This is a genomic window from Mycobacterium sp. SMC-8, assembly GCF_025263565.1.
In the GTDB taxonomy this organism is placed as follows: Bacteria; Actinomycetota; Actinomycetes; order Mycobacteriales; family Mycobacteriaceae; genus Mycobacterium.
In genome coordinates this window covers 4,522,690-4,580,360 of the sequence record NZ_CP079865.1, presented here as the reverse complement: position 1 = coordinate 4,580,360, position 57,671 = coordinate 4,522,690, and the positions used below count along the sequence as shown (strand labels likewise).

Below are 57,671 nucleotides of genomic sequence, written 5' to 3'. Positions count from 1 at the left end.
ATAGACCTGTCCGGTGGTCACATTGGCCGACCCGGACAGATCACGGTCCAGGAAGCGCTCGTAGTGGCCGACGTCGAGGTCGGTCTCCGCGCCGTCCTCGGTGACGAACACCTCACCGTGCTGGAACGGGTTCATCGTCCCCGGGTCGACGTTCAGATAAGGGTCGAGCTTCTGCATGGTCACCTGCAGCCCCCGCGCGGTCAGCAACTGGCCCAGGCTGGACGCCGTGAGACCTTTGCCGAGGGAGGACACCACGCCACCGGTCACGAAGAGGTGCTTGGTGGCCGTTTGCGGGTGCTTGCGTAACGCTGGCAAGAACTACCTCCGTGATGACCGGGCAGGGCTTGTTTCGCTGGGTTCGCACCCGGTTTGGGGCCTGCCGACCCACGGAACCCCACCCTAACACCGACCGGGACGCGTTGTTGTTGACGCGCCGGGCTACTGCGCGACGGTGACCGAGGTCGCTCCCGGCCCGATCCCGAACTGGTCCGGGCGACCGCCGTTGATCAACACGCCCAGCGCGAGCACCGAGGTGATCCGGCCGGATTCGCTGTCGATGTCGTCGACGGTGCTGACGGCGTTCTTCATCGCCGCATCGGCCCTGGTCACTGCGACCGCGGAGGTACCGGTGGCCGACCCGTCACGGCCGACGAGCACAGTTCCCGAACCGTGTGGCGCGAGTCCCGCGGCGAACCGTGCGACGGTCGCGCCCTGATTACCGGCGTCCTCGCCGAGAGCGCCGCCGGTGACCACGAGCGCGGTGTCGGCGGCGCCGATGCGTTCGGTGCCGTAGGTCACGAAGCCGGTGTCGCGCAGCGCGGCCAGCACGGTGGCGCGCTGATCGTCGTTCACGGGCGGCTTCTTCGGATCGCGGTCGATCAGCAGCGAGATACCGAGCAGATCGCCGGCTTGGGATCCCTGGTCTACGGTGGTCGTGCTCAGCTGGGCTCCGGCCGGGACGATCGGCGAGTTGACCACCGACAGCAGCTTCTCCGCCGAGTTCGCGTCGACGAACTGCTGCGTCAGGCCGACGGTGCCGGCGAGCGTGCCGCCGGCCTGAGAGATCAGCCGGGCCAGCCCGTCGATGTCGTTGTCGGCGGCGTCGGGGGTGCGGAAGATCACCACCGATTTCCGGGCCAGGGTGTCACGCAGGATCCGCGGCGCCACCTGGGCGTCGAAATCGCCTGCAGCCTTGAGCTTCTCGTTGAGGGCGTTGCGGTCACCGGTCAACGTGTCGATCTGCTGCTGCATCTCCTGCTTGTCGTCGCGCAGGCCGGACAGCACCGTGTTGGACAGCAGCCCCGACCCCAGGGCCACGCCGATGGCCAGCGCCAGGAAGACGGCGGCCAACGAAATGGCGTGCGAACGCAGCGAGATCACCGTTGCTCCCCTACGACACCAGACCCTGGACCCAGAGCAGGAACTGATTCCAGTACTGGGACACCCACTCGATCACTGCGGCGTCGGCGCGAGACACCCACAGCGCCGCGATCACCGCGATCAGCATGGCCAACACCAGCAGCGCGACGGCGCCGCCGGAGACGCGGCTGCGGTACAGGGTGGCGACGGCCTTGGCGTCGACGAGCTTCTCGCCCACCTTCATCCGGGTCAGGAACGTCGACGGGTTGCTCTGCTGGCGGGTGCGGTCGAAGAACTCCTCGATGCTCGCCGTGTGGCCCACCGTGACGATCAAGGACGCGCCGTGGTGGTCACACAGGAGCAGGGCCAGGTCGGCGGCCGATCCCGCGGCGGGAAACGTCATCGCGCCCACGCCGAGGTCCTGGATCCGCTCAAGACCGGCGGCATGGCCGTCGGCGTCGGCGGGCAGTACCACCTGGGCGCCGCAGCGCAGCACCTCGGTGCTGATCTTGTCGGGGTCGCCGACGATCAGTGCCGGCCGGTAGCCGGCCTTGCGCAGGATGTCGGCGCCGGAACCGACCCCGACCAGCACCGGCTGATACTCCTTGATGAACGGTTTGAGCGCCTTGAGGTCGGCGGCCGCGTTCTCCTCCTCGGCGACGATCACCACATGCCTGCGGTTGAGGTCCACGTCGATGTCGGGTATGCCGATCCCGTCGATCAGCAGCGGGCTCTCGCTGCGGATGAACTCGATGGTGTTGCCCGCGAACGCCTCGAGGTGGGCCACCAGCCCGCCCTTGGCCTCCTGCATCAGTTCGTGGATGTCGGCGTCGGTGCGCTCGGTGCCCAGGACCAGCCGGCGGTCGCCGGAATACACACCGCCCTCGTTGAGCCGGATGCGGGCGCCGTCCTTGACCTTCTTGAACACCTCAGGGCCGGTGCTGTCGATCAGCGTGATGCCGTTGGCGACCAGGACCTCGGGCCCGAGGTTGGGATAGCGGCCCGAGATCGACGCGGACGCGTTGACCACTGCGGTGACGCCGGCATCGACCAGTGCGTCGGCGGTGACGCGGTCCAGGTCGAGGGCGTCGATGACGACGATGTCGCCGGGGGTCACCCGTCTGAGGAGTCGATCGATGTCGCGGTCCACGCGGGCAGTGCCGGTGATACCTGGCCGTGAGCTGGCATTACGGGACAGCAGCGCTGACATCTTCATGGGTGGATTCTGTGCGGCGACGACCGGAATCCGTTGGAGGCGCGCCGTAACACCAGCCTCACAAGTTGTCTTCTGTCACACGAGTAACAGGGCGCCGAACCTGTCAGCCGGTGGCGGCGCGCTCGCCCCGGGCGGCATCCAGCAGCTCGCGCGCGTGCGCGCGGCCGCTGTCGGACTCCCCCAGCCCGGCCAGCATCCTGGCCAGTTCGGCCACACGGTCGTCCTCGTCGAGGCGCCGCACTCCGCTGGATTTCGCCTTGGGCTTGCCGGCGGCGCCCCCGGCGACCCCTTCGACGACGAGGTGCACGTCGGCGTAGGCGGCGACCTGCGGCAGGTGTGTGACGACGATGACCTGGTGGGTGCGCGCCAGCCGGGCCAGCCGTCGCCCGATCTGCACGGCGGCTCGTCCGCCCACGCCGGCGTCGACCTCGTCGAAAACCATGGTGGTGCCCTCGCTCGACGCGGACAGCACGACTTCCAGGGCCAACATCACCCGGGACAGCTCACCGCCCGAGGCACTCTTGTTCAGCGGGAGCAGGTCGGAGCCGCCGTGCGCGGCGAACCCGAACTCGACGGCGTCGACTCCGTCGCGGCCGGCGTGCACGGTGACCCCCGACGGCAGGGGCAGCGGGGCGGTGTCGTCGGCGCGTGCCGGCAGCGGGCTCACCGAGATCACGAACTGGGCGCCGGCCATCGCCAGGCCGGCCAGTTCGGTGGTGACCGCCTTGGACAAGCCCTTGGCGGCCTTGGCCCTGACCTTGGTCAGGTCCTGCGCCGTGGCGATCACCTTGGCCTGCAGCTCGTCGACCCGACGTTCCAGCCCGGCCAGTGCTTCCTCGGACACGTCGAGCTGGGCGAGCCGGTCGCGGGCCTCGCGGGCCCAATCGAGCACACCGTCGACGTCGGCGGCGTACTTGCGCGTCAACGTGCGCAGCTCCGCCTGGCGCGCCAACTTGGTTTCCAGAGTGCTTGTGTCCGTTGGCAATTCGTCCAGATAATGCCCGAGCTCGCCGGATACGTCGACCAGCACCGTCAGCGCGGTGCCGAGCTGCTCGGCCAGCGTCTTGAGCGGGACGTCATCGGTGTCTTCCAGCGCCGAGCGCGCCTGCCCCACCGCGTGGGCGGCGGAGAAGCCGTCGTCACCCTCCCCGGACAGCGCCGCCCTGGCGGTCTGCACGGCATCGCGCAACGCGTCGAGCTCGGAAAGCCGGCGGATGTCGGCAACCAGTCCCTCGTCCTCCCCGGGCTGCGGGTCGATGACCTCGATCTCGTTCAGCGCGAACTGCAGGCGGTCGGCTTCCTGCGCCATCTCGCGGGCCCGCCGCCGGCGGTCGTCGAGGTCGCGCCGGGCTTCCAGCCAGACGTCGCGGGCCGTGCGGTAGCGCTGCAGCGAAGCGCTCACCTCGGCGTACCGGTCGAGGGCGGCGCGTTGCTCGTCCGGCCGCATCAACCGCAGCTGGTCGTTCTGTCCGTGCAGGGTGAGCAGTTCGTTGGTGAAGCCGCTCAAGGATCGAGCCGGGACACTGCGGCCCCCCAGATAGGCCCGCGACGGTCCGTCCCGGCTCACGGAGCGGGCGGCGATGATGCTCCCGTCGTCGTCGCGTTCGGCGCCGCAGGAGTCCAGGATCTCGTCGACCTGCCCGGCGACCTCCGCGCCCAGCTCGACCGTCGTGAACCGGCCCTCGACGACGGCGCGCTCGGCGCCCGAACGCACCTTGGTCGCGTCGGCGCGGGCACCCCCGAGCAGGTGCAGGCCGGTGACCACCATGGTCTTGCCGGCACCGGTCTCGCCGGTCAGCACGGTCAGTCCGCCGTCGAACTCCGCGGTGGCGGCGTTGATCGCACCGAGTGCCTCGATTCGGATTTCTGCTAGCACTACTGTCCGCGCCACCCCGTGACCGGAAGCCGGAACTTGCGTACCAGCCGATCGGTGAACGGCGCGCTGTCCAGCCGCACCCACTTCAGCGGTGTGGCGCACCGGGTCACCTCCAGGCGGCCACCGGCAGGCACGACCATGTCCCGCCGGCCGTCGCAGAACACCAGCGCGTCGTGACCGCTGGCTTCGATCTCGATCGCGATCAACGCATCGGGGCTGGTCACCATCGGGCGGGCGAACAGCGCATGCGCATTGTTCGGCACCACCAGGATCGCCTCCAGGTCCGGCCACAGCACCGGGCCGCCCGCCGAGAACGCGTACGCCGTGGACCCGGTCGGGGTCGACACCAGCACCCCGTCGCAACCGAACGACGACACCGGGCGTCCGTCCACCTCCAGGAGCGCACCGAGCACGCCCAGCCGCGTCCCCTTCTCCAGGCTTGCCTCGTTGAGTGCCCACCCGCGGTCGATCAGCCGGCCTTCGGCGCGCACGGCGACGTCAAGGGTCATCCGGTGCTCGACCCGGTAGTCGCGCCGGATGATGTGGTCGAGCACCTTGTCGATGGCCTCGGCCTCGGCTTCTGCCAGGAAGCCGATCTTGCCGAGGTTCACCCCGAGCACCGGGATCTCGACGTTGCGGGCCAGTTCGGCGGCGCGCAGGAAGGTGCCGTCGCCGCCGAGCACCAGCACCAGCTCGCATCCTTCGGCGGCCCTCTCGTCCGCGTCGACGACCTCGATCTCCACGCCGAGCGCCCGCATGTCGTCGGGAGCCAGGTGGATGGGTCCGCGATCGACCGCTTCGGCGGACAATGCACGCAAGGCGATGCCGTTGTCGGACAACACTTTTTCGACCCGCCGGGCCACCTCGGTCACTTCCTCACGACCGGTGTGCAAGACCAGCAGGATGGTGCGTTCGCTCATTGCGGCCCCTCCTCGACCGCGCGACGTACCGCGGCCTCCAGCTCGTCGCCCTGCAGGGAGTGCTCACCGCGGGTGCGCAGGTCCAGGAAGTACTCGACGTTACCCGCCGGGCCGGGCAGTGGACTGGCGGTGACGGCCACGGCATGCCAGTTCAGTTCCGCGGCACGCCGGGCCACCGAGAGCACCGCGTCGGCGCGGAGCAACGGATCGGACACCACGCCGCCGCCACCGACCCGTTCCTTGCCGACCTCGAATTGAGGTTTCACCATAGGAACGATATCGGCGTCCGGTGACGCGCAGGTCGTCAGTGCGGGCAGCACCGTCGCCAGCGAGATGAACGACAGGTCTGCGACGACCAGATCGACGGATCCGCCGATCGCCTCCGGGGTGAGTTCGCGGACGTTGGTGCGCTCCATCACCGTCACCCTCGGGTCGGTGCGCAGCGACCAGGCCAGTTGGCCGTAGCCGACGTCGACGGCGATCACCTCGCGGGCCTGGCGGTGCAGCAGCACCTCGGTGAAGCCGCCGGTCGAGGCCCCGGCGTCCAGGCAGCGGCGGTTCTCGACGGACAATCCGAACGCGTCGAGCGCGCCGATGAGTTTGTGGGCGCCCCGCGACACCCAGGAGTCGGCGTCGCCGCCCTCGACGGTCAGATGCGCGGTCACCGACACCGCGGTGGCGGGCTTGGCCGCGGGCATACCGTCCACCCGGACCCGGCCGGCGCCGATCAGCTCGGCCGCCTGCTGGCGCGAGCGGGCCAGCCCTCGTCGAACCAGTTCGGCGTCAACACGTGCGCGACGCGCCACGCGGGTCAGCCCTTCTCGACGGATTCCAGCGCGCGCACCAGCAGATCGTGCGCCTGCTCGAGGCGCGCCGCGACGGAGTCCAGGTCAGCCGCCGACACATCGATCGGCTCACCCAGCAGTTCGGTCACCTGGGTGCGGATCTGGTCGGGATCGTTGGTCATAGCGGTGTTCACGCTAGTCGATGCGAGCGGACAGCAGCGTCCACCGCTGCACGGCCTGTCGGGACGCGTCGTCGGCCGCGCGGACCGGACGGCGTTCGATTCCCGCCTCCCACACCGCCGCGGCGAGGGCACGCACCGCGGACAGCGGGTCGCCCGGGTCTGACCCGGTGGCGCTCAGCGTGACCGCCGTGGCGTCGACGTCGACCCGCCAGCCCGGATGCGGCGCGACGCGCAACGTGTCGGCCTGACCGACGGCCAGCGCCCGGAGGTCTTCGGCCAGGTAGGTCGGACGCTGCTCGCTACTCGCCCAGATGGCGTCGTCGGCAGAGTTGACCCCGCACAGCACCATCAGGCTGGGCAGCTGCGCTGCGTTGGCGCCGGCGATGTCGGTGTCGAGCCGATCCCCGACCACCAGCGGGCGCTCGAACTCGCCGCGGGCCAGCGCATCCTGCATCAACGCGGGCGCCGGTTTCCCGGCCACCTGCGGATCCCGGTCGGTGGCGGTGCGCAGCGCGGCCACCATCGAACCGTTCCCGGGCAGCAGACCGCGTTCCGAGGGCAGCGTCTTGTCGACGTTGGCGGCGATCCACAGCGCTCCGGCCCGGATCGCGAGCGCCGCCTCGGCCAGGGCCGGCCACGCGGTGTCCGGCGAATGGCCCTGCACCACCGCGACCGGGCCGTCCGCGAAGGCGCGGACCGGGGTCAGCCCCGCGCCGGCGACCTCCCCGGCCAACGCGTCGGTCCCGACCACGAGGACCTTGGCGGCGGGCGGGAGTTGGTCGGCCAGCAACCGCGCCGCGCTCTGGGCGCTGGTGACGACGTCGTCGGCGGCGGCCGCGAAACCCAGCTCACGCAGGTGCGCGGCGACCTGTTCGGCGTCGCGGGAGGCGTTGTTCGTCACGAACAGCACGCGAGGGTCGATCGCAGCCAGCGTGTCGACCGCCCCCGGGGTGGGTGCGTCGCCGCGGAACACCGTGCCGTCGAGGTCGAGCAGCAGACAATCATGCTGCTGCACAAGGGCGCTCACGTCAGGACAGCTCCGTGACACGTTCTTCGGCGTCGGTGACACCGTCGACGTCGGCGGCTGCGGCATGCAGGAACCACTGCAGCGCCTCGTCGTTGCGGCCGAGCTCCAGCAGGGTGTCGGCGTAGGCGTAGAACAGACGCGCAGCTGTCTGGCCGCTGCGGTCCGGATCGAGGGTCGGGGTCGACAGCACGGCGAGCGCCTGTTCGTGTTGGCCCAGATCCGATCGCGCACCCGCCACGACAATGCGCAGCTCGTCGGCGTCGTCTCCGGTCAGCGCCGCGGCCTCCGGTGACCGGGCGAGTTCGATGGCGCGTTCAGGACGTCCGACACCACGCTCGCAATCCGCGATCAACGCCAACAGCGGTGAGCGACTTCCCATTCGGCGCGCCGCCCGCAGTTCTGCGAGTGCCTGGGCCCAGTCGCCGCACTGATAGGCCGCGATACCGACGGCCTCGCGGACCGCCGCGATCCTTCCCGACCGAGCACGCGCGGCGCGGGCATGCGCCAACGCCGCTTCGGGGTCCTCCTCGAGCAGCTCGCCGGCGGCGACCAGGTGCCGGGCCACCACGTCGGCGGTGCTGCGGTCGAGGGTGGTCAGTTCTCCGCGGATCTCGGGGGCGAGCTGTCGAGCTTCGATCTCCTTGGGGATCGGCGGACCGCTGGCACGATCGTCACTCTCGGGGCGGGGCTGGGCGGCGCGCGCCCGGTTCGGACCCGAGGTGCGCGGCGCCCCCGAGCGCTGATCGCGCCGCGGACGCTGCCGGTTGTCGTTCGAGCTGCGGCTGGGTCGACGATCGCCGCGGCCGCCCTGATTGTCTTGGGGCACGTCGAAAAGGATACGGGCCGGCTCTGCAGCCACATAATCTGCGTTTCAGAAATGGCTGCGATAAAAGAATGGAAATGGCGGTGTCCAGAAATGGAAATCGCCCCCCACGCAATTGTGGGGGGCGATTCCTAATTTGTGTTCGGCGGTGTCCTACTTTTCCACCCGTGTGGGTAGTATCATCGGCGCTGGCAGGCTTAGCTTCCGGGTTCGGGATGGGACCGGGCGTTTCCCTGCCGCTATGGACCGCCGTAACTGTATTCACTCGTTTTTGAGTGATCCCCGTGGTGGGGAAGTTTATAGCCCCTTGTTTATTGGTGGTGGGGGTGGTGTGGTTTGTGGTTGTGGTTGCGAGGTTTTGTTGGTGTTGTAAGTTTTCGGCCGGTTAGTGCCAGTTCCCTGCACCTCTTGCGAGGCTTCTAGGTCTGGTCTATCGATCCCGTGGTCTGCGGGGGGCCTTATCCCACTGAAATGGGTGAGAAGCCTGGTCTTGGAGGGGGTTTCCCGCTTAGATGCTTTCAGCGGTTATCCTGTCCGAACGTGGCTATCCAGCGGTGCCCCTGGTGGGACAACTGGTAGACCAGAGGTTCGTCCGTCCCGGTCCTCTCGTACTAGGGACAGGTTTCCTCAAGCTTCTGACGCGCGCGGCGGATAGAGACCGAACTGTCTCACGACGTTCTAAACCCAGCTCGCGTGCCGCTTTAATGGGCGAACAGCCCAACCCTTGGGACCTGCTCCAGCCCCAGGATGCGACGAGCCGACATCGAGGTGCCAAACCATCCCGTCGATATGGACTCTTGGGGAAGATCAGCCTGTTATCCCCGGGGTACCTTTTATCCGTTGAGCGACACCCCTTCCACTCAGAGGTGCCGGATCACTAGTCCCGACTTTCGTCCCTGCTCGACATGTCCGTCTCGCAGTCAAGCTCCCTTGTGCACTTACACTCAACACCTGATTGCCGTCCAGGTTGAGGGAACCTTTGGGCGCCTCCGTTACATTTTAGGAGGCAACCGCCCCAGTTAAACTACCCACCAGGCACTGTCCCTGGACCGGATAGACGGTCCGAGGTTAGAGGCCCAATACGATCAGAGTGGTATTTCAACAACGACTCCACCCTCACTGGCGTGAGGGCTTCACAGTCTCCCACCTATCCTACACAAACCGTATCGAGCACCAATACCAAGTTGTAGTGAAGGTCCCGGGGTCTTTTCGTCCTGCCGCGCGTAACGAGCATCTTTACTCGTAATGCAATTTCGCCGAGTCTATGGTTGAGACAGCTGAGAAGTCGTTACGCCATTCGTGCAGGTCGGAACTTACCCGACAAGGAATTTCGCTACCTTAGGATGGTTATAGTTACCACCGCCGTTTACTGGGGCTTAAATTCTCCGCTTCACCCCCGAAAGGGTTAACGGGTCCTCTTAACCTTCCAGCACCGGGCAGGCGTCAGTCCGTATACATCGTCTTGCGACTTCGCACGGACCTGTGTTTTTAGTAAACAGTCGCTTCTCACTGGTTTGTGCCACCCTCCCGCTGCCGGCCGCGAGGGCCTTGACGGTGTGGGGGTCCCCCTTCTCCCGAAGTTACGGGGGCATTTTGCCGAGTTCCTTAACCATAGTTCACTCGTACGCCTCGGTATTCTCTACCTGACCACCTGTGTTGGTTTGGGGTACGGGCCGTGTGTGCGCTCGCTAGAGGCTTTTCTCGGCAGCATAGGATCACCGAATTCGCCTCAATCGGCTATGCATCACCTCTCAGGCATCATGAGTGACGGATTTACCTATCACTCGCCCTACAGGCTTACCCCGGTATTACCACTGACCGGTACGGCTACCTTCCTGCGTCACCCCATCGCTTGACTACTACCACCGAAGGTCCCGCGCAGCCGGCGACGGTCGCTCCCCGAAGGGATTGATCTGTCGCCTTTTGGGCGGTTAGTACCGGTGATTCATCAGGGACGCTCACACACGGGTACGGGAATATCAACCCGTTGTCCATCGACTACGCCTGTCGGCCTCGCCTTAGGTCCCGACTCACCCTGGGCGGACTGGCCTGGCCCAGGAACCCTTGGTCTTCCGGCGGGCAAGGTTCTCACTTGCCTTATCGCTACTCATGCCTGCATTCTCACTCCCACACCCTCCACAGCTAGATCACTCTGCTGCTTCACCGGATGCAGGACGCTCCCCTACCCAGCACACAAGTGTGCTGCCGCGGCTTCGGCGGTGTGCTTGAGCCCCGCTACATTATCGGCGCACAATCACTTGACCAGTGAGCTATTACGCACTCTTTCAAGGGTGGCTGCTTCTAAGCCAACCTCCTGGTTGTCTTCGCGACTGCACATCCTTTTCCACTTAGCACACGCTTAGGGGCCTTAGCCGGCGATCTGGGCTGTTTCCCTCTCGACGCACGGAGCTTATCCCCCGCCGTCTCACTGCCGCATTACACCGTGTCGGCATTCGGAGTTTGGCTGACGTCAGTAACCCTGTGGGGCCCATCGGCCATCCAGTAGCTCTACCTCCGACACGAACACTGCGACGCTGCACCTAAATGCATTTCGGGGAGAACCAGCTATCACGGAGTTTGATTGGCCTTTCACCCCTACCCACAACTCATCCCCTCAGTCTTCAACCTAAGTGGGTTCGGGCCTCCACGCGGTCTTACCCGCGCTTCACCCTGGCCATGGGTAGATCACTCCGCTTCGGGTCCAGAACACACCACTACACCACACACAACTGTGCGGATACGCCCTATTCAGACTCGCTTTCGCTACGGCTACCCCACCCGGGTTAACCTCGCGACATGTCCCTGACTCGCAGGCTCATTCTTCAAAAGGCACGCCATCACCCCACGCAAAAACGAAGGCTCTGACGGATTGTAAGCGCACGGTTTCAGGTACTATTTCACTCCCCTCCCGGGGTACTTTTCACCATTCCCTCACGGTACTCATCCGCTATCGGTCACTGGGAAGTATTCAGGCTTACCGGGTGGTCCCGGCAGATTCACAGCAGATTCCACGGGCCCGCTGCTACTCGGGGAAACCTGTGACAGCAGATCAGGAGTTTTCGACTACGGGGCTCTCACCCACTACGGCAGACCATCCCAGGCCACTTCGCCTAACACCTGATTTTCTCACTGCTGCTGCCCACGGCGGCGGACAGAACACAGACCCCACAACACCGCACACACAACCCCCGCCGGGTATCACATGCACACGGTTTAGCCATCCTCCGCTTTCGCTCGCCACTACTCACGGAATCACTTTTGTTTTCTCTTCCTACGGGTACTGAGATGTTTCACTTCCCCGCGTTCCCCCCCAACGCCTATATATTCAGCGTTGGGTGACACGACATCACTCGTGCCGGGTTTCCCCATTCGGACATCCTCGGATCCACGCTCGGTTGACAGCTCCCCGAGGCATATCGCAGCCTCCCACGTCCTTCATCGGCTCCCAGTGCCAAGGCATCCACCATGCGCCCTTAAACACTTACAACACAAAACCAAAAAATGAGTCACCCACACACACCCCACAACGAGATGCATGCGAGTATCAGAAAAATTTGCATTACATGAAATGACAACCCACACAAGAAAACCCACCCCCACAAAGGAAGACAGGCCCTCATACAAGCCATCATCTCGATGCTCGCAACCACTATCCACAAATCAAACACCACACCCCACCACCAAAGCAGGGCAACAACACGCTCCACCACCCCAACGGGCAATGGCCAACCCCCAACGGGGCTGCAGGGCCTGTTGTCTCAAAGCCCAATAGTGTGTCTGGCAGCCGCGCACGGCATTTCCCTACCCATGCGCCAATGTCTGTTGCCTGCACCAGACCCTGAAACCCACTACAGGCCAGGGCCATCCAACGAATCGATCAGATCACCGAACCCCCACACGATGTGGGCGGGCCTGATTCTCGTGGTGCTCCTTAGAAAGGAGGTGATCCAGCCGCACCTTCCGGTACGGCTACCTTGTTACGACTTCGTCCCAATCGCCGATCCCACCTTCGACGGCTCCCTCCCACAAGGGGTTAGGCCACCGGCTTCGGGTGTTACCGACTTTCATGACGTGACGGGCGGTGTGTACAAGGCCCGGGAACGTATTCACCGCAGCGTTGCTGATCTGCGATTACTAGCGACTCCGACTTCACGGGGTCGAGTTGCAGACCCCGATCCGAACTGAGACCGGCTTTGAAAGGATTCGCTCCACCTCACGGCATCGCAGCCCTTTGTACCGGCCATTGTAGCATGTGTGAAGCCCTGGACATAAGGGGCATGATGACTTGACGTCATCCCCACCTTCCTCCGAGTTGACCCCGGCAGTCTCTCACGAGTCCCCGCCATTACGCGCTGGCAACATAAGATAAGGGTTGCGCTCGTTGCGGGACTTAACCCAACATCTCACGACACGAGCTGACGACAGCCATGCACCACCTGCACACAGGCCACAAGGGAACCGACATCTCTGCCGGCGTCCTGTGCATGTCAAACCCAGGTAAGGTTCTTCGCGTTGCATCGAATTAATCCACATGCTCCGCCGCTTGTGCGGGCCCCCGTCAATTTCTTTGAGTTTTAGCCTTGCGGCCGTACTCCCCAGGCGGGGTACTTAATGCGTTAGCTACGGCACGGATCCCAAGGAAGGAAACCCACACCTAGTACCCACCGTTTACGGCGTGGACTACCAGGGTATCTAATCCTGTTCGCTCCCCACGCTTTCGCTCCTCAGCGTCAGTTACTGCCCAGAGACCCGCCTTCGCCACCGGTGTTCCTCCTGATATCTGCGCATTCCACCGCTACACCAGGAATTCCAGTCTCCCCTGCAGTACTCCAGTCTGCCCGTATCGCCCGCACGCCCACAGTTGAGCTGTGAGTTTTCACGGACAACGCGACAAACCACCTACGAGCTCTTTACGCCCAGTAATTCCGGACAACGCTCGGACCCTACGTATTACCGCGGCTGCTGGCACGTAGTTGGCCGGTCCTTCTTCTCCAGGTACCGTCACTTGCGCTTCGTCCCTGGCGAAAGAGGTTTACAACCCGAAGGCCGTCATCCCTCACGCGGCGTCGCTGCATCAGGCTTGCGCCCATTGTGCAATATTCCCCACTGCTGCCTCCCGTAGGAGTCTGGGCCGTATCTCAGTCCCAGTGTGGCCGGTCACCCTCTCAGGCCGGCTACCCGTCGTCGCCTTGGTAAGCCATAACCTCACCAACAAGCTGATAGGCCGCGGGCCCATCCCACACCGCAAAAGCTTTCCCCTCCCAGACCATGCAGCCAGAAGGGTGTATTCGGTATTAGACCCAGTTTCCCAGGCTTATCCCAAAGTGCAGGGCAGATCACCCACGTGTTACTCACCCGTTCGCCACTCGAGTACCCCGAAGGGCCTTTCCGTTCGACTTGCATGTGTTAAGCACGCCGCCAGCGTTCGTCCTGAGCCAGAATCAAACTCTCCAAACAAAAACCCCCACACCAAAAAGTGCAGGCAGAATTCACAATCAGAGAAATCCGATCATCAAACAAGACACCAAAAACTGGCATCCAAAAACAACCCACCCCTAAACGGGAAAAAGAGGCAGGCCAAAAAACAACAAACAAAAACCACCAAACACACTATTGAGTTCTCAAACAACACGCCCCCAGACCTGCCGCACAACAACCCCGGCTCGAAAGCCGTGATCCTCGTGCGGACAGATGAGGACATCCGCCGGAGCGGACTTCCCTCTGGAGTGCCGCCGCGCTCTCCGGGTTTTGGGCCCGTGTCGCAGCGACTCCGATAAGTTACGTCAGGGATAACGCCGAGTCAAATCTGCTGCTAGAGCGTGTTTTTCGACCGGTATCCGGTGCACGCCCCGTCAGGGGTTTTCGGCTCGCGATCATTCAACGACCGGCCCACCGGATTTGTTCCCCATTGCCGATTACGCGCTGACCAGGCGATTCGTCCACGACATCAGCCCACCCGCTCTATTCCGGCGACATTGCGCTTGCCGCGGCGGAGCACCAACCACTTGCCGTGGAGGTAGTCCGAGGGCTGGGGCGACCACTCGTCTGTGGTGATCTTCACGTTGTTGACCGACACCCCGCCTTCGGCGATGGTCCGGCGGGCTGCGCCCTTGCTCGCGGAAAGTCCTGTGGAGACAAGCAATTCCGTGATCGAGTCGTTACCGCCCGGCTCGAGCTGGGCCACCGAGGCCTCTCTCAGCGCCGCCGCCAACGTGGGTTCGTCGAGCTCCGCCAGCTCTGCGCGCCCGAACAGCGCCTGGCTCGCGTGCTCAACGGCCACGGTCGCCGCCTCGCCGTGCACCAGGTTGGTGAGCTCTCGGGCCAGCCGTCGCTGGGCCGCCCTTTCATGCGGACGTTCGGCCGTCGCCTGCTCGAGCTCGGCCAGCTCGTCGGCGTCGAGGAACGTAAACCAGCGCAGATACGGCACGACGTCGGCGTCGGCGGTGTTGACGAAGTACTGGTACCAGGCATACGGGCTGGTCATATCCGGATCGAGCCAAAGGCTGCCGCCGCCGGTGGACTTGCCGAACTTCTTGCCTTCGGAGTCGGTCACCAGCGGAGTGGTCAGGGCGTGCACGCTGGCTCCGGCCTTCTGCCGGACCAGCCGCACGCCGGCGATGATGTTCCCCCATTGATCGGATCCGCCGACCTGCAGGGTGCAGCCGTACCGCTGGTGCAGTTCGACGTAGTCATTGGCCTGCAACAGCATGTAGCTGAACTCGGTGTAGGAGATGCCTTCCCCCTCGAGCCGCCGGCGGACGGTGTCGCGGTCGAGCATCACGTTGACCGAGAAGTGCTTGCCGACATCGCGCAGGAACTCGATCGCCGACAGCTCACCGGTCCAGGACAGGTTGTCGACGACGACCGCACCGGTGCGCGAATCGTCGAACTCCACGAACCGCTCAAGCTGACCGCGGATGCGATCCGCCCAGTCGGCGACGGTGTCGGCGGTGTTCAGCGTTCGCTCCCCCACATCGCGCGGATCACCGATCATCCCGGTGGCACCCCCGGCGAGCACGATCGGGCGATGGCCGGCCTGCTGGAATCGGCGCAGAGTCAACAGCGGGATCAAATGACCGGCGTGCAGGCTCGGCGCCGTCGGATCGAATCCGGAATACACCGTGACGGGCCCGTCGGCCAGCGCCTCGGCCAGCGCATCGCGGTCGGTGGACTGTGCGATCAGCCCACGCCATTCCAACTCATCGAGGATCGACGTGCCCTTAACACTCACGCATCGATCTTCCCGTACTAGTCGCTGCGCCCCGGCACCGGTGCCCGCGGACTGCGCCGGTAGGCCGACACCTCGGGATGGCCGGGCAGCCACATCCGCCACGGGCGGTCGGCCGCCTTGCTCACTCCCACGCGCGGCCCGGTCTCGCCCACACGTAACTGTCCCAGTTCCAACCGGACCGGAGCCGACGGATCGAACAGGTCGATTCCGTTGTCGTCCATCGTGATCCCGAGCGCCGAACACAGATTGCCCGGACCCCGGGCCAGCGCGACTTCGCGCACCGCCGGACCGCGACGGGTCCAGGCCCGGTCATGACCGGTGTCGATCACCGCCGCACGCAGTAGCACGGCCGCCGCGACGCCGTCGCTCGCGCACACCACGTTCGCGCAGACGTGGATGCCGTGGCTGCGGTAGGTGTAGAGCCGTCCCGGCGGGCCGAACATCACGGCGTTGCGCAGGCCCGGCCCGCGATAGGAGTGTGCTGCGGCATCCGGCCACGGCCCGTCTTCGGGGCCGCCGTAGGCCTCGACCTCGACAATCGTCGCGGCCACCCGGCGACCGGCCAGACGGGCCCCCAACAGCAGGCGCGCGGCAGTGAGCGGATCGACCGCGAGTAGATCAGCCGACACGTCCGGGCTGAAACACGTCGGCCAGGGCGTCGGCGACGACACGGTAAGCGACGTCCTCTTCGGCATGGACCCCGGGGAAGAAGTAGAAACCGTGCGGCATGCCGTCGGGAAAGTACTCGTGCGCGACCCCGCCGGCCGCGCGGATGCGCGCGGCGAACGCGCGGGCGGAATCGACGATCGGATCGTGCGTGCCGGCCACGACGACCGCGGGCGGGTAGTCGGTCAGGTCGCCCTCGATCGGGCTCACCCACGGGTGCTTCCACGGCGCGGTCGCCACATAGGCGCCGCGGATGAAACCGGCGAAGGCCATGTCATAGACGATTCCGCGCGGCGCCAGCTGAAGGAACGACGGCCACCGCTCGAACTGGAAGTCGGCGAAAGCGCCGAGCATCACCACGGCGTCCGGCACCCGCACACCCTCGTCGCGGGCCCGCAGCGGGATCGCACCGGCGAAGTTCGATCCCGCCGAATCCCCCGCCACGGCCACGCGGGTGATGTCGGCGCCCAGGTCCGAGCCGTGCCGGGTGATCCAGGTGTAAACGTCGAACGCGTCGTCGAACGGGACGGGGAAGGCGTACTCGGGCGCGGAACGGTAGTTGGCCGAGACCACCAGCGCGTCGTTGGTGAAGCCCAGTTTCCGGGCGAGGAAGTCGCAGTCCTCGGAGGAACCGACGGTGAACCCGCCGCCGTGGTAGTAGACGATCACCGGCAGCAGGCCGGACTCGCAGGACCGTGGCCGATACACCTGGCAGCGCGCCACCCCGTCGCGCACCGGCAGATACACCTGGTCGACGTCGACATCCGGTACCGCGTCGGCTCCGGTGGCCGGCACCAGCGCGGGATCGGGCTGATGTCCGTCGCCGATGTAGCCGGACCGCACCGGTGCGATCATCAGGTCGCGCAGTGCAACCGGGTGACGGTTGTTGGCGATCACCCGGTACATCGGCATCGCGGGATCGTTGGCGTCGATGTAACTGAGCCCGTCGATTACCGTCGGCGCGGTGACGTCCTTCTTCCCCGGGGGAATCGCGCGCAGTGAATCTCGGACCAAGCGTCTACCTAGGACTGCCCGACAGCCGACATCAAGCGCTGATGCTCTTGGTCGTCCACATCGACGGCCTCGTCGATCAGTAGCACCGGGATGCCGTCGTCGATGCGGTACTTGCGACGCAGCCGCGGGTTGTACAGCGCGTCATCGACCTCGACCAACGGGCCGCGGTCCTGCGGGCAGACCAGGATGGCCTTGAGGTTTTCGTCCAGCGCCATCGGTCAGCGACCCGGCATCGGGAAGATCGTGTCGCCGTCCTGGATCATCGGGTTGCCCTGATTGGGCGCCCACGCCGGACCCGTCGGGCCCATGCCGACCTGCGGGCCCGGAGACGTCGGACCGGACGGCGTCCCGTTCGCGGACTGGGCGAGCACCTTGCGCTGATAGTTCAGCGTCGACTGCAGCGCCTCGATCAGCGGGCCCTGGTTGGGACGCGAATCCAGGCCGGCCGCCAGCGCCTGGGTGTTGGCGATCGACGGCCGGATGCCGCGGGCGCGCAGGTTCATCACCTGCTCGATCAGCTTCGAGACCTGACCACCGCCGCGGCCGCTCTGGTACTCCTGCGAGATCATCATCAGGACCTGGTCGGGTGAGATGGCCGGCTTGGGCGGCTCCTCGGCTTTAGTGGTGGGCTGTGCGGACGCCGTCGGCGCGACGCCGACGACCAGGCCGAATCCGAGAGCGGCCCCGAGGAGCGCTCCCGTCGCCGCGCGGTGCAGCGACCAACCGGTCTTCTTGTCCTGCGTCGTCATCCCAACCTCCACGCAACCTCGGTAGTCGCCCCGGCGAGCCTAACAGCGCACACCGGGGCGGGCATCACTGCTGACCGCCCGCGATCTCGGTGCGCACGGCAGCGGTCAACCGCTTGTACCGATTGCTATCGGGGTCCAGGTACCAGGCGTTACGGGACGGCTTCGGGATGCCCTTCTCCTGCAGCGGCCCTGCCAGCGGACGGAACGTCGCGGTCAACGTCATATCGGAGACGACGTGCACGATGTCGGGGGCCTCACCGGCCGGCAGGTCGGCGAGCGCCTCGGACAGGTCGGCCGACGGGATGCTGCCGCCGGGGCACAGCGCCAGCGCGGTGACGGCCAGCGTGTCACCGTTGTCGGCTTCCACCCCGTAGGTGACCGCCATGTCGACGGCACCGAGTCTGCCGACCGCATCGTTGACCGTCGCGGCGAACACCGCCCCCCGCGCCGTGTGGATCACCGACGCGCGGTTGTCGACCAACCAGTAGTCGCCGTCCTCGTCGCGGCGGAACAGGTATTCGGTGGACACCCAGGTGTCGGCGGGGGCGAACACGCCGCGCTTGACCGAGGCCAGCGGGTCGACGGGTCCGCGTGGGTGCGCCAGCAGCACGCCCACCTCCCCGGCCTCGGCACGCCGCACGAAACCCTGGTCGTCCTCGAGGATCAGGTCGCCGTCGGGGTCGTACGCCGCCAGCGCGATCTCGCCTCCGCCCGGCAGCGGCCTGCCCTTGCTGCCGATCTTGGCGCCCTTGACGTTGGCCAGCACCGCCTGACCGTCGGTGGTGGCGAAGAACTCGACGACGTTGGCCGGTTCGAACACCTCGACGACCCGCTTCCACAGCCCCGCGGGCATTCCGGAGCCGATGAACAGCCGGATCGGATGGCCGCCGTTCAAGGCGAACGCCGGATCGTCGATGACCTCGCGCAGCATCGCCCAGGTGTAGGACACCACCGTCACGCCGTACTGCCGGATCTCCTGCAAGAAGCGGTCCGGGCGCAACTCGCGCGACAGGGCCACCCGGGCGCCGCCGACGACCGCGCCGCCGAGGCTGACCAGCAGTCCCGATTGGTGGTGCAGCGGGGTCAGGCAGTAGACGGTGTCGCTGCGGCTGAGGTTGGCCGCCGAGGCGGTGCCGAACGCCGACAGCGCCCAGCGGTAGTTGGTGATCTGGCGGGCGACCAGGTCGCCGCTGATCGTGCTGAACCCGATGAACGCCAGGTCGCGGGCCAGGCCGGGGTTGGGCCGGTACCAGCCGGGCAGGTCTACCAGGTCCGGGTCGATCTTCTCCATGTCGATTACGTCGGCGTTGTCGGGCAAGTGGAGGTCGCGGGATTCTCCGCCGCCGAGCACCAGCACCCGCATGTCGAGCTTGCGCGCCACGTCGAGGTTGGTGGGGTCGGCGATGATCTCGGTCACCGCGCCCAGCCGCGCGGCTTCGGCGAGGTCGGCGTCGGGCGGCATCAGCACGGCCACCGCGCCGAGCCGGGACAGGGCCGCGATCGCGACCAGAGCGCTGGGCCGGGTTTCCATCAACACCCCGACCCGGGTGCCCTGTCGCACACCGACCTCGATCAGGCCGCGCACCACGTTGTTGATGCGGCGGTCGACGGCCTCATAGGTGTGCACGCGCCCGTCGAACAGCAGCGCTTCCCCGTTGGGCATGTCTCGGGCCTGCTCACTCATGATGCGGCCCAACGAGATTCGCGTGTGGTCGTTGACCTGGCCGAGGCGGGCCAGGCGCGGCAGGGTGCGCGCGGTCTCGACGGCGAGGGCCCGCGCCGACTTGTTCGCCGTGACGAGCGCGTCGGCGGCCGATTTGGCCAGAGTGAAGGCCATCTCGGTGGCCGCGGTGGCACTGTGCGCCAGCCGTGAGGTCAGCGACACCCCGCTCTCGGTGGGCTCGGACGGCTGCACCGGCATCGGCGTGACCCCGTCGGGCATACTGCCGCCGCTGTCGAGCCAGCGCACCCACTCGGCCACCGTCGGCCAGGTCTGTGTCGCGGCCTTGGATCCCACCACGAGCCCGAAATGGCCTGCGCGGATCGAGAACTCGTAGACATCGGCCTGCGGCGCGGCCCGCTTGATGCCCCGCACCGACGCCGGCTGCCCGATGTCGTCGACCTCGCCGATCACGGCGAGCACCGGGCAGCTGATGTCGGACAGCGTCACCAGGTCACCGTGGATCGAGAAGCCACCGGTCATCATGCGGTTGTGCGCGATGAACTGCTTGAGCAGCTCGGAGATCGCGGGCCCCGACCACGCGATCCAGCCCTCGGAGGCCAGGAACCGCCGCTGCTGCTCACGCGGCAGCAGCGCCTCCCGGTCGTGTAGCTGACGCAGGAAATCCAACCGAGACTGCGCGGTCTTGACCGGATCGAGCATCTGAAATCCGGTGCGCGCCAACCATCCCGGGATGTCGATGCGGCTGAACACGTGGTCGGCCATGAAGTCGGCGGCCGCCGGGGCCAGGCTCGCCGGCAGGTTCATCGGAAGCGCGGCCAGCGTGTCGACCGGCGACCCGAACGCGACGATGCTGGCCAGATCCTTGGACCGGCGATACGCCGCCGTCTGATAGGCGAACATGCCGCCCTGCGAGTAACCGGCCAGGTGGACGTCACGCCCGGTGACGGTTTTGACCGTGTCGATGGCCTCGCTGAGCGCGACCACGTGATCGGCGAGGTTGCGCTGCATCCCGCCCTCGATCTTGTCGGGGGAACCGAAGTCGATGACCCACGGGTCGATTCCGGCCTTGTGCAGGATGCCGACGGCGCCCTCGTCGCGGGTGACGTCCCACATGTCGGCCGACATCATCATCGGGTGCACCATCAGCACCGGTGCGCCGACGGGCTTGCCGCCCGGCCGGGTATCGGGCGGGAAGTAGCGGCGCAGCCGGTACATCGGCACGCTCTGGACGATCTGGAACGGCGACGGCACGGCGCCGGTCTCCAGCCCGCCGTAGAGCAACACCTCGAGCCCGTTCTGTGCAGTCGCGACCAGTCGCCCCACAGGCCTCGTGATCGCCGAGAGGTCCACCACTGCTCACTCCCCACTGTGCCGTCCAGCCGCCTGATTCCGACGTGGTCATGATGGCACAGGGCGGATCGCCGGTTTCTGGTAACGACCGTGGGCCCACTAGTGTCGGCAGACGATGGCACACCTGCTCGGGGGTGAGAACCTCCACCTGGAGTACCCCACCGGGGTGGTGTTCGACGCGGTGACCCTCGGCGTCGGCGACGGCGACAGGATCGGCATCGTCGGACGTAACGGCGACGGCAAGTCCACCCTGCTCGGGTTGTTGACCGGTCAGATCGCCCCGCACGCCGGCCGGGTGACGCGCCGCGGCGGGGTACGGGTCGGTGCGCTCGACCAGGCCGACATCCTCGATCCCGACCACACGGTGGGCTGGTCGCTCGTCGGCGGTCGGGCCGAACACGAGTGGGCCGGCGACGCCCGGATCCGTGATGTGATCGGCGGACTGGTCGCCGATATCCCGTTCGACGCGCCCGTCGGCACGCTGTCGGGCGGCCAGCGCCGCCGCGTGCAGCTGGCGGCGCTGTTGATCGACGAATGGGATGTCATCGCGTTGGACGAGCCCACCAACCATCTGGACATCCAGGGCATCACCTGGCTGGCCGAGCATCTCAAGCAACGGTGGGCGCGCGGATCGGGCGGGTTGCTGCTGGTCACCCACGACCGCTGGTTCCTCGACGAGGTGGCCACCACGACGTGGGAGGTGCACCCCGGCGACAGCGGGGTGCGCGGCAGCGTCGTCGAGCCGTTCGAGGGCGGCTACGCGGCCTACGTGCTGCAGCGCGTCGAACGCGATCGGCAGGCCGCGGCAGTGGAAGCCAAACGTCAGAACCTGATGCGCAAGGAACTCGCGTGGCTGCGCCGCGGACCGCCGGCACGGACGTCGAAACCGAAGTTCCGCATCGACGCGGCCAACGCGCTGATCTCGGATGTCCCGCCGCTGCGCAACAGCGTCGAGTTGTCCCGGGCGGCGATGGCCCGTCTCGGCAAGGACGTCATCGATCTGCTCGACGTCTCGGTGTCCTATCCGGGCGGCCGAGAAGTGCTGCACGACATCGAATGGCGGATCGCCCCGGGTGAACGCACCGGCATCCTCGGCGCCAACGGCGCGGGCAAGTCCACGCTGTTGGGCCTCATCGCGGGCACGGTGCCCCCGACGACGGGTCGGGTCAAGCGCGGCAAGACCGTGCAACTGGCGGTGCTGGACCAGGAGTCGCGCGAGCTCGAGGCGGTGGCCGGCGACATGGTCCGCGAGGTCCTCGGCCGGCTGCAGACCAGCTACCAGATCGATGGCAAGGACGTCACGCCCGCGCAACTGCTTGAGCGCCTGGGCTTTCCCCGCGCGCATCTGTCGGCGAGGGTCGGCGAGCTGTCCGGCGGCCAGCGGCGACGGCTGCAGTTGATGCTGGTGCTGTTGTCCGAGCCGAATGTGCTGGTGCTCGACGAGCCGACCAACGATGTCGACACCGACATGCTCACCGCGACCGAGGATCTGCTCGATTCCTGGCCCGGCACCCTGATCGTCGTCTCCCACGATCGTTATCTGCTGGAACGCATGACCGATCAGCAGTACGCGATCCTGGACGGCCGCCTCCGGCACCTTCCCGGCGGCATCGAGGAATACCTGCGACTGGCCGGGGAACGACCGGAGTCGCCCGAGCCGCGGGCGAAACCCGCTGCCGCCGAGCAGTTGTCGGGCGCGCAATTGCGCACCATCGAGAAGGAGATCGCCTCGATCGACCGGTCGCTGGCCAAGCTGGCCGACCGGATCACCGCCAAACACGACGAGATGGCCCACCATGACCAGTCCGACCACGTCGGCTTGGGCCACCTCACCGAACAGCTGCGAGACCTGGAAAGCCAGGTGGTCGAACAGGAGTCGCGTTGGCTGGAGCTCTCAGAGAGGCTAGAGAGCTAGATGACCTACCTGCTGCGGCCGGTCGTGCTCTGTCTGCGCTACTGGCCGCAGCTGGCAATGCTCGCAGTATCGATGTGTTCTCGGCGGTAATCCGGGCTCTCGACCACCGGATCGGCCAGGCGGCGCGGCCAGCCACTGGCGCACGGGCCGGGTGTCCATGCCGATGGATGGTAGCGGCAGTTACCGCCTCAACCGGAGCCGCAACGAATCCGCGGCATCGCGCACTGCCCTCAACTGCCGGGCCACCTGGACCGGCGCGGTTCCACCACGCGCGTCGCGTGAGTTGACCGAGCCCTCGGTGGTGAGGACGTCGCGCACGTCGGGGGTCAGGGCCGGATGGATGCCGGTGAGCTCGGCGTCGGCGAGCTCTTCGAGCCCGATCCCGCGGGCCTCGGCGGCGCGTACCGCCGCGCCGGCGGCTTCGTGGGCGACACGGAACGGCACCCCGCGGCGCACAAGCCATTCGGCGACATCGGTGGCCAGCGTGTAGCCCAGCGGGGCAAGCCCGGCCATCCGGTCGACGTCGAAGCGCAGGGTCGCGACCAGGCCCGCCATCGCGGGCAGCAGCAGCTCCAGCTGCGCCACCGAGTCGAAGACCGGTTCCTTGTCCTCCTGCAGGTCGCGGTTGTACGCCAGCGGTTGTGCCTTCAGGGTGGCCAGCAGCCCGGTGAGGTTACCGATCAACCGGCCGGACTTGCCGCGGGCCAGTTCGGCGATGTCGGGGTTCTTCTTCTGCGGCATGATGGAGCTGCCCGTCGACCACGCGTCGTGCAGCGTGACGTAGCCGAATTCCGTTGTGCTCCAGAGGATGATGTCCTCGGCGAGGCGCGACAGATCGACGGCGATCATGGAGAACACGAACGCCGCCTCGGCCGCGAAATCCCGGGACGCGGTGGCGTCGATCGAATTGTCCGCTGCGGAACCGAAACCGAGTTCGTCGGCGATCGCGTCGGGATCAAGGCCCAGCGATGAGCCGGCCAGCGCACCGGAGCCGTAGGGCGACACCGCGGCCCGCTTGTCGAAGTCAGCGAGCCGGTCGACGTCGCGCAGCAGCGGATGCGCGTGGGCGAGCAGATGGTGGGCCAGCAGCACGGGCTGCGCCGACTGCAGATGGGTTTTGCCCGGCATGATCGCGGTGGGGTGCGCGGCCGCCTGGGTCTGCAGTGCGGACACCACGTCGAGCACACCGTCGGCGACCCGCCGGATCGCGTCGCGCAGCCACATCCGGAACAGAGTGGCCACCTGGTCGTTGCGCGAACGCCCCGCCCGCAGACGACCGCCGAGGTCGGGGCCGACCCGGTCGATCAGGCCGCGCTCCAGCGCACCGTGCACGTCTTCGTCGGTGACCAGCGGTCCGAAGCTGCCGTCGGCGACATCAGCGCCGAGACTGTCCAGACCGGCGAGCAGCCCGTCACGTTGTTCCTCCGTCAGCAGACCGGCACCGAACAGCACCCGCGCGTGCGCTTTCGACGCCGCGACGTCGTACGGGGCCAGCACCCAGTCGAAGTGGGTCGACTTGCTGAGCGCGGCAAGGGCGTCGGCCGGTCCGTCGGCGAAGCGGCCGCCCCACAGCGAACCCTCGTTGGTGCTCATGCGTGTGCCCCCGTCGCCGCGGTGCCGCGCGCGGTCACTTGCCCGCCAGGTCCCGGCGCGCCGACAGGCTCGACGACAGTCCGTGCACGTGCACGAAACCCTTTGCCGCGGACTGGTCGAAGGTGTCGCCCTCGTCGTAGGTGGCGAGGTTGAAGTCGTACAGAGATTCCTGGCTCCGGCGTCCATTCACCGCGATGTGGCCGCCGTGCAGCACCAGCCGGATCTCGCCGGACACGTGCTCCTGTGTCTTGGCGACGAACGACTCCAGCGCGGTCTTCAACGGGGAGAACCAGAGTCCGTCATAGACCAGTTCGCCCCACTTCTGGTCGGTGGTGCGCTTGAACCGGCCGAGTTCGCGCTCCAGGGTGACGTGCTCGAGTTCGGTGTGCGCGGTGATCAGGACCATGGCGCCGGGCGCCTCGTAGATCTCGCGGCTCTTGATGCCGACGAGGCGGTCTTCGACCACGTCCAGGCGGCCCACCCCTTGGGCGCCGGCCCGCTCGTTGAGTTGCTCGATGGCCTGCAACACGGTGACAGGGTTGCCGTCGATCGAGACCGGCACACCCTTCTCGAAGCCGACGATCACCTCGTCGGGGGTGCTCCAGTTGACCGTCGGATCCTCGGTGTAGTCGTAGACGTCCTTGGTCGGCGCGTTCCAGAGGTGTTCCAGGAAGCCGGTTTCCACGGCGCGGCCCCAGACGTTCTGGTCGATCGAGAACGGTGACCGCTTCGTCACGTTGATCGGGATCGCGTTCTCCTCGGCGAACGCGATGGCCTTCTCGCGGGTCCAGGCGTAGTCGCGCACCGGAGCCAGCACCTCGAGGTCCGGCGCCAGCGAGGCGAATCCGACCTCGAAGCGCACCTGGTCGTTGCCCTTGCCTGTGCAGCCGTGGGCGACGATGCCGCCGCTGTGCTCACGGGCCGCGTCGACGAGGTGCTTGACGATCAGCGGCCGGCTCAGCGCCGAGACCAGCGGGTAACGGTCCATGTAGAGGGCGTTGGACTGGATGGCCGGCAGGCAGTACTGCTCGGCGAACTCGTCGCGGGCGTCGACGACGACAGCCTCCACGGCGCCGCAGTCCAGCGCACGCTGCCGCACCACTTCCATGTCCTCGCCGCCCTGGCCGAGGTCGATGGCCACCGCGACGACCTCACGGCCAGTCTCCTTGCCGATCCAGCTGATCGCCACCGAGGTGTCCAGACCGCCGGAATACGCGAGGATGACGCGCTCGGACATAACGAAACTCCTTCTGTTGAACTGCTTCAGGCTTGTGAAAGGTTCTCGATGGTGGCGGCCAGCTCGGCGCCGGTCATCGGTTCGCGGGCGATCACGAGGATGGTGTCGTCACCGGCGACGGTGCCCACCACGTACGGCAGCGCGGCCCGGTCCAGCGCGCTGGCCAGGTAATGCGCGGCGCCCGGCGGCGTGCGCAGCACGGCGAGGTTGGCGCTGGAATCGGTGGACACCAGCAGATCTCCGAGCAGCCGGGTGACGCGTTCGGTGCCGCCCGCGACACCTCGCACCGGGCTGCCGTCCTCGGGGACGATGTAGACGCCGACACCGCCGTCGGCGCCCCGCAGTTTGACCGCGCCGAGCTCTTCGAGGTCGCGCGAGAGCGTCGCCTGCGTGACCTCGATACCCTCGTCGGCCAGCAGCGCGGCCAGCTCACCCTGGCTGCGCACCGACTGCGACGACAGCAGCGCGACGATGCGGGCCTGCCGGCCCGCGCGGGTGCCGGCCGCCGTCACCGCCCGACCCCCGCCCGCTCCAGCAGCCATACCAGCAGTGCCTTCTGCGCGTGCAGCCTGTTCTCGGCCTCGTCCCACACCGCGCTCTGCGGCCCGTCGATCACGTCGTCGGTGATCTCGTGGCCGCGGTGCGCGGGGAGGCAGTGCAGCACAACGGCTTCGGAATCCGCGCGGGCCAGCATGTCGGCGTTGACCTGGAACGGGCGGAACGGCCGCACCCGGTCGAGGCCGTCGTTCTCCTGCCCCATCGAGGTCCAGGTGTCGGTCACCAGCACGTCGGCGCCGGAGGCCGCCTGCACCGGGTCGTCGGTGAGCGTGACCGTGGCCCCGGTCTGGTGCGCCCGGGTCTCGGCTGCGGCGACGAACATCGGATGCGGCTCGAAACCCCGCGGCGCGGCGATGGTGACGTCGATGCCCGCGGTCACCCCGCCGAGCATCAGCGAGTGCGCCATGTTGTTCGCGCCGTCGCCGAAATAGCTCAGCCGCAACCCTTTCAGCGCGCCCTTGCGTTCGCCCAGCGTCTGCAGGTCGGCCAGCACCTGGCACGGGTGGAACTCGTCGGAGAGCGCGTTGATGATCGGCACGCGGGATCCCGACGCCATCGCGGTCAGGCGCTCCTGGGCGAAGGTGCGCCACACGATCGCGTCGACGTAGCGGGACAGCACCTGCCCGGTGTCTTCGAGGGTCTCCTCGCGGCCCAGCTGGGTGCTGCGGCCGTCGACCACGACGGCGTGCCCACCCAGCTCGGCGATGCCCATCTCGAACGAGAAGCGGGTGCGGGTCGAGTTCTTCTCGAAGATCACCGCCACCCCGCGCGGCCCTTCGAGCGGCCGGCGGCTGAAGCGGTCCGTCTTGAGCTCGGCGGCCAGCGCCAGCACCTCGGCCTGCTCTTCGGGCGAGAAGTCGTCGTCGCGGAGGAAGTGCCGGGTCATCGGGGTGTCTCCTGTCCCGCCTGGTCGAGGATGGAGGGAAGTGCCGACAGGAACGTCGCTACGTGGGTCTCGGTGATCACCAGTGGCGGCGCCAACCGGACGACGGCGGGGGCCGCGGCGTTGACCAGGAAACCCGCTTCGCGTGCCGCGATTTCGACGGGCTTGGCGGCGTCGGCGGCGAGCACGATGCCGAGCAGCAGCCCGCGGCCGCGGACGTGGTCGACCAGCGGATGGCCGAGTCCCTCGATGCCGTGGGCGATCGTCTTGCCGAGCACGCCGGCGCGCTCCACCAGTCCTTCGTCGGCGAGCACCTTCAGCACCGCCAGGGCCGCGGCGGTGCACACCGGGTTGCCACCGAAGGTGCTGCCGTGCAGGCCGGGCGTGAGCAGCTCGGCGGTGGCGCCCACGGCCAGGCACGCCCCGATCGGCAGCCCGCCGCCGAGACCCTTGGCCAGCGTCACGATATCGGGGGTGATGCCGTCGTGCCGGTGGGCGAAGAACGCGCCCGTGCGGCCGATACCGGTTTGCACCTCGTCGAGCGCCAGCAGCGCGCCGTGCGCGGCGGTGATCTCGCGCGCGGCCGCCAGGTAGCCGGCCGGCGGGACGACGACGCCGCCCTCCCCCATGATCGGCTCGAGGAACACCGCGGCGGTGTCGTCGTCGACCGCGGCGCGCAGTGCGTCGACATCGCCGTAGGGCACGTGGGTCACGTAGCCCGGCAGCGGTTCGAACGGCGCCTGCTTGGACGGCTGCCCGGTCAGCGCGAGCGATCCCATCGTCCGTCCGTGAAACGCGCCCTGGGCGGCAACCAGTTTCGTGCGACCGGTGAGCCGGGTGATTTTGAACGCGACCTCGTTGGCCTCGGTGCCGGAGTTGCAGAAGAACGCCTTCGCCGGCGCGCCCAGCAGCCCGACCAGCGACTCGGCCAGCGCGACACCGGGTTCGGTGGCGTACAGGTTCGAGGTGTGGCCCAGCGTGTTCAGCTGGCGGGTCACCGCCTCGATGACCGCGGGGTGGCGATGCCCCAGCACGTTGACCGCGATACCGCCGAGCAGGTCGACGTAGGACTTGCCGTCGGTGTCGATGACGACCGCGCCGTCGCCGGCCGCCAGCGCCAGCGGCGGGGTGCCGTAGTTGTTCATCATCACCGTCGACCAGCGGTCCAGCAGGTTTCCGTCGGTCACGCGCTCACCACCTTCGTGCCCGCTCCCTCGTCGGTGAACAGTTCGACGAGCACGCAGTGCTCGACTCGGCCGTCGATGACGTGCGCGCTGGGCACGCCGCCGTCGATGGCGCGCAGGCACGCTTCGATCTTGGGCACCATGCCCTCCTCCAGGCTGGGCAGCAGGTCGGCCAATGCGTCCGAATTGATCTGGCTGACCAGGGAATCGCGGTCCGGCCAGCGGGTGTAGAGCCCCTCGACGTCGGTCAGCATCAGCAGCTTCTCGGCGCCGAGCGCCTCGGCCAGCGCGGCGGCGGCGGTGTCGGCGTTGATGTTGTACACCAGCCCGGCGGCGTCCGGGGCGATCGTGGACACAACCGGGATGCGGCCGGCGTCGATGAGGTCCAGCACGGCGTCGGTGTTGACCTTCTCGACGTCGCCGACCAGTCCGATGTCGGTGGCCACCCCGTCGACCATCACGGTGCGGCGTACCGCGGTGAACAGGTGCGCGTCCTCACCGGTGATACCGACGGCGTAGGGGCCGTACGCGTTGATCAGGTTCACCAGTTCGCGGCCGACCTGACCGAAGAGCACCATCCGGGCGACGTCGAGCACCTCAGGGGTGGTGACCCGGAAACCGCCCTTGAAATCGCCTGCGATGCCCAGCTTCTTGAGCATGGCCGAGATCTGGGGCCCGCCGCCGTGCACCACCACGGGGTGGATTCCGCAGTTGCGCAGGAAGACCATGTCGGCGGCGAACGCCGCTTTGAGCCTGTCGTCGGTCATCGCGTTGCCGCCGTACTTGACCACCACGATCTTGTCGTTCAGTGCGGTCAGCCACGGCAGCGCGGCGGCGAGCACCGCCGCCTTGTCCGAGGTGGTGACGGTCATGAGCTGTATGCCGAATTCTCTTCGACGTACGCGTGGGACAGATCTGTGGTGCGGATCGACGCCGCCCCCGAACCGACACCGAGGTCGACCACGACCGCGATCTGTTCACCCGACAGATCGACCTCACGCGCTCCCGGTGCGCCGACGCTGTTCACACACACCGGAGAACCGTTGAAGGACACGGTGATCCGCTCGGCATCGAGCTTCACCGGCGCCATGCCGACCGCGGCCAGCACCCGTCCCCAGTTGGGGTCGGAGCCGAACAGCGCGGTCTTGACCAGGCTGTCGCGGGCGATCACCCGCGCGGCGGTCAGCGCGTCGTCCTCACTCTCGGCGCCGGTGACGGTGATCAGCACCCGCTTGGTGACACCTTCGGCATCGGCCTGGAGCTGAGCGCACAGGTCGTCGCACACCCGCAGCACCGCGTCGTCGAGATCCTGCTGGCTGGGCGTCACCTCGCTGGCCCCCGAGGACAGCAGCAGGACGGTGTCGTTGGTCGAGCAGCTGCCGTCGATGTCAAGACGATCGAAGGTGCGTGACACCGCGTTCCTCAGCGCCGCCTGCAGAGCCTGCGAATCGGCGACGGCATCGGTGGTGATGACGCAGAGCATCGTGGCCAGCGACGGGGCCAGCATGCCGGCGCCCTTGGCCATCCCGCCGACCGTCCACTTGTCGTCGTGGTGCAGCGCAACCTGTTTGGGCACGGTGTCGGTGGTCATGATGGCCCGTGCGGCTTCCTCACCACCGGTGAGTCCGCCGGCCATCTCGTGCACGATCTCCCGGACGCCGGCCAGTACCTTGTCCATCGGGAGCCGGTCGCCGATCAGGCCGGTCGAGCACACGGCGACCTCGATCGCGCCGGTCTCGGTGCCCCAGTCCGACAGCGCGGACGCGACCGCCTCGGCGGTGGCATGGGTGTCCTGGAATCCGCCGGGACCGGTGCACGCGTTGGCGCCCCCGGAGTTCAGGATGACTGCGCGCAGTCGCCCGGTGGTCAGCACCTGCTGCGACCACAGCACCGGCGCGGCCTTGACCTTGTTGCGGGTGAACACGCCCGCGGCCGCATGGTCGGGGCCTTCGTTGAACACCAGCGCCAGATCCAGGTTGCCGGAGGCCTTGATCCCCGCGGCGATGCCGGTGGCCCGGAAGCCGGCGGGCGCGGTGACGCCCTGGGTGCGCAGCAGCTGTGTCACGGAGCCACTCCGACAGTCGAGAGACCTTCGGTCTCGGGCCAGCCCAGCGCGAGGTTCATCGACTGCACTGCTGCTCCTCCGGTTCCCTTCACGAGGTTGTCGATGGCGGCGACGGCGATGAACGTCGAGGCGTCCTCGTCGACCGCGATGGCGAGCTGCGCGGCGTTGCTGCCGATCACCGCACCCGTCTTGGGCAGCTGACCCTCGGGCAGCAGGTAGACGAAAGGTTCATCGGTATAAGCCTTCTCGTAGGCCGCCCGCAGTTGCGACACCGTCGCGTCGGTGCGCGCCGTGCAGGTCGCCAGTATCCCGCGCGAGGTGGGGATCAACACCGGGGTGAACGACACGGTGACGTCCGCGCCGGTGAGAGCGCGAAGCCCCTGGGCGATCTCGGGGGTGTGCCGATGCTTGCCCCCGATGTTGTACGCCCGTGCCGATCCGATGACCTCCGCGCCGAGCAGATCGACCTTGGCCGACCTGCCCGCCCCGGAGGTGCCGCTCACGGCCACCACGGTCACGGCGGGCTCGACGAGCCCTCCGGCGAGCGCGGGCCACAGCGCGAGCAGCGCCGCGGTCGGATAGCACCCGGGCACCGCGACGCGCTTGGCGCCCCGCAGCCGCTCCCGGCCCCCGGGCAGCTCGGGCAGCCCGTAGGGCCAGCTGCCCGCGTGCTCGCAACCGTAGAACCGCTGCCAGGCGGCGGGGTCGGTGAGCCGGAAGTCGGCGCCGCAGTCGACGATCAGGACGTCCGGGCCGAGCTGCTCGGCCAGGGCGGCCGAGTGCCCGTGTGGCAGGCCGAGGAAAACCACGTCGTGGCCGGTCAGCACGTCGGCTTCGGTCGGCTCGAGCGTGCGGTCGGCCAGGGGCAGCAGGTGCGGGTGGTGCTCGGCGAGCGTCGTTCCGGCACTGGAGGCCGCGGTCAGCGCGCCGATGGTCAGCCTGCCGTCCGCGTAGGCCGGATGACCGAGCAGAAGGCGCAGAATCTCTCCCCCGGCATAACCGCTGGCACCGGCGACCGCGACGGATGTCATGCCGAAATCATGCATGGTTATGCACAAAACTGCAAATTCATTACCGGTGGTCTGCGACCCCGGCGACGGTTCCACAGCTTACGCTGATTCCACTCGGTCCGATCGCTGCAGGAGGTTCCGATGGAACCGTATTCCTGCCGCGCGTGCGGATTGTCGCTGCGTCCCGGGGCACGCTTCTGCGACGGTTGCGGCGCGCGAGCACCGAGCGGTTCCGACGCAGAATACAAGCAGGTGACCATCATGTTCGCCGACGTCGTGCGATCGATGGCGATCGCACGAACAGTGGGCCCCGAACGCCTCGGCGAGATCATGGCCGAGCTGGTGGGCCGGGCGACTGAGATCGTGCAACGTCACGGTGGGGTTGTCAGTCAGTTCACCGGCGACGGATTGATGGCGGTGTTCGGGGCGCCGATCGCGATGGAGCATCACGCCCTGTGCGCATGTCGAGCCGCGCTCGCGGTGTGTGCGCAGACACGTCAGGTGGCCGAGGAGGTGCGCGCTCGCGACGGCATCGAGCTGCAACTGCGGGTGGGACTGAACTCCGGACAGGTGATCGCCGGGGAGATCGGGGTCGGAACGCTCGGGTACACCACCATTGGCGAACACGTCGGCCTGGCCCAACGGATGGAATCGGTCGCGCCACCCGACGGTGTCATGCTCAGGGGGTCCACCGCACGGCTGGTCGAACGCTCTGCCACTCTCGGGCCACCCGAAAGCGTTGCCATCAAAGGGCAATCGGTTCCGTTCCCGGTCCGCCGCCTGCTGGCGGTGCCCGACGACCCCGTGCCCCCTCCGGGCCACGGCGAGCCCCTCGTCGGAAGATCCGAGGTGGTGGACACCATCGGCGCACTTCTTGACCGCACTGTCGGTGGCCGCGGCGGCGTGACCCGCATCGTAGGGCCCGCTGGGAAGGGCAAGACCCGAATGGCCCGGGAGGCGTGCCGAATCGCCGCCGCGCGAGAGATGGCTGTGTACGGAACCTATTGCGAAGCGCACACACGGCATGTCTCCGCGGGGGCCGTGGCAAGACTTCTACGGACGGTGCTCGCCGTCGCCGACGACCCACCGGCCAGAGCCAGGGCCCGCGTGCGTGCCGCCTGTCTCGGGGCCGACACCGGCGATCTTCTGCTGCTCGACGACCTGCTCGGCATAGGCGACGCGTCGACGCCTCTTCCCGACATCACGCCGGAAGCGCGGCTGCGCCGGATGACCGCACTGGTTCAACGGTGTCTGCTCGCCTGTGAGGCGCCGACGGTGTACTTGGTCGAGGACGCGCACTGGATCGACACCGCGAGCGAATCGATGTTCGGCGAACTCGCTGACGCGCTGGGCCACGCGCACGCCTTGCTGCTGATCACCCATCGGCCCGAGTACTCGGGCATCCTCGCCGAGATCCCGGGCACGGCGTCGCTGATGCTGCAACCCCTGCGGGGTTCGGAAACCTCGGCGCTGGTCACGGCCATGCTGGGCACCGACCCCACAGTGAGTGCGCTGACGGATCAGATCGTCGAGAAATCCTCCGACAACCCGTTCTTTGTGCACGAGATCGTGCGCGATCTTGCCGAGCGCGGTGTCTAAGAGGGTAGCCGCGGACACTACCGGTGCACCCATCCGCTCGACGAAATCCCGGTGCCGCCAACGCTGCAAGCGACGGTCGCCGCTCGGATCGACCGCCTCGGCGCTGTTGCCAAGTCGGTGCTCTATGCCGGCGCTGTGGTCGGAATGCACGTCGACGCAAGCGTTGTGGGAGCCCTGCTCGACAATGTGCCGACGTCCGCTGCTGTTGCCGAACTGTGTCAGGCCGAGCTCGTCGAACCCGCGCCCACGGTGGCGTCGACCGGATTCGTCTTCTGCCACCCGGTCGTGCGGGCCGTCGCCTACGAATCGCAGTTGCGGTCCACCCGCAACCGACTGCACCGCCGGGCCGCAGGCGCGCTGGCGCAGACCGATGCAGTGACGGCGGATCAGCACGCGGCGATGATCGCCGAGCACCTGCACGCCGCCGGCGATCTTCGCGCAGCCTGCGAATGGCACATGCGGGCCGGAAATTGGCTTCAGCGTCGCGACCGCGCCGCAGCCTCGGCCAGTTGGCAACGGGCTCGCGCTGCGGCGACCGGGTTGCCCGAGAGCGACCCCGCCCGGGCGAGGATCTTGACGACGGTTCTGACCCGCTTGTGCACTGAAGTGTCCAAGACCGGCGGGAACCTTTCCGACGCCGGGTTCGACGACCTGCGGGCGCTGTGCACCGCCTCGGGTGACGACCGGTCCCCTGCCATCGGCACCGCCGGCATGATCATGGGCCTGACCGGCCAGCACCGGCACCGGGAAGCTCTGGCTCTGACCGTCGACCTCCAGTCGTTGATCGAGTCGGTCGGCGATCCGGCACTGACTTGCGGCCTTCTGCCGGCGATCACCTATGCCATGTCGGAGGTCGGCCGGCTCCGCGAGGCGCTACGGCTGGCAGAAAAGGTGATCGGACTTGCCGCAGACGATGTGGCAAAGGGCAACGTGCTCTTCGGCTCTCCCTTGGTGAGCGCCATCAGGATGCGGGGGCTCTACCGTCTGTGCCTGGGCATCGACGGGTGGCGAACTGACGGTGACGCAGCGATCGCCCTGTCGAGGCATCTCGATCCGACGAGCCGCGTCTCGTCCGTGCTGTACAAGTACATCCTCGCGGTGCCGGTAGGCGCGTTGAAGGTAGACCGCGTCGCCCGTCGGCAGACAGCCGAAGCGCTGTCGGTCGCCGAGCAGGCAGGTGACCGGCACACCCTTGCGCTGGCGCGTATCGCCCGGGGCTTGGTGCTGGTCCATGGACGCGATCCTGGAGAGGAGGGCACCGGCCTGCTTCGGCAGGCTCGTGAATCGGTCACCACCGGCGGATTCACCTTGAATGCGGTCGCCCTCGTCGATCCTGCCCTGGCCCTGGTGTCGGCGCGGGCCGGGGAGCTAGGACACGCCATAGATCTCAGCCGCGGCGCTATCGCGCAGATGTCACACAGCGGTGAGGTGCTCTCCATGGGCGTCGCGACGACGGTACTGGTGGAGTCGCTGCTCGCCCGCGGCGCCGAAGGGGATCGGGTCGAAGCGATCGCTGCAGTCCAGCGTCTCGCGGCGATCCCCACCGACGACGGCTTCGTCCTCAATGAACTTCCGGTACTGCGGCTGCGTGCGCTCATCGCCAGATCCGACGGCGACATGTCGGCCTTCCACCGATTGCGGGAGAGCCACCAGAGGCGATGCGCGGCAGCAGGGTTCGACCTACCCGCCTACTGACCTCAGCGGCGCTGGGCAGCGCCCACCGCATCGGCCGCCGCCGCCACCGCGGCCTCGCGGGCCGCGCTGGCCTCTTCCTCGGTGAGCGTGCGGTCCGGCGCGCGGAACCGCAACGCCAACGCCAGCGACTTGCGCCCCTCGCCGATCTGTGGACCGGTGTACACGTCGAAGATCCGGACGTCTTCAAGCAGCTCGCCGGCCCCGGTCCGCACCGCGTCCACCACGCTCTGCGCCGCGACGTCCTCGTCCACGACCAAGGCGATGTCCTGGAACACCGCCGGGAACGGCGACACCGCCGGCACCGGTAAACGCTCGAGAAGCGGCACCGCGTCGAGATCTATCTCGACCGCGCAGGTCCCCTTGGGCAGGCCGGATCGTTCGACGACCGCCGGGTGCAATTGCCCGGCGTGCCCGACGACGACGTCGCCGACCAGGATCTCCGCGCATCGACCGGGATGCCACGGCAGGTATTGGGCGGCCCGGAAGGTGAACTCGATGCCGGCGGCGCGGCCGATGATGCGCACGGCCTCGAAGGCGTCGGCGGCCTCGACGGGACGCCCCCGGCCCCACGGCCCTGCCGGTTCACGCAGTCCGGCCAGCACCACCCCGACGTGCTGGGGCTGGCGAGGCAGCGATGCGTCCAGCGCGGCGATCTCGTCGTCGGTGGGACGCCGGTCGTTCGGGATGCGCTCCACGGCCTTGGTCTCGGCGCTCGGCTGCACCACCTGCGCGATCGCGAACAGCGCCACGTCGGCGGCACCCCGGGAGACGTTGCGGGTCAACGCTTCGAGCAGTCCCGGCAACAGAGTGGTGGCCAGGTGCGGCCTGTCCGACTCGAGCGGGTTGAGCACCTCGGCGGTGTTCCGGCGCGGATCGCCCGCTTCCAGCCCCCACTGGTCGAAGATTCCCGCGGGCAGGAACGGAGTGGGCAGAATCTCCACGAAACCGTTGAGAGCCAGCGACTTTCCGATGGCGCGCCGACGCTTCTGGACGGCCGTCAGGCCGCGGCCGGCCGGGGCGGCGGGCAGCACCGACGGGATGACGTCCAATCCTTCGAGACGCATCACCTCCTCGACCAGATCGGCGGGCTGCCGGATGTCGGGCCGCCAACTGGGCGGGGTCGCGGTCAGCGTCGCATCGTCGACGACGACCGCGGCACCGATCTGGGTCAGCCGCTTGCGGGCGGTGCCCTCCGGGTACGCGACGCCGGCGGTTCGGTCCGGCAGATCGACCGGCATGCTCACCGGCGGATGCGTCCAGTCCTCGCGAGGCGGATCGCCGCGCCAATCGGTGAGCGTGGGTTCGACTGTGCCACCGGCGATCTCGGCGAGCAGCCTCGACGACCGGTCCAGCGCGGCGACCGAGACGGCCGGGTCCACGGTGCGCTCGTAGCGCCGGCCCGCCTCGCTGTGCAGGCGCAGCCGGCGTTGAGTGCGCGACACCGCTGCAGGGTCCCAGACCGCCGCCTCCAGCAGGACGTCGGTGGTGGACTCACGCACCTCGGTGGTCCCCGCCCCCATCACACCGCCGATCGCCGCGGTCGCGGCGTCGTCGACGATCAGCACGTCGACCGGATCGAGCGTGCGCTCGACATCGTCGAGGGTGACGACCCTCTCCCCCTGCTCGGCGAAGCGCACCCGGAATCCGCCGGTGATCAGGCTGCGGTCGTGAGCGTGCATCGGGTGGCCGAGTTCGAGCATCACGTAGTTGGTGACGTCGACCGCCGGAGAGATCGCCCGGATTCCGCTGAGCAGCAATCTGCGCTGAAGCCACCACGGCGACACCGCCTGTGGGTCGATCCCGGTGACCGGGCGCAGACCGAACCGCTGCACTCCCGTGCCGGCGTCGATGGTGACCGGCAACGCCTCGCCGTCGGCGGGCAGTGGGGGCACATCCGCGGGGTCGACGAACTCCAGGTCGTAGGCATTGGCGATCTCGCGCGCCATGCCGCGAACGGACAGGCAGTAGCCCCGGTCCGGGGTGATCGCGAGATGGAACACCACGTCGTCGAGGCCGAGGACGTCGGCAGCGGCAGTGCCCGGTTCGGCGGTCCCCGGCGGCAGCACCAGGATCCCGGAGTGGTCCGTACCGAGGTTGAGTTCGGACACCGAGCAGATCATGCCCTCGGAAGTGCGCCCGTACGTCTTGCGCGACGCGATGGTGAAATCGCCGGGAAGCACGGTGCCGGGCAGGGCCGCCACGACCAGGTCGCCGACATTGAAATTGGTTGCCCCGCACACGATGTCACGGATGCCCGACGACCCCACATCGACCTTGACCGCGCGTATCGGTTTCTTGAACTCGGTGAGCTCTTCGATTTCGACGACGCGACCGATGGTCAGCGGCCCGCTGACGGGCCCGACCGGGATGATCTCTTCGACCTCGTGGCCGATCCGGATGAGTTTCTGCTCGAGCTCGTCGGCGGGCACGTCCCAGCCCGGTGCGCCGGCTTGCACGGTGTCGCGGAGCCAGCTGTACGGAAGACGCATCAGGCTCCCACCCCGAACGGCAGCGAGAATCGGACGTCACCCTCGACCATGTCGCGCATGTCGGGGATGCCGTTGCGGAACTGCAGGGTTCGCTCCAGGCCCATGCCGAACGCGAAGCCGGAATACACCTGTGGGTCGATACCGCAGGCGCGCAGCACGTTCGGGTTCACCATCCCGCAGCCGCCCCACTCGACCCAGCCGGGTCCGCCCTTCTTGTTCGGGAACCAGATGTCGACCTCCGCGGACGGCTCGGTGAACGGAAAGAAGTGCGGCCGGAACCTGGTGCGGCCCTGCGGGCCGAACTGAGCGCGGGCGAACGCGTCGAGTGTGCCGCGCAGGTTGGCCATCGTCAGCCCCTTGTCCACGGCCAGACCCTCGACCTGGTGGAACACCGGGGTGTGGGTGGCGTCGAGCTCGTCGGTGCGGAAGGTGCGCCCGATCGAGATGATGTACACCGGTAGCTCGCGTTCCAGCAGCGCCCGGATCTGCACCGGTGAGGTGTGCGTGCGCAACACCTGCCGCGAACCTTCCGGTGCGACATGGAACGTGTCCTGCTCGCTGCGGGCCGGATGATCGGGCGGGAAGTTCAGCGCGTCGAAGTTGAACTGCTCGGTCTCGACCTCGGGACCCTCGGCGAGTTCCCAGCCCATCGCGACGAACGTGTCGGCGACGTTCTCGGCCAGGATCGTGATCGGGTGCCGCGCTCCCACCGGCTGACGGGTCGACGGCAGGGTGACGTCGATACGCTCGGCGACCAGGACGGCGGCGTCACGCTCGGCGCGAAGGGCGGCCAGGCGCTCGTCGTAGGCGGCCTGCGCCTCGGTGCGCGCCACGTTGACCCGCTTGCCCGCGTCGGCACGGTCGGCCTTCGGCAGAGATCCCAGGGCCTGGCGTGCCAGCGCGATCGGCGAACGGTCGCCGAGGTGCTCGGTCTTGGCCTTGGCGAGCTCGTCGAGGGTCGAGGCCTGGTCGAACGCGCGCCGAACCGCGCTGACGGCGTCGGCCAGCGCTTGGTCTGATAGGTCTACTGGCTGCTCAGCCACCCGGCGATCATAGGCGATGCGTCGCCGGGCGCTTCGCGCGCGATCACTCTCCGGCGGCGGCCTCGCCGTCCTCGCCGCCAGGTGCCTGCCGCAGAGTTCTGAGCCGGTACATGGCGAAGTCGGCCGGCACGCCGTCCTGCCGCGCGGCGAAGACCTGTCTGCGCAGCTTCCGGGCCGAGACGCCCAGCGTCTGGAATTCCTCGTCGGGGATGCGTTCCAGGGTCGCTTCGGAGACCACCAGCTCGCCGCGGGTGGCGCGTTCCATTACCCGGGCCGCCAGGTTCACGTCGATGCCGAGCCAGTCCGAGCCGATGCGCTGCGGACGGCCGGTGTGGATCCCGACCCGCATCCGCGGCGTATACCCGTCGAGGTCAAGCGCTTTGACCGCCTGTCGGGCGGCGATGGCGGCCCGCACCGCGGTGGTGGGGTCGGCGAACACCGCCATCAGGCCGTCGCCCATGCGCTTGACGATGTGCCCGCCGGATTCCAGCAGCGGCGGTTCGACCACCTGAGACACCCGCCGCAGCAGGCGCAGGGTGGCGTCGTCGCCGGCCCGCAGCGACCACGCCGAGAAGCCCACCAGATCGGTGAACACCAGCGTCACCTCGGCGTTGGCCGGGCGACCCGAGACACGCTCGGTCAGTGCCTGCCAGATCTGCAATGCCCCCAGGCTCACCTCGCGGGTCGCCGCATCGCGTTCCAGGATGCGGTCGGCGGCCCGGGCGGCGGCCCGGGGGCCGCCGACACCGCTGGCCGAGAGCGGATCCCCGAAGTCGGGATCCCCCGGCAACGCCTGCCGGGTGCGACGAAGAAACGCGATGAGGCCGTCGTGGTGATTCACGCCCTTCAACCAGCCGACCGCGTCCACGGCGCAAGCCTAATCCAGCGGCCCCGGGCCCCTTCCGATTCATAGACAACGGTCGTTGTCAGCGCCTATCGTGGAACAGGTGCGATCAACGGCGATCACAGATTCCCCCGCGGCCCCCTTCGAGCCTTCCGCGGGGTCCCCCGACGGGTGTCTCTCAGAGCGCTCCTCGACGACCTCGGCGACCCACCCGCTCGGCCCGGATTCGCTGACGTGGAAGTACTTCGGTGACGTCCGTACCGGCATACTCGGCGTCTGGATCGGTGCCATCCAGAACATGTATCCGCAACTCGGCGCCGGTGTCGAGGACCATTCGATCCTGCTGCGCGAACCCCTTCAGCGGGTGGCGCGCTCGGTGTATCCGATCATGGGCGTGGTCTACGACGGTGACCGTGCCGCGCAGACGGGAGCCCAGATCCGCGGCTTCCACAACACCATCAAGGGCGTCGACGCCGAGGGCCGTCGGTACCACGCACTGCACCCCGAGACGTTCTACTGGGCACACGCGACATTCTTCATGCTGATCATCAAGACCGCCGAGTACTTCTGCGGCGGCCTGACCGAAGCCGAGAAGGAGCAGCTGTTCGAGGAGCACGTGCAGTGGTACCGGATGTACGGGATGAGCATGCAGCCGGTCCCCGAGTCCTGGGAGGCATTCTGCGAGTACTGGGACCGCAAATGCCGCGAGGAGCTGGAGATCAACCAGGCCACACTGGACATCTTTTCGATGCGGATCCCCAAGCCGTGGTTCGTGATGATGCCCACCCCCTTGTGGGATCAGATCTTCAAACCGATGCTCGGCGCCCAACGCTGGGTTGCCGCAGGCGTTTTCGACCCCGCCGTGCGCGAGCGGGCCGGCATGCGGTGGACACCGGGCGACGAGATCGTGCTGCGCCTGTTCGGCAAGCTGGTCGAGCTCGCGTTCCTCGCCGTGCCCGACGAGATCCGGCTCCATCCCCGTGCGGTCGCGGCCTACCGCCGCGCCGAGGGCAAGATCCCCGCCGACGCTCCGCTGGTGGAGGCCCCAGGGTTCATGGCCCCGCCGCGGGACCGGCGCCACATGCCGATGCACTACCTTCCGCCGCAGAAATCTCTGTTGACTCGCGTCGGCGCGCTGGTTCATAGCACGTTCTTTCTGGCGGGCTCTCTGGCCGGGGCACGCCGACCGGCTGTCAACCGTCGCGGATCGGGTAAGGCAGCCTGAACGCATGCTCGAATGGTCTGACGTCGACATCGCTGTGCGCGACGCTGTACGGGAGTTCGTGGACTAGGAGATCCGGCCGCACCTCGACGAGCTCGAGAGCGGTGGGCTGGAGCCCTACCCCATCATCCGAAAGCTGTTCTCGACCTTCGGGATCGACGCGATGGCCAAGGAGTCGCTGGAGAAACGCCTCAACCGCTTGCGTGACGGCGACGAGCGACCGGCGAAATCCGGTGGCGGCATGTTCGGCGGCGGCTCGCCCGGCATGGGGTTCGTGCTCATCAGCGAGCTGTGCCGGGTGTCGATGGGTCTGGTGACCGGCATGGGGGTGAGCTTGGGCCTGACCGTGCCGACGATTCAGAGCCGCGGCACGCTGGCTCAGCAGGAACGCTGGCTTCCCGGCCTGGTGACCTACGAGAAGATCGGCGCGTGGGCGATCACCGAGCCCGATTCCGGCTCGGACGCGTTCGGCGGCATGAAGTCCTACGTGGTGCGAGACGGCGACGACTACATCCTGAACGGGCAGAAGACGTTCATCACCAACGGTCCGGACGCCGACGTGGTGGTGGTCTACGCCAAGTTGGACGAGGGTGACGGCGCCGACAAACGCGACCGCAAGGTCCTGACCTTCGTCCTGGACAAGGGCATGGACGGCTTCGAGCAGTCCAAGCCGTTCCGCAAGATGGGCATTCACTCGTCACGCACCGGTGAACTGTTCTTCCACAACGTGCGCCTGGGGCGCGACCGGCTGCTCGGTGAGACCGAGTCCGGCGGCGGCGACGCCCAAGATTCCAGGGACAGCGCCCGCTCCAGCTTCTCGACCGAGCGCATCGGTGTGGCGGCCATGGCGCTCGGCGTGATCGAGGAGTGTCTGCGGCTGAGCGTGGACTACGCCAAGAGCCGCAAGTTGTGGGGCCAGGAGATCAGTCAGTTCCAGCTCATCCAGCTCAAGCTGGCCAACATGGAAGTCGCGCGAATGAACGTGCGCAACATGCTGTTCCGCGTCATCGAGTCTGCACAGGCCGGCACCCCGACCTCCCTGGCGGAGGCGTCGGCGATCAAGTGGTACTGCTCGCAGGCCGCCACTGACGTCGCGATGGAGGCCGTGCAGTTGTTCGGTGGCAACGGCTACATGACCGAGTACCGCGTCGAGCAGCTCGCCCGGGACGCCAAGTCCCTGATGATCTACGCGGGAAGCAACGAAGTCCAGATCACCCACGTGGCCCGGGGGCTGCTCAGCGGCTAACCGTCGGCGCCGCCGTCGTTGCCGGTGTTGTTGTCACCGTTGCCGCCGTCGTTCCCGCTGTTGTTGCCGTCGTCACCGCTGCCGCCGCCATTGCCGCTGTTGTCGCCGCCGTCATTCCCGGTGTCGTTGCCGCCGACGTCGTTCGCCCCGGCGTCGTTGTCACCGTCGTTGCCCCCGCTGTCGTCGCCCGGCTCCGCTTCGATTTCTCCGCCCGGCAACTCGTTGTCCTCGGTGGGTTTCGTGCCGTCCTGCGACGGATTCTGCTCCGGGGTGTGCGCCTGGGTCCCGGGCTGGACTTCGGGTTCGAAGACGACGGTGGGGACGCTTCCGGCCGACCGTTCGATCAGCTTCTGGCTGTCGTTGTTCACGTCACCGGTCTGTGCGACGGGTCCGGTCTGCCCGGTGGTCTCGCCCGCCGGCGCGGGACCGAGGGATCGCTGGGACGCCCCGCTCTCTTCAGGACCGGGTTGCGACATCGTCAGCTGCGGAGTAACCGTGGACCCGGTCAGCTCCTCGGCCGCTCGCGTGGACAGCTGCAGGTCATCCAGGTTCGGTGGAATACCGACCGTCCACTTGGGCCGGTTGTAGGCAGAGTCGATGATCGGCCTCAGCAGGTCGTCCATGAAGTCGACGAACCGCGGGTCGAAGCCCCAGTCGAGCATCGGCCGCAGCAGCGGGAGCAGCGGGGTCTGGATCAGCACCGTGGTGAGGCTGCCGCAGGCGTCGTTGGCGTCGATGTAGTACTTCGTCGGCACAGTGAAGATGTCGGTCCAGGCCGCCTTGACGTGCAGGTCGACGCCGCCCATCACGGCGTTGAGCACGGCCAGCAGATTGAACGGATTGTCCGGCCAGTCCGAGACGCCGTCGTATTCGGCCATCACGACCATGACGTGGTAAGGGGTCTCCGGCAGCGGCTGATACGGGATGCCGCCGACGGTCATCATCAGGGGATTCGGCGCACCGTAGATCATCACGTTGAAGCGCGTGGGATCTGGGCGTTGGTCGGGCTCGAGAGCCATCAACATGCGCACGACCCGGTCGACGGCGGGAGCACCCTCCGACACGCCACCGATGGTGATGAGCTCGTCGGGCTTGTCCCTCAGCGTGTCGACCACCGCCGTGTAGAGGCTCTGCGTTCCCATTTCCACCGAGTACACGAAGTCGTCGGTGCCCGGGAATGGCACGCTGACGCGGGTGTACTCGCCGAAGAAGCCGCCGAACGCGGTCGACATCTGCTCGTCGGTCAGTTCGGCATAACCTCCCTTGCCCCCGACCAGCAGTGCCGTCGCGCCGTTCGCGACGGCCGGCGCAAACGCCACCCCGATGATCCCGATGAATGTGACCAAGCGCTTCATGGTCCCCACCCGCCCCCGTGTAGGAAGTTTCCCCTTAGTCTCAGAGGCTACGAATCAGCAAACTTTTCAACAATGGACCAACGGGTCCATTTTCGGCCTGGATCCAGGGACTAGATCCCTGCCGGATACCTCGTGAATCCGAGGAACGATCATGATCAGGACGGGTTCAGCGGTGACACCAAGCCGACCTGTCCGCCAGGCGGCAACGCCGTGCCGGATCTGTGTAAGAAGGCCTCGTGCGGTTCCGGCAACGGCCAGGCGGCGGCGTACGGACCACCCCGGACGTAGGAAGGTTCAGAGATGGTCGCGGGCTCGTGCGCTCTGGTACAAGCAGATCGCTGCCGCGGAGGCTACGTTGAGGCTCTCGGCGTGACCGGGCATCGGGATGCGGATTCCGGCGGTGGCGAGTTCGACGACTTCGGCGGGCAGTCCGTGGGCTTCCGGACCGAACAGCCACGCCGTGGGGACCGACAAATCCACCTCGTCGAGGCTGACCTGGCCGTCGAGCACCGTCGCCAGGACCTGAAGGCCGGAATCCCTGAGCCGGGCGACGGCACCTGCCGCGTCCGGCGCGCTGATCACCGGGACCGAGAAGATGCTGCCCGCCGAGGCGCGCAGGCACTTGCCGTTGTAGGGGTCGACGCTGTCGCCGGCGAGCACCACCGCGTCGGCGCCCATCGCGTCAGCGACGCGGATCAGTGTGCCCGCGTTGCCCGGCTCAGAGATGCCGACCGGCACCGCGACCAGTGTGGGGTCGGCGGCCAGCACATCGTCGAGGCTGGTTTCCGGCATCGAACAAACCGCGACCAGGCCGACCGGAGTGACGGTGTCGGACAAGGCTTTTGCGGCCTTGTCCGACACCAGGTGCACCGGCGCGCTTCCCAGCAGCGCGGTGAATCGCTCCGCGGCGGTCTCGGTGGCGAAAACCTCGTGAACGAGACCGCGCCGCATCGCTGCCTCGACGAGGTTGGGACCTTCGGCGAGGAAACGTGCGGCGCGGCGGCGCCCGGTGTGGCGGTGCAGTTTGACTGCCGCCACCACCCGGGCAGAACGCTCGGTGAGGGTCAGGCAGCCTCGCCCGACGGAGCGTTGACATCCTCTGGCAGCGCGGCCTTGGCGACCTCGACCAGCGCGGTGAAGGCGGCCGGATCGCTGACGGCGATCTCGGCGAGGTTCTTCCGGTCGACCTCGACACCAGCGGCCTTGAGGCCCTGGATCAGCCGGTTGTAGGTGATGTCGTTGGCGCGGGCGGCGGCGTTGATGCGCGAGATCCACAACTTGCGGAACTCGCCCTTGCGTGCGCGACGGTCACGGTAGGCGTAGGTCAGCGAGTGCAGCTGCTGTTCCTTGGCCTTGCGGTACAGCCGGGACCGCTGTCCGCGGTAGCCCTTCGAGGCCTTCAGTACGGTGCGCCGCTTCTTCTGCGCGTTGAGTGCGCGCTTCACGCGTGCCATGGGGGTCTTCCTATCTCGGTGGGGTCAGATTCAGGCTTCAGTCGGCTGCGGCTCTAGCCGTTGAGCATCTTCGCGATGCGTTTGGCGTCGCTGGGCGACACCGTGGTGCGGCCGTCGAGCCGACGCGTGCGCTTGGACGGCTTGTGCTCAAGAAGGTGCCTGCGGTTGGCCTTCTGACGGACGATCTTGCCGGTTCCGGTACGACGGAACCGCTTCGAAGCGCCGCTGTGGGTCTTCGCCTTGGGCATGTTTCCTCAGTTCTTCGGTGTGTCGGTGGGTGCTTCGCCGGACTGCGCGTCGCCGCGCCGCGCCGACGGGGTGTCGGCATCCTGCGCCGCCTTGGCGCGAGTCTTCGCACCGCGGTGCGGCGCCAGCACCATCGTCATGTTGCGGCCGTCCTGCTTGGCGGACGTCTCGATGAAGCCGTAATCGGCGACATCGGCGCCCAAGCGCTGCAGGAGCCGGAAACCCAGTTCGGGCCGCGACTGCTCGCGTCCGCGGAACATGATCGTCACCTTGACCTTGGACCCGGCTTCCAGGAAGCGGATGACGTGACCCTTCTTGGTCTCGTAGTCATGCGGGTCGATCTTGGGACGCAGCTTCTGTTCCTTGACGACGGTCTGCTGCTGGTTCTTGCGAGACTCGCGCGCCTTCTGGGCCGTCTCGTACTTGAACTTGCCGTAGTCCATGATCTTGCACACCGGCGGCTTGGCGTCCGGGGCTACTTCGACAAGGTCGAGATCGGCATCCGCGGCGACGCGGAGTGCATCTTCGATGCGCACGATGCCTACCTGTTCACCGCCCGGTCCGATCAGGCGGACTTCAGGTACGCGGATGCGCTCGTTGACGCGGGTCTCAGTGCTGATGGGGCCTCCCTGGATAGTTCCTGCTGTCCTCGCGGAACCCCATCACCGCCGGCTGCTGTTCCCGAGAAACAGACAAGCCCTGCTCGAAGCAGGGCCCAAAGCCGACCAGGACAGACATCGTCGATGCCTGTGACCGGACCGCGTAGCCTTCGGATAGCCCGTGGCCGGCGGTGGGAGTTGGGACTCCACTTGCTGTCCCTGGCGTCAGCCGGGACGGTCGCGCATGCCAGTCTAGCAGGCATGACCGATAGCTCTGACATCCCCGAATCCGACGGCGTCGAAGACCTCGCCGGATCGGCCGAGGTGCGCGAACTGGCGACCATACCCGCGGTCGAGGTGATCACCCGCGCGGCCGTGATGCTGATGAGTGCCGCCGCCGAGAAGCTCGGGCTGTCGGACGCCGACCCCGAACAGAGCCCGTACCTCGACCTCGACGAGGCTCGCCGCCTCATCACCGCGCTTGCCGGGCTGGTCACCGCTTCGGCGGAGTACCTCGGCCCGCACGCCGGCCCGGTCCGCGACGGGTTGAAGACGCTGCAGCTGGCGTTCCGTGAGGCCAGCGCCGCACCCGACGAGCCGGGACGCGGTCCGGGCGAGAAATACACCGGCCCGGTCTGGTAGCACCGCCGGACATCCCCGCAAGTCACAGGTCGAGCGAATATCCTCGCGCCCTATGACCCCAACCAGCCTCGTCCGGGCACATCCGACGTCCAGTCACCGCTGGGTGCCCGCAGCGGCCGGCTGGATCGTGGGTGTGATCGCGACGTTGTCGCTGGTGGCCAGCATCTCACCGTTGGTCCGGTCGCTGATCCGGGTGCCGCGCGAGTGGGTCAACGACTACATCTTCAACTTTCCCGACACCAGTTTCGCCTGGGCGTTCGTGCTGGCTCTGTTGGCCGCCGCGCTGGCCGCGCGCAAACGCATCGCGTGGTGGATCCTCGTCGGCTACATGGTCGCGGCGGCCGGCTGGAACATTGCCGGTCTCGCCGACGGAGGTGAGCGCTGGTTCCAGGAAGTCGGCGAGATCATCGGCCTGGGCTTCCATCTGGCCGCGACCGCGTTCCTGCTGCTGGCCCGCAAGGAGTTCTGGGCGAGGGTCCGTCGCGGCGCACTGCTCAAGGCGGCCGCCACGCTGGTTGCCGGCATGGCCGTCGGCACGCTCGTCGGCTGGGGGTTGCTTGAGCTGTTCCCGGGATCTCTGGCCCGCCCGGACCGGTTCTGGTACGCGCTGAACCGCGTCACCGCGTTCGCCGGCGCCGACGCCGATTCGTTCAGCGGGCATCCGCACGTGTTCGTCAACGCGCTGCTCGGTCTCTTCGGAGCGGTGGCCCTGATGGTGACGGCCATCGTGCTGTTCCAGTCGCAGCGCGCCGAGAACGCGCTCACCGGCGAGGACGAGTCGGCGATCCGCGGCCTGCTGGAGCTGTACGGCAAGAACGACTCGCTGGGTTATTTCGCCACCAGGCGCGACAAGGCGGTCGTCTTCGCCCCGAGTGGACGCGCCGCGATCACCTACCGGGTCGAGGTCGGTGTGTGCCTGGCCAGTGGGGACCCGGTGGGTGATCCGAAGGCCTGGCCGCAGGCCATCGCGGCGTGGCTGAAGCTCTGCCAGACCTACGGCTGGGCCCCCGGCGTGATGGGGGCGAGCTCGGCGGCGGCGCAGGCGTTCCGGGATGCCGGGCTCAGCGCACTCCAACTCGGGGACGAGGCGATCCTGCATCCGGAGAACTTCCGGCTGTCGGGCCCCGACATGCGGGCGGTCCGCCAGGCCGTCACCCGCGCACGGCGTTCCGGGGCCACCGTCCGGATCCGCAGGCACCGGGAGTTGTCCGCTGACGAGATGAACGCGGCGATCGAACGCGCCGACGCCTGGCGGGACACCGAGGACGAACGGGGCTTCTCCATGGCGCTGGGACGGCTCGGTGATCCGGCTGACGGGGACTGCCTGCTCGTCGAGGCGGTCCAGGGCGGTCAGGTCGTCGCGATGCTGTCCCTGGTCCCGTGGGGCGGCAACGGGGTGTCGCTGGACCTGATGCGCCGTTCCCCGCACTCCCCCAACGGCACCATCGAGCTGATGGTCAGCGAACTGTGCATGCAGTCCGAGGACATCGGCGTCACCCGGATCTCGTTGAATTTCGCGATGTTCCGCTCCGCGTTCGAGCAGGGCGCACAGTTGGGCGCCGGTCCGGTGGCGCGACTGTGGCGCTGGCTGCTGGTGTTCTTCTCGCGCTGGTGGCAGCTGGAGACGCTGTACCGGTCCAATATGAAGTACCAGCCCGAGTGGGTGCCGCGATACGCATGCTACGAGGACGCCCGGCTGGTGCCCCGCGTCGGGGTGGCGTCGGTGATCGCCGAAGGCTTTCTGGTGCTTCCCTTTTCGCGGCGCCACGACCAACCGCACACCGGCCACCACATCGCCGCGCCGGACCCGCTGATGGCCACCGGCCTGTTGCACAGCGACGGCACGGCACCCGACGGGATCGGCCTGCAGGCCGCTCCGGCCGACGAGGAGCAGCCCAGGTTGCCCGAGCAGGTGCGGGTCCGGATGGCCAAACTCAAGGCCCTGCAGGCCCAGGGCGTGGACGCCTATCCCGTGGGCAACCCGCCGAGCCACACCGTCACCGACGCCTTGGCGGCCGCGAGCAGCGCCGAAGTCACCGTGGCGGGCCGGGTGCTGCGGCTGCGTGACTATGGCGGTGTGTTGTTCGCCCAGCTGCGTGACTGGTCCGGCGAAATCCAGCTGGTACTGGACAATTCACAGCTCACAGACGGCACCACCGCCGACTTCACCCGCACCATCGACCTCGGCGACCTGATCGAGGTCACCGGGACGATGGGCCACAGCCGGTCAGGCACCTGGTCGCTGCTGGCGACGGCCTGGCGGCTGACCGGCAAGTGCCTGCGTCCACTGCCCGACAAGTGGAAGGGGCTCACCGATCAAGAGGCCCGGGTGCGGGCCCGTTACGTCGACCTCGCCGTCAACACCGAAGCCCGGGATCTGATCCGGGCGCGCAGCGGGGTGTTGCACGCGATCCGGGAAACCTTGGTGGACAAGGGCTTTCTGGAGGTCGAGACGCCGATCCTGCAGCAGATACACGGCGGCGCGAATGCACGGCCGTTCCTGACCCATATCAACGCCTACGACCTCGACCTATATCTGCGGATCGCACCGGAGCTTTACCTGAAGCGGTTGTGCGTCGGCGGTGTCGAGCGGGTGTTCGAGCTCGGCCGGGCGTTCCGCAACGAGGGTGTCGACTTCAGCCACAATCCCGAGTTCACGTTGCTGGAGGCCTATCAGGCGCACGCCGACTACCAGGTGTGGATCGACGGTTGCCGGGAGCTGATCCAGAACGCCGCGCAGGCGGCCAACGGCGCGCACGTGTTCATGCGGCCCCGCGAGGACGGTGTGCTCGAACCCGTGGATATCTCCGGGCAGTGGGCGGTCAAGACGGTGCACGGCGCGGTGTCGGAGGCGCTCGGTGAACAGATCGGCCCCGATACCGACCTGGCGACGCTGCGGCGGCTGTGTGACCGGGCGGGGATCCCGTACCTGACGCACTGGGACGCCGGTGCGGTGGTCCTGGAGATGTATGAGCACCTGGTCGAGGATCAGACCCGGGAACCGACGTTCTACAAGGATTTCCCGACGTCGGTCTCGCCGCTGACCCGTCCACACCGAAGCATCCCGGGGGTGGCCGAGCGGTGGGATCTGGTGGCCTACGGCGTCGAGCTGGGCACCGCCTACAGCGAGCTGACCGATCCGGTGGAGCAACGCCGGCGGTTGCAGGAGCAGTCGCTGCTCGCCGCGGGCGGGGACCCGGAGGCGATGGAACTCGACGAGGATTTCCTTCAGGCGATGGAGTACGCGATGCCGCCGACAGGGGGCCTCGGCATGGGTGTGGACCGCGTCGTCATGCTCATCACCGGGCGCAGCATCCGCGAGACGCTGCCGTTCCCGCTGGCCAAGCCGCGGTAGCCCGGCCGTCGCACCGAACCGCGTTGGCAGGAGGATCACAGCTCAACTACAGCCACGCCGGTCAATCTGGATGTCGTGACGTTGATGCACGGTTGGTTGCCGGTGGCGGTGCAGACCCTGACGCTCGTCGCCGTGATCACCGCGGTCGGGTGGCGGAGCCGACGGTGGCGCATGGTGTGGGTGCCGTGGTCGGCGCTGATCGGGGCGGTGCTCGCGTTCGCGGTGTACTGCTATATCAGGTCGGCCGGGGTCGCCGACGACACCAATCCGGCACCGCGCACCTTCTGGGTATGGATCGCGTTGTCCGGCTTCACTTTCGGTGTGTTGGTGGCGGGCTGGCGCGGGGCGGGGTGGTGGCGCCGGGGCGCGGCCGCGCTGGCCCTGCCGCTGTGCGTGCTCTCCACGGCGTTGGTGTTGAACCTGTGGGTGGGCTACTTCCCCACCGTGCAGACCGCATGGAACCAGCTCACCGCGGAACCGTTGCCCGACCAGACCGACCAGGTCACGGTCGCGGCGATGGCGAGCCGGCACCATGTCCCGATCAAAGGCAGTGTCGTCGCCGTCGACATCCCAGGCAGCGCATCGGCTTTCAAGCATCGGCAGGAGTTCGTCTACCTGCCTCCCGCATGGTTTGCCACTGATCCTGCCCCGGCGCTGCCGCCAGTGATGATGATCGGCGGCGAGTTCAACACCCCGGCCGACTGGATGCGCGCCGGCGGCGCGGTCAAGACGCTCGACGACTTCGCCGCCGCGCACGGCGGTGACGCACCGGTGGTCGTGTTCGTCGATCCGGGCGGGACGTTCAACAACGACACCGAATGCGTCAACGGCACCCGCGGCAACGCCGCCGACCACCTCGTCGGCGATGTCGTGCCGTACGTCAAGTCCAGGTTCGGTGTCGGCGCGAACTGGGGTGTCGTCGGATGGTCGATGGGCGGCACCTGCGCAGTCGATCTGGCCGTCATGCACCCCGACGTGTTCGGCACGTTCGTCGACATCGCCGGTGACGCCGCACCCAACGCCGGCACCCAGGCCGAGACGATCGACCGTCTCTTCGGGGGCGACGCCGCCGCGTACGCGGAGTTCGATCCGGCGGCGGTGATCACCCGGCACGGCCCCTACCGCGGCGTGGCCGGCTGGTTCGACGTCAACGACGCCGTCGGCGTGGCCGGGGATCCGAAACCCAATGCCCAGGCGGTGGCCGCAAATTCGCTGTGCGCGCTCGGTCACTCGGCGGGGATCGGCTGTGCGGTGGTGAGTCAGCCGGGAAATCACGACTGGCCGTTCGCCTCGACGGCGTTCACCGCCGCGCTGCCCTGGCTCGCGGGCAGGATCGGAACCCCGTCGGCGCCGCAAGTGGACCTGCCCGGGACAGTCCGCGGGTAGCGTGGGGACCATGCCGGACATTCCCAGCGGCGAACCCGAAACGGGTTACACCTCGGACGGGGTGCCGACCTTCGATTCCGTTCGCGAAAAGATCGAGACGCGGTATGCGACCTCGATCGGCTCTGCCGAACTCGCCTCGGAGACGCCGGAGGGACGCGCCGTCGAGGATCAGTACGACGCGCGCCAGCGCGCGGCCGCCGAGCGGCTCGCCCAGATCCGGGAATCGATGGCGCCGGAGCCGGACGAGAAGTAGCCGCGCTCTCATCAAGGTGTCGGCCCCTGGCGGTACCGTTCGACCTCGATGCGGTCTATCACACTCGACGAGCGGCGCGCCCGGCTCGCCGTCCGTCATCTGCTGGTCCCCCAACCGGACGCGCCGGCGACGGCCGAGGCGGTTACCGGCCGGCTGGTCGGGCTGCACGCCACCGACCCGGCCACTCCTCACCTGTCGCTGTGGAGCAGGGTGCCCGGATACCGCGTCGCCCATCTGAACGCCGCACTCTACGAACAGCGCTCGCTGATCAAGCACCTCGCGATGCGCCGGACGCTGTGGGTGATCCGTCCGGACGACCTGCCGGCCGTGCAATCGGCAGCCGGCGTGCGCGTCGCCGGCAACGAAGCCCGCCGACTGGCTCTCGACGTCGAGAAGGCGGGCGTGGCAGACGACGGCCGGCAATGGCTCGAGACCGCCTGTGCGGCGGTGATTCGGTATCTGCACGAGGCCGGACCGTGCACGGCGCGGCAGCTACGGGAAGCACTTCCCGAGCTGACCGGAACTCACAACCCCGCCCCGGGCAAGGCGTACGGCGGGGAAGGCCACCTGGCACCGCGGGTGCTGACCGTGCTCTCCGCGCGGGGCGACATCGTGCGCGGCCCCAACGACGGCGGCTGGACCACCTCGCGGCCCCGGTGGGTTCAGGCCCGGCAGTGGCTGGCCCCGACCGAACCGATGCTGCCCGAGCGGGCGCGGGCCCGGTCAAGTCCAGGGGCGTGGTGTACGACGCCTGTCGTGTGATTCCTCGAGTTAATGGTTCAGGCGGTCAGTGCCGCGGGGGTGGCCTCCTGTCCGGTCGGGGTGTCGTTGACGGCGCGTGATTTGCTCAGGACGTCGAGGCCGAGGTAGCGCCGGGATTCAGCCCATTCGTCGTGTTGTTCGGCCAGCACGGCGCCGACGAGGCGGATCAGGGCGTTGCGGTCGGGGAAGATACCCACGACGTCGGTGCGGCGGCGGATCTCTTTGTTGAGCCGTTCCTGGGGATTGTTGCTCCAGATCTGGCGCCAGATCTGCTTGGGGAACGCGGTGAACGCGAGTAGGTCTGGCCGGGCTGCCTCCAAGTGATCAGCGACCTTGGGCAGTTTGTCGGCGAGCGCGTCGATGGTCCGGTCATATTGTGCAGCAACGGATTCCGCGTCAGGTTGATCGAACACCGAATGCAGCAGCGTGCGTACCCAGGGCCAGGACGCCTTCGGTGTGACGCTCATCAGATTCGTCGTGTAGTGCGTGCGGCAGCGCTGCCAGGCCGCACCGGGCAGAGTGGCTCCGATCGCGGCCACCAGCCCGGCGTGGGCGTCACTGGTAACCAGCTTCACCCCAGACAGCCCGCGGGCGGTCAGCGACCGCCAGAACGTCAGCCAGCCCGCGCCGTCCTCGGCGGTGGTGACGTCGATGCCGAGGATTTCACGGTAGCCCTCGGCGTTGACCCCGACGGCGATCAGGGCGTGCACGTTGACCACCCGGCCCTGCTCGCGGACCTTGAGGACCAGGGCGTCGGCGGCGACGAACGTGTACGGGCCGGCGTCCAGCGGTCGGGTGCGAAACGCCTCCACGGCGACGTCGAGTTCCTTGGCCATCACCGACACCTGCGACTTCGACAACGACGTGATGCCGAGAGTTTCGACGAGCTTGTCCATCCGCCGCGTCGAAACCCCGAGCAGGTAGCAGGTCGCCACCACCGTGGTCAGCGCCCGCTCGGCGCGTTTGCGGCGTTCCAGCAGCCAGTCCGGGAAGTACGAGCCCTGCCGCAGCTTCGGGATTGCGAGATTCAATGTTCCCGCGCGGGTGTCGAACTGGCGGTGCCGATAGCCGTTGCGGGAATTGGTGCGCTCGGTGCTGCGCTCGCCGTAGCCGGCGCCGCACAGGGCGTCGGCCTCTGCACCCATCAGGGTGTGGATAAACGTGGCCAGCAGCTCACGCAGCACGTCAGGGTGCGCTGTGGTGAGTCGTTCGGCAAGCACCGCGGGCAGGTCGATATTGTGGGCAGTGGTCATCGCGTCGATTCCTTTGCTCGAGTGACTTTGACGGGTCTCTCGAAGAATCACGCGATGACCCTCAATCATTCGGCAACGACACGCCGGTACCGCTGATCAGGTCCGACTCGTACACCACTCTGCTGGACGCAACCCGCGGGCCGCACTCGTCCGCCGATGGTTGTACGCCTTCGGACCTGCCACCGTCACCGACGTCAAGTGGTGGTTCGGCACCACCCTCGGCTGGGCCCGGCAGGCCCTGGCCGACCTCGACGCCGTCGAGGTCGACCTGGACGGTGTGCCTGGATACGTCCTGCCAGGAGACGACGAACCTGTCGCCACCGCGGCCCCCTGGTGTGCGCTGTTGCCCGCACTGGACGTCACGACGATGGGATGGGCGGAACGCGCCTGGTATCTCGGGCCGCACCGTGACAGCGTGTTCGACCGCAACGGCAACGGCGGCCCCACAGTGTGGGTGGACGGGCGCATTGTCGGTGCGTGGCGCCAAGACGCGGACGGGCGGGTACAGCTGGTGCTGCTCGAAGACGTGGGAAGCCAAGTACGCAAAGCACTTTCAGACCGTGCCGATGCGCTGACGGAATGGCTGAGCGGGGTGCGGGTGAATCCGCGGTTCCCGTCCCCCGCGAGCAAGGGTCACGCGGGCTCAGACAGCGTCCGCTGAAGCAGGATGGTGTCCAGCCATCTGCCGTGTTTGAACCCGACCGCCGACAACCGTCCGGCCTCGGTGAAGCCGCGCCGGCGGTGGAGGGTCAGCGACGCATGCGCATCAGCGTCCACGATGACGGCGATCACCTGCCGGATCCCGGCTGCCGCGCAGTCGTCGAGGAGCCTGTCCAGCATGGCTCCGCCGACACCTCGACCCGCCGCGGCGGGCGCGACGTAGACGGAGTCCTCGACCGTGAAGCGGTAGGCACGGCGGGTCTTCCATGGTGCGCAGTAGGCGAAACCGAGCACCTCACCGTCCGCGACGGCGGCAACGTAGGGCAGGCCGGCGCCGGTCACCGCCGCCATGCGGCGCGCCAGGTCGTCCGGTTTCGGTGGATCCATTTCGAACGTCGCCACGCCCGTTTCCACGTAGTGGGTGTAGATCGCGCCGATGGCTTCCACGTCGCCCGGCCCCGCGGGCCGGATGGTCACAGCGCTGGGCACGGTCAGGCGCTGACCTTGCTCCGGTTGCGCGACTTCGGCTTCGGCTTCAGCGTGGGACGAGCCACCCCGAGCGTCTCGGCCAGGAAATGCCCCGTATAACTGTCCGGATTGGCGGCCACATCCTCGGGCGTGCCGGTGGCGACCACGGTGCCGCCACCCGAACCACCTTCGGGCCCCATGTCGACGACCCAGTCGGAGGTCTTGATCACGTCGAGATTGTGCTCGATGACGATCACTGTGTTGCCCTTGTCCACCAGGCCGTTGATCACCTTCAAGAGCTTGCGGATGTCCTCGAAGTGCAGCCCCGTGGTCGGCTCGTCGAGGATGTAGATAGTCCGGCCGGTGGAACGTTTCTGCAGTTCGGAGGCGAGCTTCACGCGCTGGGCTTCGCCACCAGACAGCGTGGGCGCGGGTTGGCCCAGCCGGACATACCCCAGCCCGACGTCGACCAGCGTGTTGAGGTACCTGTGAATCGAACTGATCGGCGCGAAGAACTCGGCCGCCTCCTCGATCGACATGTCCAGCACCTCGGCGATGGTCTTGCCCTTGTAGTGCACCTCCAGGGTCTCGCGGTTATAGCGAGCGCCCTGGCACACCTCGCAGGGGACGTACACGTCGGGCAGGAAGTTCATCTCGATCTTGATGGTGCCGTCGCCCGAGCATGCCTCACAGCGGCCACCCTTGACGTTGAACGAGAACCGGCCCGGCTGGTACCCGCGGACCTTGGCTTCGGTGGTCGCGGCGAACAGGGTGCGGATCTTGTCGAACACCCCGGTGTAGGTCGCCGGGTTGGAGCGCGGGGTCCGCCCGATCGGAGACTGGTCGACGCGGACGAGCTTGTCGAGGTGGTCGAGTCCGTTGATACGGGTGTGCCGGCCCGGCACCAGCCGGGCGCCGTTGAGCTTGTTGGCCAGTACCGAGGCCAGGATGTCGTTGACCAGCGTGGACTTGCCCGATCCGGACACCCCCGTCACCGAGGTGAGCACTCCGAGTGGGAAGGCCACGTCGATGTCGCGCAGATTGTGTTCGCGCGCCCCGACGACGGTGAGCTGGCGCTTCTTGTCGACCACCCGGCGCAGCTCCGGCACCTCGATCTGTTCCTTGCCCGACAGGTAGGCACCGGTGATCGAATCCGGATTCTTCAGTAGGTCCTCGTAGGGCCCGCTGTGCACGATCTGACCGCCGTGCTCGCCGGCCGCGGGCCCGATGTCGACCACCCAGTCGGCGTGGGCGATGGTGTCGAGGTCATGCTCCACCACGATCAGGGTGTTGCCCAGGTCGCGCAGCCGGACCAGAGTGTCGATCAGCCTGCGGTTGTCGCGCTGATGCAGACCGATCGAAGGCTCGTCGAGCACGTAGAGCACGCCGACCAGGCCTGACCCGATCTGGGTGGCCAGCCGGATGCGCTGTGCCTCCCCGCCCGAAAGCGTGCCCGCCGCGCGCGACAGCGACAGATAGTCCAGCCCGACGTCGAGCAGGAACCCGAGCCGGGACTGGATCTCCTTGAGCACCTGACCGGCGATCGCGGCTTCTCGGCGCCCCAGGGTCAGCGCGTTGAGGAACTCCGCGCACTCGGCGATCGACAGCTCGGCGACCTCGGCGATGGACTTCGGGCCGAACTTCCCGGCGGTCATCGTCACCGCGAGGATCTCCGGTTTGAGGCGGGTGCCGTTGCACTCCGGGCACGGCACGTCACGCATGAAACCCTCGAGCCGTTCCTTGGTTTGCTCGGAGTCGGTCTGCTCCATGCGGCGGTGCAGGAACGCCATCACGCCTTCGAAGTCGGCGTAGTACGACCGGGTGCGTCCGTAGCGGTTCTTGTACCGGACGTGCACCTGTTCGTCGCAGCCCTCCAGGATTGCCCGGCGCGCCTTGGCCGGCAGCTTCTTCCAGGGGGTGTTGACGTCGAACCCAAGTTGGTCGCCCAAACCGGACAGCATCCGGGTGAAGTACTCGGCGGTGTTGCCCATCGACCAAGGCGCGATCGCCCCCTCGGCCAGGGTCAGGTCGGGATCGGGCACCACGAGGTCAGGGTCGACCTCCTTGCGGATGCCGAGGCCCAGGCATTCTGGGCATGCGCCGTAGGGCGAGTTGAACGAGAACGACCGGGGCTCGAGATCGTCGACGGCCAGCGGGTGTCCGTTCGGGCAGGCCAGCTTCTCCGAGAAGCGCTGCTCGCGGTGCGGGTGATCGTCGTCGCGGTCGACGAACTCCAGCACGACGATGCCGTCTGCGAGGTTCAGCGCGGTCTCCACCGAGTCGGTCAGGCGCTGCTTGGCGCTCGCCTTGACCGTCAGTCGGTCCACCACCACTTCGATGTCGTGTTTTTCCTGCTTCTTCAGCTTCGGTGGCTCGCTCAGCGGATAGACCACCCCGTCGACCCGCACCCTGCTGTAGCCCTGCGTGTTGAGCTTGTCGAACAGGTCCACGAACTCGCCCTTGCGGGTGCGCACCACCGGCGCGAGCACCTGGAACCGGAGTCCCTCGTCCATCGCGAGGACCTGGTCGACGATCTGCTGCGGGGTCTGCTTGGCGATCCGCTCGCCACACACCGGGCAGTGCGGGGTGCCCGCGCGGGCATACAGCAGGCGCAGGTAGTCGTACACCTCGGTGATGGTGCCGACCGTCGAACGCGGGTTGCGGTTGGTGGACTTCTGGTCGATCGACACCGCCGGGGAGAGACCCTCGATGAAGTCGACATCGGGTTTGTCCATCTGCCCGAGGAACTGGCGGGCGTACGCCGACAGCGATTCGACGTAGCGCCGCTGGCCCTCGGCGAAGATCGTGTCGAAGGCCAGCGACGACTTGCCCGACCCCGACAGCCCGGTGAACACGATCATGGCGTCGCGCGGCAGGTCGAGGTCGACTCCGCGCAGATTGTGCTCCCGGGCACCCTTGACAACTAGGCGGTCAGCCACCGATGCCCCTTCTGATACTCAAATGTCTCTCGGCCCTGTTTCGTGCGTGGGCGCAGTACAGAACCATGCTAGGTCTGACCACCGACAAGCCTTCTGCGACGGTGCCGCCGCCGCATTCTGCGACGGTGCCGCCGCCGCCCGGAGAGCACGAAGTAACGTGAGTGCCCATGACAGTCGTCGACGACAACTACACGGGCCACGTCGAGCCCCAGCGAGCGGCGCGACGCACACTTCCGGGCGCGTCGATCATCAAGGTGTCGGTGGGCCCTATGGACAACAACGCCTACCTGATCACCTGTTCCCAGACCGGTGAGACGTTACTCATCGATGCCGCCAACGACGCGGGCATCCTGCTCGAGCTCATCGACAAGCACGCCCCGACGCTGTCGCTGATCGTCACCAGCCATCAGCACCAGGACCACTGGCTGGCGTTGAAGGACATTGTGGACAGCACCGACGCTCCGACGGCGGCGCACAGCCTGGACGCCGGTCCGCTTCCGGTGAAGCCGGACCGACTGCTGTCCGGCGGCGACACCCTCAGCGTTGGGCAATTGAACTTCGACGTCATCCATCTGCGCGGCCACACACCCGGATCGGTGGCTCTGGCGCTGAGCGGGCCGGCCACCGACGGCAGGGTGCACCTGTTCACCGGTGACTGCCTGTTCCCCGGCGGTGTCGGCAAGACCTGGAAGGAAGGCGACTTCGAACAGCTTCTCGGCGATGTCACCGAGCGCGTGTTCGACGTCTTCGGTGATCAGACCGTGGTGTATCCAGGACACGGCGACGACACGACGCTCGGGACCGAACGCCCCCGTCTGGGCGAATGGCGCGAGC

Annotated in this window: 43 protein-coding genes, 3 rRNA genes and 3 pseudogenes (2 of these 49 only partly in view); 12 read left to right on the top strand and 37 right to left on the bottom strand. The window is 67.6% G+C overall.

What is annotated here, in order from left to right; all coding sequences use genetic code 11:
* The 18 genes from KXD97_RS22165 to KXD97_RS22080 form a co-directional block, all read right to left on the bottom strand.
* Positions 1 to 315 carry the start of a CTP synthase gene (locus tag KXD97_RS22165; RefSeq protein ID WP_260752446.1) on the bottom strand. It extends 1,443 nt beyond the left edge of the window, so 315 of the gene's 1,758 nt are visible here — the first part of the coding sequence; it begins with the start codon at positions 313 to 315; the stop codon falls past the left edge of the window.
* Positions 316 to 438: 123 nt separating this feature from the next.
* Entirely contained in the window at positions 439 to 1,380 is a 942-nt protein-coding gene (locus tag KXD97_RS22160; protein WP_260752444.1) for a copper transporter, read from the bottom strand.
* Between the two features lie 10 nt (positions 1,381 to 1,390).
* Complete coding sequence (steA, locus tag KXD97_RS22155) at positions 1,391 to 2,575, bottom strand: putative cytokinetic ring protein SteA (protein WP_260752443.1); 1,185 nt, start codon at positions 2,573 to 2,575, stop codon at positions 1,391 to 1,393.
* A gap of 103 nt (positions 2,576 to 2,678) precedes the next feature.
* Complete coding sequence (recN, locus tag KXD97_RS22150; protein WP_260758111.1) at positions 2,679 to 4,451, bottom strand: DNA repair protein RecN; 1,773 nt, start codon at positions 4,449 to 4,451, stop codon at positions 2,679 to 2,681.
* On the bottom strand, positions 4,451 to 5,371 hold the full coding sequence (locus KXD97_RS22145; RefSeq protein ID WP_260752436.1) for an NAD kinase: 921 nt from the start codon (positions 5,369 to 5,371) through the stop codon (positions 4,451 to 4,453). Before KXD97_RS22145 ends, recN begins: the two co-directional genes overlap by 1 nt.
* Positions 5,368 to 6,177 (bottom strand): TlyA family RNA methyltransferase, encoded by an 810-nt coding sequence (locus KXD97_RS22140; RefSeq protein ID WP_260752434.1) that lies wholly within the window; start codon positions 6,175 to 6,177, stop codon positions 5,368 to 5,370. The genes KXD97_RS22145 and KXD97_RS22140 overlap by 4 nt, the downstream gene beginning before the upstream one ends.
* A gap of 5 nt (positions 6,178 to 6,182) precedes the next feature.
* Positions 6,183 to 6,350, bottom strand: a complete 168-nt coding sequence (locus KXD97_RS22135; RefSeq protein WP_260758290.1) for a hypothetical protein — start codon at positions 6,348 to 6,350, stop codon at positions 6,183 to 6,185.
* 1 nt (position 6,351) lies between these two features.
* Positions 6,352 to 7,365 (bottom strand): HAD-IIA family hydrolase, encoded by a 1,014-nt coding sequence (locus KXD97_RS22130; RefSeq protein ID WP_260752431.1) that lies wholly within the window; start codon positions 7,363 to 7,365, stop codon positions 6,352 to 6,354.
* A gap of 1 nt (position 7,366) precedes the next feature.
* Positions 7,367 to 8,191: a tetratricopeptide repeat protein gene (locus tag KXD97_RS22125; protein ID WP_260752428.1), complete on the bottom strand. Its 825-nt coding sequence runs from the start codon at positions 8,189 to 8,191 to the stop codon at positions 7,367 to 7,369.
* Between the two features lie 137 nt (positions 8,192 to 8,328).
* Positions 8,329 to 8,442: ribosomal RNA gene (gene rrf, locus KXD97_RS22120) — 5S ribosomal RNA — on the bottom strand.
* Between the two features lie 111 nt (positions 8,443 to 8,553).
* Positions 8,554 to 11,675 (bottom strand): 23S ribosomal RNA (locus tag KXD97_RS22115).
* A gap of 448 nt (positions 11,676 to 12,123) precedes the next feature.
* Positions 12,124 to 13,645, bottom strand: a 16S ribosomal RNA gene (locus KXD97_RS22110).
* Together the 16S, 23S and 5S rRNA genes form the textbook arrangement of a ribosomal RNA operon.
* 490 nt (positions 13,646 to 14,135) lie before the next feature.
* Complete coding sequence (gene tyrS / locus KXD97_RS22105) at positions 14,136 to 15,419, bottom strand: tyrosine--tRNA ligase (RefSeq protein ID WP_260752426.1); 1,284 nt, start codon at positions 15,417 to 15,419, stop codon at positions 14,136 to 14,138.
* A gap of 17 nt (positions 15,420 to 15,436) precedes the next feature.
* Entirely contained in the window at positions 15,437 to 16,048 is a 612-nt protein-coding gene (locus tag KXD97_RS22100; protein ID WP_260752424.1) for a DNA-3-methyladenine glycosylase, read from the bottom strand.
* Positions 16,038 to 17,099 carry an alpha/beta hydrolase gene (locus KXD97_RS22095; RefSeq protein WP_260752423.1) on the bottom strand — a complete coding sequence of 354 codons (1,062 nt, stop codon included), beginning with the start codon at positions 17,097 to 17,099 and terminating at the stop codon, positions 16,038 to 16,040. The genes KXD97_RS22100 and KXD97_RS22095 overlap by 11 nt, the downstream gene beginning before the upstream one ends.
* 8 nt (positions 17,100 to 17,107) lie before the next feature.
* Entirely contained in the window at positions 17,108 to 17,314 is a 207-nt protein-coding gene (locus KXD97_RS22090; protein WP_260752422.1) for a Trm112 family protein, read from the bottom strand.
* A 3-nt stretch (positions 17,315 to 17,317) separates the two neighbouring features.
* Positions 17,318 to 17,848 (bottom strand): hypothetical protein, encoded by a 531-nt coding sequence (locus tag KXD97_RS22085; RefSeq protein WP_260752421.1) that lies wholly within the window; start codon positions 17,846 to 17,848, stop codon positions 17,318 to 17,320.
* Between the two features lie 64 nt (positions 17,849 to 17,912).
* Positions 17,913 to 20,885 carry an acyl-CoA synthetase gene (locus KXD97_RS22080; RefSeq protein WP_396884543.1) on the bottom strand — a complete coding sequence of 991 codons (2,973 nt, stop codon included), beginning with the start codon at positions 20,883 to 20,885 and terminating at the stop codon, positions 17,913 to 17,915.
* Between the two features lie 112 nt (positions 20,886 to 20,997).
* On the opposite strand from KXD97_RS22080, the gene KXD97_RS22075 reads away from it, so the two are divergent.
* Positions 20,998 to 22,797 (top strand): ABC-F family ATP-binding cassette domain-containing protein, encoded by a 1,800-nt coding sequence (locus tag KXD97_RS22075; protein ID WP_260752419.1) that lies wholly within the window; start codon positions 20,998 to 21,000, stop codon positions 22,795 to 22,797.
* A 180-nt stretch (positions 22,798 to 22,977) separates the two neighbouring features.
* Here KXD97_RS22075 and argH read toward each other — a convergent pair whose 3' ends face one another.
* Genes argH through argC form a run of 8 tightly spaced genes read right to left on the bottom strand, consistent with a single transcriptional unit; the run spans position 22,978 to position 31,348 of the window.
* Positions 22,978 to 24,390 (bottom strand): argininosuccinate lyase, encoded by a 1,413-nt coding sequence (gene argH / locus KXD97_RS22070; RefSeq protein ID WP_260752418.1) that lies wholly within the window; start codon positions 24,388 to 24,390, stop codon positions 22,978 to 22,980.
* A 34-nt stretch (positions 24,391 to 24,424) separates the two neighbouring features.
* On the bottom strand, positions 24,425 to 25,627 hold the full coding sequence (locus KXD97_RS22065) for an argininosuccinate synthase (protein WP_260752417.1): 1,203 nt from the start codon (positions 25,625 to 25,627) through the stop codon (positions 24,425 to 24,427).
* Between the two features lie 26 nt (positions 25,628 to 25,653).
* The gene (locus KXD97_RS22060) at positions 25,654 to 26,169 is read right to left on the bottom strand and encodes an arginine repressor (protein WP_260752415.1); all 516 of its coding nucleotides are present in this window, start codon (positions 26,167 to 26,169) and stop codon (positions 25,654 to 25,656) included.
* The gene (gene argF / locus KXD97_RS22055; protein ID WP_260752412.1) at positions 26,136 to 27,071 is read right to left on the bottom strand and encodes an ornithine carbamoyltransferase; all 936 of its coding nucleotides are present in this window, start codon (positions 27,069 to 27,071) and stop codon (positions 26,136 to 26,138) included. The genes KXD97_RS22060 and argF overlap by 34 nt, the downstream gene beginning before the upstream one ends.
* Entirely contained in the window at positions 27,068 to 28,255 is a 1,188-nt protein-coding gene (locus KXD97_RS22050; protein ID WP_396884542.1) for an acetylornithine transaminase, read from the bottom strand. Before KXD97_RS22050 ends, argF begins: the two co-directional genes overlap by 4 nt.
* A complete protein-coding gene (gene argB, locus KXD97_RS22045; RefSeq protein ID WP_260752411.1) occupies positions 28,252 to 29,124 on the bottom strand; it encodes an acetylglutamate kinase in 873 nt (290 codons plus the stop codon). The genes KXD97_RS22050 and argB overlap by 4 nt, the downstream gene beginning before the upstream one ends.
* Positions 29,121 to 30,317, bottom strand: coding sequence for a bifunctional glutamate N-acetyltransferase/amino-acid acetyltransferase ArgJ (argJ, locus tag KXD97_RS22040; RefSeq protein ID WP_396884541.1), 1,197 nt, complete (start codon positions 30,315 to 30,317; stop codon positions 29,121 to 29,123). Before argJ ends, argB begins: the two co-directional genes overlap by 4 nt.
* Entirely contained in the window at positions 30,314 to 31,348 is a 1,035-nt protein-coding gene (gene argC / locus KXD97_RS22035; protein WP_260752409.1) for an N-acetyl-gamma-glutamyl-phosphate reductase, read from the bottom strand. Before argC ends, argJ begins: the two co-directional genes overlap by 4 nt.
* 231 nt (positions 31,349 to 31,579) lie before the next feature.
* Between argC and KXD97_RS22030 the strand changes: the two genes are divergently transcribed.
* Together KXD97_RS22030 and KXD97_RS22025 are read left to right on the top strand one after the other, a co-directional pair.
* Positions 31,580 to 32,926 carry an adenylate/guanylate cyclase domain-containing protein gene (locus KXD97_RS22030; protein WP_396884540.1) on the top strand — a complete coding sequence of 449 codons (1,347 nt, stop codon included), beginning with the start codon at positions 31,580 to 31,582 and terminating at the stop codon, positions 32,924 to 32,926.
* A gap of 51 nt (positions 32,927 to 32,977) precedes the next feature.
* A complete protein-coding gene (locus KXD97_RS22025; RefSeq protein WP_260752407.1) occupies positions 32,978 to 34,621 on the top strand; it encodes a hypothetical protein in 1,644 nt (547 codons plus the stop codon).
* A gap of 2 nt (positions 34,622 to 34,623) precedes the next feature.
* Here KXD97_RS22025 and pheT read toward each other — a convergent pair whose 3' ends face one another.
* Genes pheT through KXD97_RS22010 form a run of 3 tightly spaced genes read right to left on the bottom strand, consistent with a single transcriptional unit; the run spans position 34,624 to position 39,021 of the window.
* Positions 34,624 to 37,110: a phenylalanine--tRNA ligase subunit beta gene (gene pheT / locus KXD97_RS22020; RefSeq protein ID WP_260752406.1), complete on the bottom strand. Its 2,487-nt coding sequence runs from the start codon at positions 37,108 to 37,110 to the stop codon at positions 34,624 to 34,626.
* A complete protein-coding gene (gene pheS, locus KXD97_RS22015) occupies positions 37,110 to 38,153 on the bottom strand; it encodes a phenylalanine--tRNA ligase subunit alpha (protein WP_260752405.1) in 1,044 nt (347 codons plus the stop codon). Before pheS ends, pheT begins: the two co-directional genes overlap by 1 nt.
* Positions 38,154 to 38,196: 43 nt before the next feature.
* Positions 38,197 to 39,021, bottom strand: coding sequence for an adenylate/guanylate cyclase domain-containing protein (locus tag KXD97_RS22010; RefSeq protein WP_260752399.1), 825 nt, complete (start codon positions 39,019 to 39,021; stop codon positions 38,197 to 38,199).
* Between the two features lie 205 nt (positions 39,022 to 39,226).
* On the opposite strand from KXD97_RS22010, the gene KXD97_RS22005 reads away from it, so the two are divergent.
* Entirely contained in the window at positions 39,227 to 40,222 is a 996-nt protein-coding gene (locus KXD97_RS22005) for an oxygenase MpaB family protein (protein WP_260758106.1), read from the top strand.
* A gap of 4 nt (positions 40,223 to 40,226) precedes the next feature.
* Positions 40,227 to 41,465 (top strand): annotated as a pseudogene (locus KXD97_RS22000) (acyl-CoA dehydrogenase family protein).
* On the opposite strand, the gene KXD97_RS21995 reads toward KXD97_RS22000, so the two are convergent.
* The 5 genes from KXD97_RS21995 to infC form a co-directional block, all read right to left on the bottom strand.
* The gene (locus KXD97_RS21995) at positions 41,462 to 42,820 is read right to left on the bottom strand and encodes a PE-PPE domain-containing protein (protein WP_260752394.1); all 1,359 of its coding nucleotides are present in this window, start codon (positions 42,818 to 42,820) and stop codon (positions 41,462 to 41,464) included. The pseudogene KXD97_RS22000 and the gene KXD97_RS21995 overlap by 4 nt on opposite strands.
* A 294-nt stretch (positions 42,821 to 43,114) precedes the next feature.
* Positions 43,115 to 43,861 (bottom strand): RNA methyltransferase, encoded by a 747-nt coding sequence (locus KXD97_RS21990; protein ID WP_260752392.1) that lies wholly within the window; start codon positions 43,859 to 43,861, stop codon positions 43,115 to 43,117.
* A 23-nt stretch (positions 43,862 to 43,884) separates the two neighbouring features.
* A complete protein-coding gene (rplT, locus tag KXD97_RS21985; protein WP_011780528.1) occupies positions 43,885 to 44,274 on the bottom strand; it encodes a 50S ribosomal protein L20 in 390 nt (129 codons plus the stop codon).
* Between the two features lie 53 nt (positions 44,275 to 44,327).
* Positions 44,328 to 44,522, bottom strand: a complete 195-nt coding sequence (gene rpmI, locus KXD97_RS21980) for a 50S ribosomal protein L35 (RefSeq protein ID WP_260752385.1) — start codon at positions 44,520 to 44,522, stop codon at positions 44,328 to 44,330.
* Positions 44,523 to 44,528: 6 nt separating this feature from the next.
* Positions 44,529 to 45,140, bottom strand: coding sequence for a translation initiation factor IF-3 (infC, locus tag KXD97_RS21975; RefSeq protein ID WP_260758105.1), 612 nt, complete (start codon positions 45,138 to 45,140; stop codon positions 44,529 to 44,531).
* A 240-nt stretch (positions 45,141 to 45,380) separates the two neighbouring features.
* Between infC and KXD97_RS21970 the strand changes: the two genes are divergently transcribed.
* The 5 genes and pseudogenes from KXD97_RS21970 to KXD97_RS21950 all read left to right on the top strand — a co-directional run.
* A complete protein-coding gene (locus KXD97_RS21970; protein WP_260752384.1) occupies positions 45,381 to 45,761 on the top strand; it encodes a DUF1844 domain-containing protein in 381 nt (126 codons plus the stop codon).
* Positions 45,762 to 45,813: 52 nt separating this feature from the next.
* On the top strand, positions 45,814 to 49,116 hold the full coding sequence (gene lysX / locus KXD97_RS21965; protein WP_260752383.1) for a bifunctional lysylphosphatidylglycerol synthetase/lysine--tRNA ligase LysX: 3,303 nt from the start codon (positions 45,814 to 45,816) through the stop codon (positions 49,114 to 49,116).
* An 84-nt stretch (positions 49,117 to 49,200) separates the two neighbouring features.
* The gene (locus tag KXD97_RS21960; RefSeq protein WP_260758104.1) at positions 49,201 to 50,502 is read left to right on the top strand and encodes an alpha/beta hydrolase family protein; all 1,302 of its coding nucleotides are present in this window, start codon (positions 49,201 to 49,203) and stop codon (positions 50,500 to 50,502) included.
* A 10-nt stretch (positions 50,503 to 50,512) separates the two neighbouring features.
* Positions 50,513 to 50,755, top strand: a complete 243-nt coding sequence (locus KXD97_RS21955) for a PspA/IM30 family protein (protein WP_260752379.1) — start codon at positions 50,513 to 50,515, stop codon at positions 50,753 to 50,755.
* Between the two features lie 48 nt (positions 50,756 to 50,803).
* A pseudogene (locus KXD97_RS21950) lies at positions 50,804 to 51,475 on the top strand (DNA glycosylase AlkZ-like family protein); the annotation flags it as partial.
* A 59-nt stretch (positions 51,476 to 51,534) separates the two neighbouring features.
* On the opposite strand, the gene KXD97_RS21945 reads toward KXD97_RS21950, so the two are convergent.
* Complete coding sequence (locus KXD97_RS21945) at positions 51,535 to 52,770, bottom strand: IS256 family transposase (protein ID WP_260752375.1); 1,236 nt, start codon at positions 52,768 to 52,770, stop codon at positions 51,535 to 51,537.
* A gap of 136 nt (positions 52,771 to 52,906) precedes the next feature.
* Between KXD97_RS21945 and KXD97_RS21940 the strand changes: the two are divergent.
* Positions 52,907 to 53,431 (top strand): annotated as a pseudogene (locus tag KXD97_RS21940) (DNA glycosylase AlkZ-like family protein); the annotation flags it as partial.
* On the opposite strand, the gene KXD97_RS21935 reads toward KXD97_RS21940, so the two are convergent.
* Positions 53,404 to 53,919, bottom strand: a complete 516-nt coding sequence (locus KXD97_RS21935; protein WP_260752371.1) for a GNAT family N-acetyltransferase — start codon at positions 53,917 to 53,919, stop codon at positions 53,404 to 53,406. The pseudogene KXD97_RS21940 and the gene KXD97_RS21935 overlap by 28 nt on opposite strands.
* Positions 53,920 to 53,921: 2 nt before the next feature.
* Positions 53,922 to 56,837 (bottom strand): excinuclease ABC subunit UvrA, encoded by a 2,916-nt coding sequence (gene uvrA, locus KXD97_RS21930; RefSeq protein WP_260752370.1) that lies wholly within the window; start codon positions 56,835 to 56,837, stop codon positions 53,922 to 53,924.
* 167 nt (positions 56,838 to 57,004) lie between these two features.
* Here uvrA and KXD97_RS21925 point away from each other — a divergent pair, with 167 nt between their 5' ends.
* A protein-coding gene (locus KXD97_RS21925) for an MBL fold metallo-hydrolase (protein ID WP_260752368.1) crosses the window boundary here: on the top strand, positions 57,005 to 57,671 show its 5' portion. The gene runs 11 nt beyond the window's last position; 667 of the gene's 678 nt are visible here — the first part of the coding sequence; its start codon is at positions 57,005 to 57,007; its stop codon lies off the right edge, out of view.

What these genes read in the sequence shown, in the direction of transcription:
- pheT (WP_260752406.1), bottom strand. Translation starts at nt 37,110, where the DNA reads ATGCGTCTTCCGTACAGCTGGCTCCGCGACACCGTGCAAGCCGGCGCA.
- KXD97_RS22060 (WP_260752415.1), bottom strand. Translation starts at nt 26,169, where the DNA reads ATGGCTGCTGGAGCGGGCGGGGGTCGGGCGGTGACGGCGGCCGGCACC.
- rpmI (WP_260752385.1), bottom strand. Translation starts at nt 44,522, where the DNA reads ATGCCCAAGGCGAAGACCCACAGCGGCGCTTCGAAGCGGTTCCGTCGT.
- KXD97_RS22065 (WP_260752417.1), bottom strand. Translation starts at nt 25,627, where the DNA reads ATGTCCGAGCGCGTCATCCTCGCGTATTCCGGCGGTCTGGACACCTCG.
- rplT (WP_011780528.1), bottom strand. Translation starts at nt 44,274, where the DNA reads ATGGCACGCGTGAAGCGCGCACTCAACGCGCAGAAGAAGCGGCGCACC.
- KXD97_RS22075 (WP_260752419.1), top strand. Translation starts at nt 20,998, where the DNA reads ATGGCACACCTGCTCGGGGGTGAGAACCTCCACCTGGAGTACCCCACC.
- KXD97_RS22085 (WP_260752421.1), bottom strand. Translation starts at nt 17,848, where the DNA reads ATGACGACGCAGGACAAGAAGACCGGTTGGTCGCTGCACCGCGCGGCG.
- argF (WP_260752412.1), bottom strand. Translation starts at nt 27,071, where the DNA reads ATGACCCGGCACTTCCTCCGCGACGACGACTTCTCGCCCGAAGAGCAG.
- KXD97_RS22090 (WP_260752422.1), bottom strand. Translation starts at nt 17,314, where the DNA reads ATGGCGCTGGACGAAAACCTCAAGGCCATCCTGGTCTGCCCGCAGGAC.
- argC (WP_260752409.1), bottom strand. Translation starts at nt 31,348, where the DNA reads ATGACATCCGTCGCGGTCGCCGGTGCCAGCGGTTATGCCGGGGGAGAG.
- KXD97_RS21970 (WP_260752384.1), top strand. Translation starts at nt 45,381, where the DNA reads ATGACCGATAGCTCTGACATCCCCGAATCCGACGGCGTCGAAGACCTC.
- argB (WP_260752411.1), bottom strand. Translation starts at nt 29,124, where the DNA reads ATGACCGTCACCACCTCGGACAAGGCGGCGGTGCTCGCCGCCGCGCTG.
- KXD97_RS21995 (WP_260752394.1), bottom strand. Translation starts at nt 42,820, where the DNA reads ATGAAGCGCTTGGTCACATTCATCGGGATCATCGGGGTGGCGTTTGCG.
- KXD97_RS21955 (WP_260752379.1), top strand. Translation starts at nt 50,513, where the DNA reads ATGCCGGACATTCCCAGCGGCGAACCCGAAACGGGTTACACCTCGGAC.
- KXD97_RS22145 (WP_260752436.1), bottom strand. Translation starts at nt 5,371, where the DNA reads ATGAGCGAACGCACCATCCTGCTGGTCTTGCACACCGGTCGTGAGGAA.
- steA (WP_260752443.1), bottom strand. Translation starts at nt 2,575, where the DNA reads ATGAAGATGTCAGCGCTGCTGTCCCGTAATGCCAGCTCACGGCCAGGT.
- KXD97_RS21945 (WP_260752375.1), bottom strand. Translation starts at nt 52,770, where the DNA reads ATGACCACTGCCCACAATATCGACCTGCCCGCGGTGCTTGCCGAACGA.
- KXD97_RS21960 (WP_260758104.1), top strand. Translation starts at nt 49,201, where the DNA reads ATGCACGGTTGGTTGCCGGTGGCGGTGCAGACCCTGACGCTCGTCGCC.
- argH (WP_260752418.1), bottom strand. Translation starts at nt 24,390, where the DNA reads ATGAGCACCAACGAGGGTTCGCTGTGGGGCGGCCGCTTCGCCGACGGA.
- lysX (WP_260752383.1), top strand. Translation starts at nt 45,814, where the DNA reads ATGACCCCAACCAGCCTCGTCCGGGCACATCCGACGTCCAGTCACCGC.